General features: G+C 66.9%; 57 protein-coding genes, 1 tRNA gene and 1 pseudogene (1 of these 59 cut by a window edge). 24 read left to right on the top strand and 35 right to left on the bottom strand.

Annotated features, from left to right (window positions below; translation table 11 throughout):
* The 5 genes from GKO32_RS38190 to GKO32_RS27940 form a co-directional block, all read left to right on the top strand.
* On the top strand, window positions 1-776 hold a 776-nt coding region (locus tag GKO32_RS38190; protein WP_208024568.1), incomplete at its 5' end, for a hypothetical protein.
* Entirely contained in the window at window positions 761-1,222 is a 462-nt protein-coding gene (locus GKO32_RS27925; protein ID WP_154759892.1) for a UCP033725 family protein, read from the top strand. The genes GKO32_RS38190 and GKO32_RS27925, both read left to right, overlap by 16 nt.
* Entirely contained in the window at window positions 1,219-1,884 is a 666-nt protein-coding gene (locus GKO32_RS27930) for a hypothetical protein (RefSeq protein WP_154759893.1), read from the top strand. The genes GKO32_RS27925 and GKO32_RS27930 overlap by 4 nt, the downstream gene beginning before the upstream one ends.
* On the top strand, window positions 1,881-2,318 hold the full coding sequence (locus tag GKO32_RS27935) for a hypothetical protein (protein ID WP_154759894.1): 438 nt from the start codon (window positions 1,881-1,883) through the stop codon (window positions 2,316-2,318). Before GKO32_RS27930 ends, GKO32_RS27935 begins: the two co-directional genes overlap by 4 nt.
* Before the next feature lie 24 nt (window positions 2,319-2,342).
* A complete protein-coding gene (locus tag GKO32_RS27940; protein WP_312868649.1) occupies window positions 2,343-4,460 on the top strand; it encodes an ArnT family glycosyltransferase in 2,118 nt (705 codons plus the stop codon).
* Here the strand turns inward: GKO32_RS27940 and GKO32_RS27945 are convergent.
* The 7 genes from GKO32_RS27945 to dprE1 all read right to left on the bottom strand — a co-directional run bounded on the left by GKO32_RS27945 (window position 4,454) and on the right by dprE1 (window position 11,930).
* Window positions 4,454-5,023 carry a hypothetical protein gene (locus GKO32_RS27945; protein WP_312868650.1) on the bottom strand — a complete coding sequence of 190 codons (570 nt, stop codon included), beginning with the start codon at window positions 5,021-5,023 and terminating at the stop codon, window positions 4,454-4,456. The genes GKO32_RS27940 and GKO32_RS27945 overlap by 7 nt on opposite strands.
* Entirely contained in the window at window positions 5,020-5,694 is a 675-nt protein-coding gene (locus GKO32_RS27950; RefSeq protein ID WP_154759895.1) for a hypothetical protein, read from the bottom strand. The genes GKO32_RS27945 and GKO32_RS27950 overlap by 4 nt, the downstream gene beginning before the upstream one ends.
* Window positions 5,691-7,178, bottom strand: a complete 1,488-nt coding sequence (locus GKO32_RS27955; RefSeq protein ID WP_154759896.1) for a WXG100 family type VII secretion target — start codon at window positions 7,176-7,178, stop codon at window positions 5,691-5,693. The genes GKO32_RS27950 and GKO32_RS27955 overlap by 4 nt, the downstream gene beginning before the upstream one ends.
* Entirely contained in the window at window positions 7,175-7,645 is a 471-nt protein-coding gene (locus tag GKO32_RS27960; protein ID WP_154759897.1) for a YbaB/EbfC family nucleoid-associated protein, read from the bottom strand. The genes GKO32_RS27955 and GKO32_RS27960 overlap by 4 nt, the downstream gene beginning before the upstream one ends.
* Window positions 7,646-7,838: 193 nt before the next feature.
* Entirely contained in the window at window positions 7,839-9,785 is a 1,947-nt protein-coding gene (locus tag GKO32_RS27965; protein WP_154759898.1) for an arabinofuranosyltransferase, read from the bottom strand.
* 10 nt (window positions 9,786-9,795) lie between these two features.
* On the bottom strand, window positions 9,796-10,551 hold the full coding sequence (gene dprE2 / locus GKO32_RS27970; RefSeq protein ID WP_312868651.1) for a decaprenylphospho-beta-D-erythro-pentofuranosid-2-ulose 2-reductase: 756 nt from the start codon (window positions 10,549-10,551) through the stop codon (window positions 9,796-9,798).
* Window positions 10,548-11,930 (bottom strand): decaprenylphosphoryl-beta-D-ribose oxidase, encoded by a 1,383-nt coding sequence (dprE1, locus tag GKO32_RS27975; protein ID WP_312868652.1) that lies wholly within the window; start codon window positions 11,928-11,930, stop codon window positions 10,548-10,550. The genes dprE2 and dprE1 overlap by 4 nt, the downstream gene beginning before the upstream one ends.
* Before the next feature lie 94 nt (window positions 11,931-12,024).
* Between dprE1 and GKO32_RS27980 the strand changes: the two genes are divergently transcribed.
* The 5 genes from GKO32_RS27980 to GKO32_RS28000 all read left to right on the top strand — a co-directional run bounded on the left by GKO32_RS27980 (window position 12,025) and on the right by GKO32_RS28000 (window position 17,049).
* Entirely contained in the window at window positions 12,025-12,480 is a 456-nt protein-coding gene (locus tag GKO32_RS27980) for a GtrA family protein (RefSeq protein WP_312868653.1), read from the top strand.
* Window positions 12,481-12,518: 38 nt separating this feature from the next.
* Entirely contained in the window at window positions 12,519-14,444 is a 1,926-nt protein-coding gene (locus GKO32_RS27985; RefSeq protein WP_154759900.1) for a glycosyltransferase, read from the top strand.
* 103 nt (window positions 14,445-14,547) lie between these two features.
* Window positions 14,548-15,012: a hypothetical protein gene (locus tag GKO32_RS27990; protein WP_154759901.1), complete on the top strand. Its 465-nt coding sequence runs from the start codon at window positions 14,548-14,550 to the stop codon at window positions 15,010-15,012.
* Between the two features lie 9 nt (window positions 15,013-15,021).
* Entirely contained in the window at window positions 15,022-15,600 is a 579-nt protein-coding gene (locus tag GKO32_RS27995; RefSeq protein WP_246244802.1) for a DUF3558 family protein, read from the top strand.
* A gap of 3 nt (window positions 15,601-15,603) precedes the next feature.
* Window positions 15,604-17,049: a hypothetical protein gene (locus GKO32_RS28000; RefSeq protein WP_154759903.1), complete on the top strand. Its 1,446-nt coding sequence runs from the start codon at window positions 15,604-15,606 to the stop codon at window positions 17,047-17,049.
* Between the two features lies 1 nt (window position 17,050).
* Here GKO32_RS28000 and GKO32_RS28005 read toward each other — a convergent pair whose 3' ends face one another.
* Window positions 17,051-17,293: a hypothetical protein gene (locus GKO32_RS28005; RefSeq protein ID WP_154759904.1), complete on the bottom strand. Its 243-nt coding sequence runs from the start codon at window positions 17,291-17,293 to the stop codon at window positions 17,051-17,053.
* A gap of 105 nt (window positions 17,294-17,398) precedes the next feature.
* Here GKO32_RS28005 and GKO32_RS28010 point away from each other — a divergent pair, with 105 nt between their 5' ends.
* On the top strand, window positions 17,399-18,157 hold the full coding sequence (locus GKO32_RS28010; protein WP_154759905.1) for an ESX secretion-associated protein EspG: 759 nt from the start codon (window positions 17,399-17,401) through the stop codon (window positions 18,155-18,157).
* Window positions 18,158-18,233: 76 nt separating this feature from the next.
* On the top strand, window positions 18,234-20,189 hold the full coding sequence (locus GKO32_RS28015; RefSeq protein WP_154759906.1) for a DUF6541 family protein: 1,956 nt from the start codon (window positions 18,234-18,236) through the stop codon (window positions 20,187-20,189).
* Window positions 20,190-20,196: 7 nt separating this feature from the next.
* Here GKO32_RS28015 and GKO32_RS28020 read toward each other — a convergent pair whose 3' ends face one another.
* The 7 genes from GKO32_RS28020 to GKO32_RS28050 form a co-directional block, all read right to left on the bottom strand.
* Window positions 20,197-21,738: a hypothetical protein gene (locus GKO32_RS28020; protein ID WP_154759907.1), complete on the bottom strand. Its 1,542-nt coding sequence runs from the start codon at window positions 21,736-21,738 to the stop codon at window positions 20,197-20,199.
* Window positions 21,735-22,634 (bottom strand): glycosyltransferase family 2 protein, encoded by a 900-nt coding sequence (locus GKO32_RS28025; RefSeq protein ID WP_312868654.1) that lies wholly within the window; start codon window positions 22,632-22,634, stop codon window positions 21,735-21,737. The genes GKO32_RS28020 and GKO32_RS28025 overlap by 4 nt, the downstream gene beginning before the upstream one ends.
* Window positions 22,631-24,250, bottom strand: a complete 1,620-nt coding sequence (locus GKO32_RS28030; protein ID WP_246244796.1) for a glycosyltransferase — start codon at window positions 24,248-24,250, stop codon at window positions 22,631-22,633. Before GKO32_RS28030 ends, GKO32_RS28025 begins: the two co-directional genes overlap by 4 nt.
* Before the next feature lie 170 nt (window positions 24,251-24,420).
* The gene (gene glfT1, locus GKO32_RS28035; protein ID WP_154759909.1) at window positions 24,421-25,332 is read right to left on the bottom strand and encodes a galactofuranosyltransferase GlfT1; all 912 of its coding nucleotides are present in this window, start codon (window positions 25,330-25,332) and stop codon (window positions 24,421-24,423) included.
* Between the two features lie 2 nt (window positions 25,333-25,334).
* Window positions 25,335-26,150, bottom strand: a complete 816-nt coding sequence (gene wzt, locus GKO32_RS28040; protein WP_154759910.1) for a galactan export ABC transporter ATP-binding subunit Wzt/RfbE — start codon at window positions 26,148-26,150, stop codon at window positions 25,335-25,337.
* Window positions 26,151-26,159: 9 nt separating this feature from the next.
* On the bottom strand, window positions 26,160-27,125 hold the full coding sequence (wzm, locus tag GKO32_RS28045; RefSeq protein ID WP_312868655.1) for a galactan export ABC transporter permease subunit Wzm/RfbD: 966 nt from the start codon (window positions 27,123-27,125) through the stop codon (window positions 26,160-26,162).
* Between the two features lie 96 nt (window positions 27,126-27,221).
* Entirely contained in the window at window positions 27,222-27,779 is a 558-nt protein-coding gene (locus tag GKO32_RS28050; RefSeq protein WP_166459758.1) for a bacterial proteasome activator family protein, read from the bottom strand.
* A gap of 137 nt (window positions 27,780-27,916) precedes the next feature.
* Between GKO32_RS28050 and GKO32_RS28055 the strand changes: the two genes are divergently transcribed.
* Complete coding sequence (locus tag GKO32_RS28055) at window positions 27,917-29,116, top strand: cysteine desulfurase-like protein (RefSeq protein WP_154759913.1); 1,200 nt, start codon at window positions 27,917-27,919, stop codon at window positions 29,114-29,116.
* Here GKO32_RS28055 and GKO32_RS28060 read toward each other — a convergent pair.
* Entirely contained in the window at window positions 29,113-30,090 is a 978-nt protein-coding gene (locus GKO32_RS28060; RefSeq protein ID WP_154759914.1) for an NAD(P)H-quinone oxidoreductase, read from the bottom strand. The genes GKO32_RS28055 and GKO32_RS28060 overlap by 4 nt on opposite strands.
* A gap of 15 nt (window positions 30,091-30,105) precedes the next feature.
* Window positions 30,106-31,026, bottom strand: a complete 921-nt coding sequence (ypfJ, locus tag GKO32_RS28065) for a KPN_02809 family neutral zinc metallopeptidase (protein WP_312868656.1) — start codon at window positions 31,024-31,026, stop codon at window positions 30,106-30,108.
* A gap of 469 nt (window positions 31,027-31,495) precedes the next feature.
* Here ypfJ and GKO32_RS28070 point away from each other — a divergent pair, with 469 nt between their 5' ends.
* Together GKO32_RS28070 and GKO32_RS28075 are read left to right on the top strand one after the other, a co-directional pair.
* Window positions 31,496-31,960, top strand: coding sequence for a MarR family winged helix-turn-helix transcriptional regulator (locus GKO32_RS28070; RefSeq protein ID WP_154759915.1), 465 nt, complete (start codon window positions 31,496-31,498; stop codon window positions 31,958-31,960).
* Window positions 31,961-31,981: 21 nt separating this feature from the next.
* A tRNA-Ser gene (locus GKO32_RS28075) sits at window positions 31,982-32,066 on the top strand.
* Window positions 32,067-32,952: 886 nt separating this feature from the next.
* Here the strand turns inward: GKO32_RS28075 and GKO32_RS28080 are convergent.
* The 9 genes from GKO32_RS28080 to GKO32_RS28120 all read right to left on the bottom strand — a co-directional run bounded on the left by GKO32_RS28080 (window position 32,953) and on the right by GKO32_RS28120 (window position 41,206).
* On the bottom strand, window positions 32,953-34,254 hold the full coding sequence (locus GKO32_RS28080) for a tyrosine-type recombinase/integrase (RefSeq protein ID WP_154759916.1): 1,302 nt from the start codon (window positions 34,252-34,254) through the stop codon (window positions 32,953-32,955).
* Between the two features lie 17 nt (window positions 34,255-34,271).
* Entirely contained in the window at window positions 34,272-34,493 is a 222-nt protein-coding gene (locus GKO32_RS28085) for a helix-turn-helix domain-containing protein (RefSeq protein WP_154759917.1), read from the bottom strand.
* A 177-nt stretch (window positions 34,494-34,670) separates the two neighbouring features.
* Window positions 34,671-35,966: a DUF3631 domain-containing protein gene (locus GKO32_RS28090; RefSeq protein WP_154759918.1), complete on the bottom strand. Its 1,296-nt coding sequence runs from the start codon at window positions 35,964-35,966 to the stop codon at window positions 34,671-34,673.
* Complete coding sequence (locus GKO32_RS28095) at window positions 35,966-36,838, bottom strand: bifunctional DNA primase/polymerase (protein WP_154759919.1); 873 nt, start codon at window positions 36,836-36,838, stop codon at window positions 35,966-35,968. The genes GKO32_RS28090 and GKO32_RS28095 overlap by 1 nt, the downstream gene beginning before the upstream one ends.
* Window positions 36,839-37,113: 275 nt before the next feature.
* Entirely contained in the window at window positions 37,114-39,324 is a 2,211-nt protein-coding gene (locus tag GKO32_RS28100; protein WP_154759920.1) for an FtsK/SpoIIIE domain-containing protein, read from the bottom strand.
* Window positions 39,321-40,445, bottom strand: a complete 1,125-nt coding sequence (locus tag GKO32_RS28105; RefSeq protein ID WP_154759921.1) for a hypothetical protein — start codon at window positions 40,443-40,445, stop codon at window positions 39,321-39,323. The genes GKO32_RS28100 and GKO32_RS28105 overlap by 4 nt, the downstream gene beginning before the upstream one ends.
* A complete protein-coding gene (locus GKO32_RS28110) occupies window positions 40,442-40,738 on the bottom strand; it encodes a hypothetical protein (RefSeq protein WP_154759922.1) in 297 nt (98 codons plus the stop codon). Before GKO32_RS28110 ends, GKO32_RS28105 begins: the two co-directional genes overlap by 4 nt.
* Window positions 40,725-40,979 carry a hypothetical protein gene (locus tag GKO32_RS28115; RefSeq protein WP_154759923.1) on the bottom strand — a complete coding sequence of 85 codons (255 nt, stop codon included), beginning with the start codon at window positions 40,977-40,979 and terminating at the stop codon, window positions 40,725-40,727. Before GKO32_RS28115 ends, GKO32_RS28110 begins: the two co-directional genes overlap by 14 nt.
* Entirely contained in the window at window positions 40,979-41,206 is a 228-nt protein-coding gene (locus tag GKO32_RS28120) for a helix-turn-helix domain-containing protein (RefSeq protein ID WP_246244799.1), read from the bottom strand. Before GKO32_RS28120 ends, GKO32_RS28115 begins: the two co-directional genes overlap by 1 nt.
* A gap of 159 nt (window positions 41,207-41,365) precedes the next feature.
* Between GKO32_RS28120 and GKO32_RS28125 the strand changes: the two genes are divergently transcribed.
* The gene (locus GKO32_RS28125; RefSeq protein ID WP_154759924.1) at window positions 41,366-41,713 is read left to right on the top strand and encodes a GntR family transcriptional regulator; all 348 of its coding nucleotides are present in this window, start codon (window positions 41,366-41,368) and stop codon (window positions 41,711-41,713) included.
* Between the two features lie 19 nt (window positions 41,714-41,732).
* Here GKO32_RS28125 and GKO32_RS28130 read toward each other — a convergent pair whose 3' ends face one another.
* Complete coding sequence (locus tag GKO32_RS28130; protein ID WP_154759925.1) at window positions 41,733-41,933, bottom strand: hypothetical protein; 201 nt, start codon at window positions 41,931-41,933, stop codon at window positions 41,733-41,735.
* Window positions 41,934-42,106: 173 nt separating this feature from the next.
* On the opposite strand from GKO32_RS28130, the gene GKO32_RS38535 reads away from it, so the two are divergent.
* Window positions 42,107-43,483: a helix-turn-helix domain-containing protein gene (locus tag GKO32_RS38535; RefSeq protein WP_208024569.1), complete on the top strand. Its 1,377-nt coding sequence runs from the start codon at window positions 42,107-42,109 to the stop codon at window positions 43,481-43,483.
* Here GKO32_RS38535 and cutA read toward each other — a convergent pair.
* A complete protein-coding gene (gene cutA, locus GKO32_RS28140) occupies window positions 43,439-43,759 on the bottom strand; it encodes a divalent-cation tolerance protein CutA (RefSeq protein WP_312868657.1) in 321 nt (106 codons plus the stop codon). The two genes, GKO32_RS38535 and cutA, sit on opposite strands and share 45 nt — an antisense overlap.
* A 168-nt stretch (window positions 43,760-43,927) precedes the next feature.
* Between cutA and GKO32_RS28145 the strand changes: the two genes are divergently transcribed.
* Window positions 43,928-45,868: an ATP-dependent nuclease gene (locus tag GKO32_RS28145; RefSeq protein WP_154759926.1), complete on the top strand. Its 1,941-nt coding sequence runs from the start codon at window positions 43,928-43,930 to the stop codon at window positions 45,866-45,868.
* 272 nt (window positions 45,869-46,140) lie between these two features.
* Here the strand turns inward: GKO32_RS28145 and GKO32_RS28150 are convergent, their stop codons facing one another.
* Complete coding sequence (locus GKO32_RS28150) at window positions 46,141-46,947, bottom strand: hypothetical protein (protein ID WP_208024570.1); 807 nt, start codon at window positions 46,945-46,947, stop codon at window positions 46,141-46,143.
* Window positions 46,948-47,117: 170 nt separating this feature from the next.
* Here GKO32_RS28150 and GKO32_RS28155 point away from each other — a divergent pair, with 170 nt between their 5' ends.
* Window positions 47,118-47,627: a DUF1269 domain-containing protein gene (locus GKO32_RS28155; protein ID WP_154759927.1), complete on the top strand. Its 510-nt coding sequence runs from the start codon at window positions 47,118-47,120 to the stop codon at window positions 47,625-47,627.
* A gap of 19 nt (window positions 47,628-47,646) precedes the next feature.
* Here the strand turns inward: GKO32_RS28155 and GKO32_RS28160 are convergent.
* Window positions 47,647-47,829, bottom strand: a pseudogene (locus GKO32_RS28160) (copper resistance protein CopC); the annotation flags it as partial.
* A 180-nt stretch (window positions 47,830-48,009) separates the two neighbouring features.
* Between GKO32_RS28160 and GKO32_RS39990 the strand changes: the two are divergent.
* Window positions 48,010-48,480 carry a YceI family protein gene (locus tag GKO32_RS39990; RefSeq protein WP_166459759.1) on the top strand — a complete coding sequence of 157 codons (471 nt, stop codon included), beginning with the start codon at window positions 48,010-48,012 and terminating at the stop codon, window positions 48,478-48,480.
* A complete protein-coding gene (locus GKO32_RS28170) occupies window positions 48,477-49,136 on the top strand; it encodes a cupredoxin domain-containing protein (protein WP_154759929.1) in 660 nt (219 codons plus the stop codon). Before GKO32_RS39990 ends, GKO32_RS28170 begins: the two co-directional genes overlap by 4 nt.
* 59 nt (window positions 49,137-49,195) lie before the next feature.
* Here GKO32_RS28170 and GKO32_RS28175 read toward each other — a convergent pair whose 3' ends face one another.
* The 3 genes from GKO32_RS28175 to GKO32_RS28185 all read right to left on the bottom strand — a co-directional run bounded on the left by GKO32_RS28175 (window position 49,196) and on the right by GKO32_RS28185 (window position 51,791).
* Complete coding sequence (locus GKO32_RS28175; protein ID WP_154759930.1) at window positions 49,196-49,579, bottom strand: restriction system modified-DNA reader domain-containing protein; 384 nt, start codon at window positions 49,577-49,579, stop codon at window positions 49,196-49,198.
* A gap of 163 nt (window positions 49,580-49,742) precedes the next feature.
* Window positions 49,743-50,915 (bottom strand): hypothetical protein, encoded by a 1,173-nt coding sequence (locus GKO32_RS28180; protein ID WP_312868658.1) that lies wholly within the window; start codon window positions 50,913-50,915, stop codon window positions 49,743-49,745.
* A gap of 93 nt (window positions 50,916-51,008) precedes the next feature.
* Entirely contained in the window at window positions 51,009-51,791 is a 783-nt protein-coding gene (locus tag GKO32_RS28185) for a FadR/GntR family transcriptional regulator (protein ID WP_154759931.1), read from the bottom strand.
* A 194-nt stretch (window positions 51,792-51,985) separates the two neighbouring features.
* Between GKO32_RS28185 and GKO32_RS28190 the strand changes: the two genes are divergently transcribed.
* From GKO32_RS28190 to GKO32_RS28200, 3 genes are all read left to right on the top strand, one after another.
* On the top strand, window positions 51,986-52,144 hold the full coding sequence (locus GKO32_RS28190) for a hypothetical protein (protein ID WP_246244813.1): 159 nt from the start codon (window positions 51,986-51,988) through the stop codon (window positions 52,142-52,144).
* Between the two features lie 145 nt (window positions 52,145-52,289).
* Window positions 52,290-53,483 (top strand): aKG-HExxH-type peptide beta-hydroxylase, encoded by a 1,194-nt coding sequence (locus GKO32_RS28195; protein WP_154759932.1) that lies wholly within the window; start codon window positions 52,290-52,292, stop codon window positions 53,481-53,483.
* A 104-nt stretch (window positions 53,484-53,587) separates the two neighbouring features.
* On the top strand, window positions 53,588-53,791 hold the full coding sequence (locus tag GKO32_RS28200) for a hypothetical protein (RefSeq protein WP_154759933.1): 204 nt from the start codon (window positions 53,588-53,590) through the stop codon (window positions 53,789-53,791).
* 77 nt (window positions 53,792-53,868) lie between these two features.
* Here GKO32_RS28200 and GKO32_RS28205 read toward each other — a convergent pair whose 3' ends face one another.
* Window positions 53,869-55,125, bottom strand: coding sequence for a P-loop NTPase family protein (locus GKO32_RS28205; RefSeq protein WP_376766002.1), 1,257 nt, complete (start codon window positions 55,123-55,125; stop codon window positions 53,869-53,871).
* On the bottom strand, window positions 55,122-55,672 hold the final stretch of the coding sequence (locus GKO32_RS28210; RefSeq protein WP_312868660.1) for a dynamin family protein. 1,255 nt of this gene lie beyond the right edge of the window; the window shows 551 of its 1,806 coding nt (coding positions 1,256-1,806); its start codon lies off the right edge, out of view; its stop codon occupies window positions 55,122-55,124. The genes GKO32_RS28205 and GKO32_RS28210 overlap by 4 nt, the downstream gene beginning before the upstream one ends.

A 55,672-nucleotide genomic window follows, 5' to 3' on the forward strand; every position in this document is an offset into this window, starting at 1 on the left:
GTGGCACCCCGCCGCCGACCACGCCGTCCGGCACCGGCTCCGGGCCGCGCTCGTGGCGCGAGGAGATCAAGGACCATTTCAGTCCCAGCGAGCAACGTGAGCTCGACGCCGCGCTGGGCAAGATGTCCGACGATCCGCGACCGGGCGAGGTGCCCGGCTCCGGACAGCTGACCCAGCACGAGCGCGAACTCGTTGCCGAGGCCCAGAAACTGGTCACCATCTCGCCGGACACGCGGATGCAGAAGGTCATCCCGCCCGGCGACGTCGACAAGTACCTCGACGGGACCTACGGCCAGGTGGGCGGATTCGTCGCCCGGCAGCAGGACGCGACCCATATGTCCAATCCGGACGATCTGATCCGCGGAAACCGCTTGGACTACACGGGAACTCCGTATTCGCCCGGGATGTCCGAGGTGCACGTGATCGAGTTCCGGGCCGGAACGCCGGACAATTACCAGATCCCGTTCGGCGCCCCGTACGGCGGCGCGAGCGGGCTCGACGCGAGTCATCCCGACGTGACGAGGGCGAGCGACGACATGGTCACCGGCGCACGCAGCGCGGGTGTCGATCCGGGCAGCTACTACCGGAACAACTCGGAATGGCCCTACAGCGGCATCGGTGTCACCGCGGATAAGGACATGGGCGTGCCCGAGCGCACCATGACCGACCGGAAGGACTTCGAAGACGGGGACACGATGTACAAGTACACCGCGAGCGGTGACAAGATCCCGGTGGCGCGCTTCGACGAGACGGTCGGTCAGTGGGTGAGGCTGTGATGCCGTACCAGCCGCACCGGCACGGCGTGCACGCCGTGGTCAACGGGCACACCTATCCCGCGCGCTACAACTCGGCGAAACGGGTCGCGTTCATTTCGTTGTCCGCGCCGGAAAATCCCGACCCCGGCGTGTTCGAGTGGAACGAGACGCACCAGCTGTGGGTCGCGCAGGTGCCCGCGGGCGAGTGCGAGCGGGTGTTCCGGATTTCCCCGTACGCCAGGTTTTTCGGCCATCGGTGCTATGTGGACAGTCTGACCATGGAGTCCGCCGAGCTGATCTACGCCGGTACCGACGAGGATTGGGCCCAGCGCAACGGTTTCCAGCAGCACGACCGAGGCACGTTCCGGCGTACCGTGCCGAGTGTCGAGCTGTACGACTACCACGAGGAACAGTGGGATCTGCTGTTCGACGACTGGCGGTCCGCCACGTTCGGGGAGGTGCCATGATTCCCGGCTCCGGTCGGCTGAGCGAGCACGAGCGCGAGCTGGTCGCGCGCGTTCACCGTGCCGTCGTGATCGAACCCGGCACCATCATGCTCAAGGTGTTGCGGCCCGGGAGCATCGAACGCTATCTGCGGCACGAGATCTCGCCCGGCGTGTGGGGCCAGGCGCCGCCGTTCGATCACCGGCTCGTCGGTGGCACCGTGGTGCGCAAACAGGATTGCGGCCGGTTGCGCACTCCGGCGGATTTCGTGCATGCGCTGCGGTTGGACTATCCGCTCAGCCCGTTCCATCCCGGATTGCCGATGCTGCACACGATGGAGTTCCCCGCGATGGACCCGGCGCAGTACGTGACCCCGCTGGGTGCGCCGTCGCAGCCCTATCCCGAGGACGGTTTCCCGCCCGACCACGCCGAAGTCGAGCTGGTCGCCGCGGCCATGGCACAGGCGGCCGAGCGCGCCGGGGTGAACCCGAACACGGTCCGCCGCGAGGTGCGGCCGTGGCCGTTTACCGGCACCGGGCTGACCGCCGATGCGGACGGCGGGGTGCCCGAGCGCTGGCGAAGGTTCGGCCCGATCCCGGCGGGTGCGGCGATCGTCGAGTACCCGCAGGCGAAACCGGTCGCGGTGTACCGGGGAGAAGCGTTCGGCTGGGCGGTGACGCGATGAGTTACCGGCGGCCGCGCAGCGGCATCATCGCGACCATCGACGGCCGGGAGTACGAAGCGAACTCGTACCCGCGCGAAGGTGCCCTCACACTCGTCTCGCGCGAAACCGAGAACCCCGACCCGACCCTGTTCGTCGAGCAGGACGGGCAGTGGCTGGGCACGGTTCCGGTCGCGCGGTGCGAGCGGCTCGCCGAGGTGACCACCGTCGCGGATCACCTCGGGCATACCTGTCAGGTCATCAGCATCGCCGAGGACGGTACGACGGGCCTCTACTACCTCGGTGACGACATGGCCGCGATGCCGCGTGACGGGTTCGTCCAGACCGACGCCGGCACCTGGGCGAAGACGGTGCATATCGGAGAACTGATGCGATACCGGGAACTGCACCGTGACCTGCTGTTCGACGCGTGGGTGCGGGGTGGCGCCACCTCGTGATGGCGCGGGAACGTACAGTTCCGTGTGACCGAAGTGCTGAACACCACCCGGGAAACCGGCCGCACCCACAGCTTTGTGAGCAGCCGGAAACCCGATCTTGTGCCCTGGCTGCTCGGCGGACTCGCGCTGGTTCTCGGCGCACTGTTCGTCATCTCCGATCTCGCGGCCAACCAGGGCGAGCTCATCGCGCCACTCGACGACGTGTACATCCATCTGCAGTACGGACGGCAGCTGGGGCTGGGGCATTTCTTCCAGTTCAACACCGGTGACCAGATCAGCACCGGCGCCAGCAGTTTCCTGTACGCGCTGATTCTCGGTGGGGCCTACGCGATCGGGTTCCAGGGCCCGTGGTTCCTCGCCTTCGCGGTCGGTTTCAACCTGCTGTGCTTCGCCGCCGCCGTCGTGCTGACCTACCTGCTCGGGTCACGGCTCGTCGCGCGTTCGGTCGGCGGGTGGACCGCGCTGCTGGTCGCGGTCAGCGGGCCGGTGCTGTGGGGGAGCAGCAGCGGTATGGAAGTCGGCATCACGATGCTGCTCGTCGTCGCGGCGGTGCTGGTGTTCGCACACGAGGCGCCCGGCGGCCTTTTCGTGTTCACCCCGCTCGTGGGGGTGCTGCTCGCGCTCGTCCGGCCGGAAGGGCTGATCTTCGCAGGGTTTCTCATACTCGCGTCGTGGTGGGTCCTGTGGACCCAAAGGCACACCACGGGTCGGGTGCGCTCTCTGGTGCGCTGGCCGTGGACGGTGCTCCCGCTGCTCGCGGGCGTCGGTCAGCTGGCGTTCTACGCGCTCGCCACCGGCACCACCTCGGCCAACGGCATCCAGTCGAAGTCGCTGCTGCACGACGCGCCGCTGTTCTACCTCGGCGTGTTCGTCGACCGCACCACCGACAACCTGCGCCGGCTCGCCGGCACCTTTCTCGGCTTCACCAATGGGGATTTCGCGTTTCCTGGTGCGCTGCTGCTGTTCTTCGCCGGCGCTTTGTACCTGATCGTGCTGCGGCGGGCCTGGCGGCCGCTTTTGGTGGCGCTCGCGGCCGGGTCGGTCGCGGTCATGATCTCAGTGTCCACTTTGAACACCGCGCTCTTCCACAACCTGCGCTACCAGCAGCCTTTCCTGCCGATCCTGCTGCTGTTCGCGGTGTCCGGCGCCTATGGCGTCACGCGCGCGGTACCGCATTCAGCGCGGCGGGTCACGTTGCACGGCGGCCTCGCGGTGGTGCTGGTGTTCTCGCTGGTCGCGCTGCCGACCTGGATCGTCCGCTTCGGCCGCGACGCGGAAACGATCCGCGACACCGATGTTTCCGTCGGCGCGTGGATTGCCGAGAACCTGCCGCCGGGGGTGAGCATCGGGGTGAAGGACGTCGGCGCGGTCGCCTACTTCGGCCGGCACCGGGTGGTCGACCTGATCGGCCTGGCCACCAACGGTCTCGCCGCGCCGTCGAACAACGGAATCGGCTCGCTGTACGAGGCGGTGCGGCAGTTGCCGCCAGGGCAGCGGCCGGAGTACTTCGCGACCTACGACACCGGCCCCGGCGTGTCGATGGCGCCGCTGCGGGACGCCGGCATCCTGAACCGGGAACCGGTGCAGCGGTTCAAGATGCAGACGCCGGCCGACGTCGCGGGCAACGTCATCGTGCCGTTCACGGAGCTCGACATCTGGCGCACGGACTGGACTCTCGCCGGCAGCGGGGACGCCCAGCAGGTGCCGGGCCGGCTGCGTGACTACGTCAACGTCGGCGATCTGCGCAACGAGGCCGCGCACGCGTACGAGCCGCGAATGGCGCAGGTCGGCATGCAGCCGTTCAGCATCGTCACGCGCGTCGGCGACGTCATCGACAGCGGCCGCACCATCGCCGGTGGCGAAGCGTTCACCGCGCACGATCTCGAGCCGGGCCGCCCGCTGACGATCACGTCCCGCACCGCGATGGACGGGATCGTGCCGGACATGTCGGTGTTCGTGGACGGCAAACCGGCCGGCACCTGGACGCGGACCCCCGGCACGGGCGGCTGGGAGACCTACACCTACACGATCCCGGGTTCGCTCATCACGGGGTCGAGCGCGCACATCGAGATCACGCAGCCACGGCCGCTGCTCAACCCGTACCCGATCTACAACTCCTACGGTTACTGGCTGAGTCAATAACGAGCGACGCGGGCCGCGGCCATCGGGTCACGCAGCAGAAGGACCGACCCGTCGGCGAAACCGACCCGGATCACCTGTGGCGGCGGCACGCTGCGGCCCACGTAGCCGGCGGTGACGCGGACCTGCCGCGGATCGGTCTCGCAGAACGTGGTGAACACACTGTCGTTGCGGCCGAACAGTTTCGTCGGGTAGACGATGGCGACCCGCTGGTCGCTCACCGCGAGCCGTGCCTCGCCGCGGCTGTGCGCGAGGTGATCGGCGAACAGCACGGCCCGCTGGTCCGGCTGCTCGGCGTGCACGAAGCACCCGACGGTCGGGTCGTCGGACCAGTCCTCCTCGAGCACATCCGGCGACGGCAACGGCCACCGCAGACGGCCGAGATCGAGCTCCGGCATGTCGCTGATGGGCTCGTGCGGCAGGCGCGCTTCGTCACCGATGCGCGCTCGGACGTACGCGCGGATCGGCTCCGAACCGAAACCGAGCCGCTCGCCGCGCTGCGTCCAGTACCTGCTCAGCTCACCGGTGATGATCTCGTCGTTCTTCTTCGCGATGTACTGATTCACCGGACCATCCGCTCGAACACCGCAGGATCGTCGACCTGGAAGAGGAAATCGATCCCGGAACCGTCCACAAACGACAGTCGAAGGCAAGGCTTGCGCCGACGCTGCGCCGGGGCCACGCTCGCGATCCTGGACTGGGGGACCTCCGCGATGATCTTCCGCTCCGGGATCACCACCGACTTGCCCTCGACGTGCTCGCCATAGTTGCGCTTGGTGTCGGTGAGTATCTTCGCGACATCCTTGCCGAAGGTGAACAAGCTCCTGGCGAACCCTTCGGGCTCACGCTCCGGGGGCAGCCCGAGGATCAGCAGCCGGTGCGCGGTGAGCGCCCAGATCCACGACAGGCGCTTGCCTGGTTCTCCGTGCGCCACAACGGTTTCGTGAGCGATACCTGCCTTGTGCTCGCCGAACACGAGCACGTCGGCCGGCGGCGGCTTGTCCGGGCCGCTGTCGCTTCCGCCGAGCACCGCCTCGAAAGCGAAGTCCCCGGCGACGTTGCCCGCCGCGCGCAGACTCCGCGACAGCAAGCCCTTTTTCTTTTCCCCCAACGGATCGAGTTTTTCGATGTCGTAGTAGTACGCGCCCTTGCCTGCCGCCGCCCACAGCAGCCGCTCGTCCGCCGCCAGCTGGGTGCGTGCGATGGAAGCGGCGCCCACCGGGTCTTCGAGGCTCATTCGAGCGTGAATCCTCGTTCCTCGGTCTCCCGACGGTCCTCTTCGGACTCCGGGTTCTGCGCTTTGTTGTACCCGTACTTGACGCCCTGCTCGACCGCGAGACCGGGCACGTTCTCCATCGCGCCCCGGTAGGTGGCCTTGCCGACGGAACTGGTGCCGCTCATGCCCATCGCCCGCAACCCGGCCTCGGCGAGGTTCGTGGTGAGGGCATCCGCGCCCTCGCCGTCCACGCCGAAGCGGCCGGCGAACTTGTTGCCGGTCTTGGACGCGAGTGTCTCCGGGTTCGCCTTGGTGAGGATCTTGCCGAGTGGGTGCTTGTCGATCTGGTCGGCGAGCCGCTTCTGCAGGAAGTTCCCGTTCCGCAGGTTCTCCATCTTCTCGACGGCCTTCTTCAGCGGCCCGCTGCGCAGCTTCTGCAAGATCTTCTCGAGCTTCTCGATCAGCGGCTTGAGCTTGCCGAGTAACTGCTTGACCTTCATCCCCAGCCGTCCACCGGTGACTCCCACCTCGGCGGCTGTGGCACCCTCCGCGGCCGCGACCGAAGCACCGGCGGTGATCCACGACGCGGCGAGCGCGGCGAGCCATTCGATGATCAGGCCCATCACCAGCTCTTGCAGGATGTCCACGACGATCTCGACGAACGCGTCGAACAGATCAGCCGCGAGTTCCAGAATCTGTTGCACCCCACGGACATCGTCGGCGAGCGCCTTCGACCCGTCGGAGAACTCGCCCAGCTGGGTGCGGAAAGCGTCACCAGCGTCGCCCTGCCACGGCTGTTTCGTCGCGTCCGCACGAGTTTTCTCGTGCTCCCCGACGCCGTCGAGCCAGTCGGCCACCTGCGACCAGCCCTGCGCGGTGCTGCGCATCTGCTCCGGGTCACCGATCGCGGGTTCGAGGATCAGCTCGACGAGCGGGCTGAGCACGATGGAGATCAGGAACCCGAGTCCGTTGTCGAGAAACGCGCTGCCGGGGCTGGTGATCAGCTGCAGCTGCTCCATCCGGGCGTTGACCGTCGCGATCGCGACGTCCGGCGGGCTGCTCGCCCGCGCGACATCACCTGCCGCGCTGACCCAGGAACTGCCGTAGCCCGCGTTCTGCTCGAAATCGCTCTTGCGAGCCGAATCGCCCGCGTGGTTGACCTCCGACAACGTGCCCGGGGCGCCGCCGCCGTCCGCGAGCGCCTCGAACTGGCCGAGCGCATCCGCGGTCGCGCTGTCCTGGCCCGAGTACAGCTGCGCGGCGAGCACCGTGTTGTCGGCGACTTGCTCCAAAAAGGACTGTGCCTGCGTGGCCAGGTTCTGGCACTCCTGCAGGCCGTCGAAGTACTTGAACGCCATCAGCTCACCGAGCGGGCCGAAGCAGTCGTCGCTCACCCTGGCCTGTTCGAGCAGCTGTGCCAGCCGGCCGAAATGCCCCGCCGCCTCCTTGGTGCCCTGGCTGTGCGCCACCAGCGCCGCGGGTTGCACCTGGAATGCTGTCGTCATTGCTCACGCCTCAGAATCGGTCCGCCGAAGTCGTCAGGTTCGACCTCCGGCGACGCCGGCCGGTTCCGGGGCGTTCGTACTGGTTGTGGTGGCCCAGGCGCCGCGGCGGGTTCGGGTGCGGCAGGACCGACCGCGGGCACGTGCGCGTTGAACGCTTCCTTGAACTGCTCGGCCCGTTCCCCGAGCACGGGCTCCACGGTCGCCTGCAACTGCGCCGCCGCCTGCTCGGTCGCCTGCCGGATCGCGCCGAGAATCTCCTTCTGCAGCTGGGTGTGTGTCTTGCGCATCGCGAGCGGCGACAAGTTCAGCCCCAGCACCGCGCCGGACGGGGCGACCGTGACGGTCACCGAGCCATCGGGATTGCGGCCCTGGCCTCGCAGCCCGGCGATCTTCTCCTTGAGCTGCGAGGCCCGCGAGGCCTGCTCCTGAAACGACCGCAGCGCACGGTCGAGCCGAGACTCCTCCATCAATCACTCCCCAAGAAACCTTCAGGGAAAGTAAAGCACGAAGATCAGTGCCGGACCACGATCGTGAACGGCCCCACCTGCCGCACGGTGAACGCAGGTGAAGCGAACAGCGAGGCCGGGAACACGTTGTAGCTCAAGATGAGACGCTGGACCGGTGCGGACGGTTCGGCCGGCAGGCGAGGTTCCACGTCCGTCAGCGGGTCCGGACCACGACGGTGAACGGGCCGACGTCGCGGGTGACGAACCGGTCCGAGGCGAACAGGTGCTGGGGGAACACCAGGCTGGTCGCCTCGATCTGTGGATATACCGGGAAGATGTTGCGGGTTACCGTCATGTGCAGCCCGTCGTCCTTGCGCGTGAACACCAACACGTTCGGCGGTGTGAACCGGCTACCGTCCATTTCGGACACCAACTGAGCCGGAGAGTCCGCCTTCGACCACGAGATGATCTCGTCACGGCGGGTGTCGAAGTCCGCTAGCGGGTTGGCGTACTCGATGATCGTGGTCTCGAAGTCCCAGTATGGCCAGAAGCTCAGGAAGTCCTGGTAGTCCGCGAGCACGGTGCTGTCGTGCTCGGGCTTGCCGGTGAGCTGGGCGATCGTGTCGTGGAGCCGCTGGTTCCAGGCGCCGTTGTCGCGGGGATCGCGCTTGCCGTCCGGTGTGGTGCCCGTGGGGTAGTAGCTGGAATACGCCAGATCGGGGAGCGGGGCTAGCGGGTCCTTCGCGCTTTGCAGCACCCCGGCCGTGCCCAGCACGCTGAGCACGGTGAGGCTCGCCACCGCCGTGCGCCGCCACTGTTCCGCGACCGCGGTCGCGAGCCACCGGGCGAGGTCTACCAGGGCGAGCGCCCCAGCGCAGCGCAGCACCACATCCATGACCAGTTCGATCTTGTACGGCAGCAATGTGATGCCGAACCGGATGCCGAGCATCGACAGCGCGTACCACAGATAGCCCGCGGCCGTGACCAGCAGCATGGCGCGCGGCAGCAGACCGTCGCGCACTCGCACGACCAGCCACACCAGCCCGGCCAGTGACAGGACGCCGAGGAAGCTGGACAGGTTGATCGGCACCGGGAACTTGGCCCCGAAGTCGGGCAGGATGCGTGAGGCCGCGTTCTGCTGTATCGGGGTGTCGAGCACGCCGGCCAGGTACGGTGCCCAATGCACGGCGGCGATCACGACCGAAGTCGCCGCGACCACGGCGAGCCGCGCGGCTACCTGCCAGACGAACCGCCGTTCCCGGCGCCAGGCGAGAATCAGCGCGACCACCGCGATGAGCACGACCACCATCGCGACGAACGCCAGCAGCAGCGTGTAGAACAACGCGAGCAGGCCGACGTATCCGCCGACGAAGATCCCGGGTAGCCACCGGTCGTTGGTGAGGTACTGCCACGCGACGGCCGCCATCGGCGGGATCAGCGCGCCGAAGACCCACGCATATGGCTCGTATGCCGCCCAAGTCGCGACGCCGACGGTACTCGTGGCGACCGCCAGCAGGACCGCGGTGCGTCTCGGCACGACCAGTGACCAGGCCGCGAACGCCAGCACCGCGGTGACCGCGAAGGTGAGGATCGCGAACGGTTTGTAGGCCTCCCAGCCTGCGAGTCCGAAGAGGTCCGCGAACCGCGCGGCGAGCCAGAACCAGCCGGAGGGGTAGTACGAAGGTACGCCCTGGAACGCGAAGTCGTGGACCGTGGCCGAGTCGGTGAGCCGGGTCAGGTACTGCGTGCGGAACGACTGGTCCGAGGAAATCCCACCGAGGTAATAACTCGTGCCCTGCAGCATGAAGGCGAGCACGGCCGTGTTGAGAACCGACAGGCCGACCCAGGCCACGACGTTGGCCACGACGCCGAAAGTGCGGCGGGTGGCCAGCCACAGCGCCGCGACCAGCGCGGCCACCGAGACGAGGCTCGTCATCGCGATCGTCACCGACGACGGCCGCGGGATGTGCAGCCGGTTGACCACCAGCTGCACCACGAGGCTGACCGCCGCGGCCACGAGCACGGCGGCCACCATCTCCAGGCACGTCCGGCCGATCCGGCGCCCGGTCAGTGGCAGGGGCGTGCCCGGATCCGTCAGTAACGGAGAATGGTTCAGACCAAAGCTGTGCGTCGGAGCGAGCGATGGAGCGGTTGTGGTCATCCGGCGGATATCAGAGCGGCAGTTTGCGGAACACCGACCGCGGAACGTGGCGCAGTATCGACATCACCAGCCGGAACTGGGCCGGCGCCCACACCAGGTCCTTGCCCTTGCGGGCCGCGTCCACCGCGATCTCGGCGACCTGCTCGGCGGTCTGCTCCAGCGGTGCCTTGCCCATGCCCTCGGTCATCTTCGTCCGGACCTGGCCGGGGCGGACGACCGTGACCCCGACGCCGTGCGGCGCAAGGGCTTCGCCGAGGTTCAGGTAGAACCCGTCGAACCCGGCCTTGGTCGAGCCGTACACGAAGTTCGATCGGCGCACCCGCTCACCGGCCACCGACGACAGCGCGATGATCCGGCCGTGGCCCTGGTTCTTGAGCTTGTCCGCCAGCGCCACGCCGACCGACACCGCGGCCGTGTAGTTGACCGTGGCCAGCTCGACGGCCTTCGCGTGGTCCTGCCAGAGTTCTTCGGCGTCGCCGAGCAGACCGAACGCGATCACCGAAACGTCGATGTCACCATCGGCGAAGATCCGGTCCAGCAATGCCGGGTGCGCCGCGGTGTCCTTCGCGTCGAAGTCCACTTCGGACACTTCCGCGCCCGCCGTGCGCAGCCTCTCCGCGGCGAGCTTGCGGCGCTCGGTCGGCCGCGCCGCGAGCACGACCTTGATCGGGCGCTCGGCAAGGTACTTGCCGGCGATCGCGAGCGCGATGTCCGACGTGCCACCGAGCAGCAGCAGGGACTGGGGGTTACCAACCGCGTCGATCACAGTTCGAGCCTCCGGCTCATGTCTGAGGCGAAAACGCCTTGGGGGTCAACGGAATGCCGGATCTTGCGCCACTCTTCCAGTCGCGGATACATCCTGGCGAACATCTCGGGCGTGGTGCGCGAGTCCTTCGCCGTGTACAGCCGGCCACCGGCGGCCAGCACCTCGTCATCCATTTCGCGGCAGAACCGGCTGAGGCCTTCCTTGATCGGGAAGTCGACGCTGAGCATCCAGCCGGGCGACGGCCACGACAACGGTGCGCGGTTGCCCTCGCCCATCCGCTTGAACACGTTGAGGAACGAGTAGTGACCGGACGTCGCGATCCGGCGGCACAGGTGCTTCAACTCGGCCTCGTGTCCGAACGGGACTGAGAACTGGTACTGCAGGAAACCCTTGGAGCCGTAGGCGCGGTTCCACTCGCTGAGCATGTCCAGCGGGTGATAGAACTGCGTCAGGTTCTGGATCTTGCCGCGGGCGCCCTTCTTCGGCACCGTCTTCTGCCAGAGATTGTTCAGCAGCCCGAAGGTCAGCTTGTTGCCCAGCCCGTTCGGGAAGACGTCCGGCAGCGTCATCAGCTGTGGCGCGTCGAACTTCAACGGGTTCTCGCGCAGTTTCGGCGGCAGCTGATCGAGTTTTGCCAGTGAGCCACGGGAAAACGTGGCGCGGCCCAGCCGCGAGTCCGAATTGATCAGGTCCGGCACCGACATCGAGTAGTCGTACGTGAGGTCTGAACCATCGGTGAACAGGGCGAGCGTCTCGTCCAGGTTCGCGGTGCGGTCCGCGTCGACGATGAAGTACGCGCTCTCGGTCTTCTTCATCTTGATCTTGGCGCGCACGATGATCCCGGTCAGCCCGACGCCCGCGACGGTCGCCCAGAACAGCTCGGCCTCGGGACCGTCCGGCGTCGCCGTGCGCACCTGACCGTCCGCGGTGATCAGGTCCAGCGACAGCACGTGATTGCCGAAACTGCCCGCGCTGTGGTGGTTCTTGCCGTGGATGTCATTGGCGATCGCGCCGCCGATGGTCACCTGGCGGGTGCCCGGCAGCACCGGCACCCACAGCCCGTGCGGCAGCGCGGCCTTCATCAGCTGGTCCAGGCTCACGCCGGCGTCGAGGTCGACGACCGCGGTGTCCGGATCGATCGAGTGGATGCGGTCCAGCGGCGTCATGTCCACGACAAGGCCGCCCGCGTTCTGTGCGGGATCGCCGTACGACCGGCCCAGCCCGCGTGCGATCACGCCTCGCTCGCCGGCCTTGGTCACCGCGCGGGCGATGACCTCCACGTCCGGCGTGCTGAGCACGTCCGCCGTGGTCGGGGCGGTGCGTCCCCAGCCGGTCAGTGTCCGCCGCTCGGTCGGAAAATCGGGAGTCGTCGCGTTCACCCGGACCAGGGTAACGATCCCCGACCGGCGGCTTGCGGCTGACCGCTTCTACACTTTCCCGGTCCTGGAAATCCCATGCCGGTGAGGTTGTGCAGTGGTGTCCACGGAACCGCAGGAGACGTCGAAAAAGCCGAAGGCTTCGCCAGGGCTGCTCGGCCAACTGGTGCGATTCGCGCTGATCGGCGGTTTCTGCGCCTGCCTTGACCTGGGCATATACACCGGCGAGCGCGCGCTGGGCATGGATCACCTGCCATGGGACACCGTGGCGCGCGCGATCAGTTTCATCGTCGGTACCACCACCGCGTATTTCCTTAACCGGAAATTCACGTTTTCCGCCGGCCGAAAAGAAGGCGCCGGCCAGGTCGGCGGTTTCGTGCTGCTCTACGCCGTGACGTTCTTCGTCGCCGTCGGCATGAACGCGCTGATGCTCGTGGTGCTGCCGGAAATGGCGTGGAAGGCGACAATCGCGTGGGTCATCTCCCAGGGCACCGCGACCGCGATCAACTTCGTGATGCTGAAATGGGTCGTGTTCCGTGAGCCGGTAGCGTGACCTCGCCGTGACCAACATCCCTGGAGGACAGCGAACCCATGGCCGGTAAGACCGCCACCGCCAAGGCCCGGAGCAACGGCTCCGCCGCGGAGAAGGAGCAGACGACGTTCTCCGAGCACACCCCCCAGGGGCGGCTGACCACCCAGCGCGGGCTCTACGCCGGTCCGTCGCCGATCGTGTCGAAGGACCTGTACGCCGAGGTCGAGGCGGGCGTGGTCACTCGTAAGCGTGACAGCATCAGTCTCGGGGAGTCGGCACGCGTCTCCGGCAACACCTATTTCGGTCGGTTCCCGGCCAGCTACTGGCAGCGGTGGACGACGGTGCGTGAAGTTCGCGCCGAGCTGGTCGTGACGGGCTCCGGTCTCGTGGCTGTCCGCGCTTCGGACTTCGAAGGTGAGCCGCGGACGGTCGCCGCGGAAGAGGTCGACGGCGCGAACCAGGCCGCGGTGAGCTTCGACCTCAAGCTCGACAAGTTCCTCGACGGCGGTGCGCTGTGGCTTGATCTGGAGACGGAAGCCGGTCAGGAGCTGAGCGTCGAGCAGGTGCGCTGGACCGTCGAGCCGCCGGAGAAGATCCGGCCGACAGCGGTGACGATCTGCACGATGAACCGCGCCGACGACTGCCTGCAGAACCTGCAGGCGCTCGCCGGGGACATCTCGTCGCTGGACACGCTCGACGCGATTTACGTCGCCGACCAGGGCACCGACCGGGTCGAGTCGCGGGACGGGTTCGCCGAGGTGTCCGCCGCGCTCGGCGAGAAGCTGCACTACATCACGCAGCCGAACCTCGGTGGGGCCGGTGGTTTCACCCGCGGTCTGTACGAGGTGGCCGGGCACACCGAGACCGAACACGCGAACGTCCTGTTCATGGACGACGACGTGTTGCTGGAGCCGGACCTGGTGATCCGGATGACGGCGTTCTCCAACCGCGCCGCGAACCCGATCATCGTCGGCGGCCAGATGCTCAACCTGCTGCACCCGCACCAGCTGCATGTCGGGGCGGAGTACGCGAACCTGAACACGCTGGAGCCGGGCAAGCCGGTCGAACACAGCCTGTCCACGGCGAACCTGCTCGGCGTCGATGAGGAGACGGGCAAGCCGAACAAGCAGGAACGGCGGCTCGACGCCGGGTACAACGGCTGGTGGTCGTGCCTGATCCCGTACGAGGTCGTGCGCGCCGTGGGTTACCCGATGCCGTTCTTCTTCCAGTGGGACGACGCGGAGTACAGCTACCGCGCGCGGGCGCACGGTTTCCCGACGGTGACGCTGCCCGGTGCCGGGGTGTGGCATGCGGACTTCCACTGGAAGGACTGGGACGAGTGGCACCGGTACTTCAACCTGCGTAACTCGATCATCACCGCGGCGCTGTACAGCGAGTTCAACCTGACGGTGTTGTCGCGGGTGCTGATGGCGCAGCTGATCCGGTACCTGCTGGGGATGCAGTACGGCCTGACGCACACCCTGATCAAGGCGGTCGAGGACTTCCTGGAGGGTCCGGACATCCTGCGTGACGGCGGGGTCGCCGCGATGCAGGAGATCCGGGAGATCCGGGCGCGTTATCCGGAAACGAAACGCTATGACCCGACCGAGGTCCCGGGCATTGCGTCGAACGACATCGGCATCATCAACGGCGGCGGCCGGCCTGCGTTGCAGCGGCTGGTGCTGATCAAGCGCATCGTCGACCGGTTGCGTGGACGTTCGCGGTTCGGCCTCGGCGCGATCCCGATGGACGAGGCCACATGGTGGCACGTGGCGCTTTTCGACACGGCTGTGGTGACCGACGCGAACCAGGAAGGCGTACGGATCCGCAAGTACGACCGCGACCGCATGTTCGACCTCGGCAAGCGCGGGCTGCGCGTGATCAACCGGCTGCGCAAGGAAGGGCGTGGCGTGCAGGCCCAGTACCAGCGGGCGATGCCGCAGCTCACCAGCCGGGAGAACTGGAAGCGCCTGTACGAGCTGTAGGCCCGCTCCGGTCGTTGTCGGAAGTTTCTGCGTGAAAGCGCCATGGCGACCGGTCTGTGCCCAGTAAACTCCGCGACGTGACCGGACGAGAGGGGGGACAGCGATGACGGGCTTCGTGCCGAACGCAGGCCAGCCGACGGCCGCCGGTGTCGAAGGAGCGATAGGCGCCGCGATCGGCGGTGCCCTCAGCGCGGGAGCCATCGCAACCACCACGGCTGAGGTACAGAAACTGGTCGACTCCGCCAAATCCGGCGGCTTCGCGATCAGCGAAGAAGGCGCGAACGAGTACATCCGGGTGTTCCAAGGCTTCGAGGATGTACTGGCGGAGGTTCGGGACACGCTCGTCAACGCGGGTCAGGCGCCGAAACTCGGCTCCAGCGATTACGCCAAGCAGGTCGCATCTCACGTCCAGCGCATCGCTAATGGCGACGCTCAGTCGTACGCAACTGCGCTCAGCTCGCTCGCGGTTGTCGTACGGCAGGCTCGGGAAGCGTTCGAACAAGCCAAGAAGAACTATGCGCACATGGACGACGAGGCGGCGCGGACATTCAGTGGGTTGCAGGCCTGATCCATGCTGATGATCAAGCGTAAGGCAGCGGTACCAGCGGTTTTGCTCGTCCTGGCCGGAGTCGCGGCTTGCTCGAGCCCACGGACGGAATCACCGTCCCCCATCGGCGGGCCGAGTTCTGCATCGACGGTGACGTCAGAATCGCGGCCCACCGGGGGCGGGCAGCTCGCCTCAGTGAACGCATGCGATCTGCTGACCGATCAGGAAGCCGCCCAGTTCAACGCTCGAGGACCTGGTCGCTCCGATTCGGCCGGAGCGACCGGAGCGACGAGTGCGTGCCAACGTTCCGGCCGATCCGCCGACGACAGCTCGACAAGCTTCACCGTCTCGGTGCGTGCTGAGCAGGGATTGGCCGATGTCAACGCCGACGGCGGCACCCTCACCTCGGGCAGCGTCAACAACCGCCCCGCCACTCAAGTCACGGGCAGTGTCGGTGCCACGTGCTTGATCTCCCTCGGGGTCACCAAGACGTCCCGGGTCGACATCTCATTTGTCATCGGAGCAGGCACCGAGCCGACCGAAGCCTGCCGCACCGCTTCACAGATCGCCAACATCGTCGAGCCGAAGCTGCCGAAGTACGAGGGGTAGGCCATGACCACACCGAACCAGGGGCTGGACCAGTACAACGCAGGCGGCCAGTACGTCTCGCCTGAGGAGGCGCTCAAGCAGCAGCTGATCGCCCAGGGGTATGACCCCAACAACCAGGGTTTCTGGGACACGCTGAACAACCTGGTCGCCCAGGCCAAGGCCAACGCCGCCGCCACGCAGCAGCGGACTCAGCAGAGCCGGCAACTCAGCCAGGATGTCGAGGTCCGCAGTGGGCTGACCCCGCCCGGCGGGACGTACCACGGTTTCGAGCACCAGCAGCTCTACGACATGGTCCAGACCGTCAACCCCAGTCAGGTGACCGGGGTGTCCAGCTCCTGGACCCAGCTGGCCAACGCGATGGCCACGTTCGGCCAGCAACTGAACCAGGCCGCCGGCAAGTCCGGCGCCACCTGGAAAGGCGACGCGGCCGAGTCGGCCTTCAACTTCGTCTCCGGGCTCGGCACCTGGAGCGACCAGAGCGGTCAGGCCGCGCAGCTCGCCGCCGATCAGGTGTACAGCCAGTCCTCGGCCGCCGAGACCGCCAAGAACACCATGCCCGAGCCCATCCCGTTCAGCTGGTCCGACGAGATGAAGAGCTGGGCCTCCTCGAGCCCGTTCGACCTCATCGACAACATCGACAAGTCCCTGCAGAAACAAAAAGACAGCCAGGACGCGCACGACCAGGCGGTACAGGTGATGTCGGCCTATGACAACAACCTCTACACCGCCGCCTCGCAAGCCCCTGCCTTCAACCCGCCGCCCACGTTCGACGGCCCGGGCATCGGTTCCGTCGGCCACATCAGCGGCGGCCTGCTGGGCACGACGTCCTCCTCCTACAGCGGCCCGACCGGTGGCAGCCTCGGCACCGGCGCGACCGGACCCAGCTCGGAAGCCGGCTCGCTCAGCGGTAGCCTCACCGGCTTCACGCCGCCCGCCCTCAACCACGGCATCAAGACCGGCGGCACCACCACACCCGGCATCACGACCGCGCAGGGATTCCGGCCGGGCAACACCAACGCCGGCTCTACCGCCGGTTCGGATCTCGGCGCGACCGGGCTCGGTGCCATGGGCGGGCTGCCGCTGGGTGCGATGGGTGGCCTCGGCGGCGTGGGTGACGCCGAGGAGTACTCCGGCAAGGTCGGCCGCGGCGGTGGTGGATCGTTCGGGCCCGGTGGCTCGGGCAGCGGCTCAGCCGCGAGCAGCGGTGGCGCCGGCGGGCAGAGCTCGGCACGGGCAGGCGGCGTAGGTGCGGCCGAGACCGCCGCGGGTGGGGCCGGCCGCACGGGCGCGGCGGGACGCCCCGGCGCGGGGGCCGGGATGGGTCATGGCGGCAAGGGGAAAGGCGAGGAGGACGAGGAGCACCAGCGTCCGACCTGGCTCATCGAGCCCGACCCGGACGAGGTTTTCGGCACCAGCCAGCGCACCGCACCGCCGGTCATCGGTGAGTGAGTCAGCGCAGCCCGAAAACTTTTCCCTTTCGCTGCAGGTCGTCGATATAAGCGACGGCGACCTGCGCGAAATTGACGGAGATCCGGAATTCTTCTTTGGTCTGCACGGATTCCGTGGAACCGTGTTCGAGCCACAGCGGGAGTCGTGACGCCAGTTCCGGCAGCCCTTCCTCGGGCAGTGCGAACACGAGCGGTTCACCGCCGGAGGCGAGATGCAGAACAAGCGCGGGTTTTGTCTCAGTCATGTGTCCACCACAGCAGTTTCCGATCTTGCCCGGCAACCCGGTTCGCTGAAAGCAGAGAATGGGTCGGCTAATGTGCTGCACTGACGATTCCGAGGGGGAAACGCCATGCCACACCAGTTTTCGCTGTCGTTGACGGCGTTGGACGTGCTGCTGGAACAGCTGCGGCTCGGCCGGGCTCCGGCGCCGTTCGAGGTGCCCTACACCGGCACCACCGTCGAGCAGCGGGCCCAGGTGCGGGGCGCGGTGTTCCGCGAGCTGGAGTCCCAGGGCCTGGCCGGGCGCGGTCGCTTCGACCCGGATCTGGAGCTGGCGCTGCACACCTTCACCGGCGCCCCCATCGCGATCACCGCCGTGGCGCAGCTCGACGACGGCAAGCAGCTGTTCGCTCGCGCCGCGTCCGACCGGCAGTACGCGGTCGTCGCCAGGCAGGACCGGGATGCGGTGATCTTCACCGACGTGCGGCCGACCGCGCTGGTGCCTGGCATTGTCGACCTGTTGCCGCTCACCCCCGCGGCGGCGGGCCAGTCCGTCACGGTCGCGAAGCCGGCGAAGCGCGCGAAGCACCGCCGCGACGACGACAGTTACGACCCGTTCGCCGGGGTCGGCAAACCTCGTTCGAGCGCGCCGGCCCAACTGCGGGTGGTCGAACGGATCTTCCAGAAACCGAAACTGCGCATCGGCCAGTTCGGCGCTGTCGTGCAGGGCCGGCGGCTGACCCCGACGGCGTGGTTCGACACCGAGGAAGGCCGTTACTTCGTCACGTCACGCCAGGCCGAGGACGGGCAAAACTGGCTCACCTATGCGCCCGCGGACAACGCCCGCATCGCGCACCACCTGCACGAGCAATTGCAGGGCTACTTCTGAGCACCTCGTCACAATAGGTGGTCGCACGGGCACTTAAGCTACCCACCGTGAGCGTGGTGGCGGGAGGGTGACTGTGGTGAGCTGGCTGATGGCCGTGCCGATCCTGCTGGTTGCCGCCGGCTGGCTATTGGGGCCCGGTCTGTTGCTCGCCTACGGCCTCGGCCTGCGGGGCATCGCGGCCTGGGGCGCCGCGCCCGCCACATCGGTCGCGACGGTCTCGGTGCTGGCCGTGCTCGCCGGGGCCGTGGGGATCGCGTGGTCGTTGCCACTGGCGATCGTCGGATGCTTCACCGTCGCCGGGGCGGTGAGTCTGCTCGCTTTCGCGCTGCGGCGGCGCTTTCCCGGTAAGGCCGCCGATCCCGGGCACCTCACGCGGGTGGCGTTCGCCGGACTGGTGCCCGCGGTGCTGCTCGGTGCCCTGACTCTGGCGCTCGGCTTGCGCAGGCCCGATCAGCTGTCCCAGACCTTCGACGCGGTCTTCCACTACAACGCGGTCGCCTACATCCTCGACAGCCGCAACGCGTCCTCGATGACCATGAACGGCCTCGGTTCGCCGGATGTCGCGCAGAGCGTCACGGGTGTGCTCGGCCTGTTTTACCCGGCGGCCTGGCACGACCTGACGTCACTGGTCGTGCTGGCCACGGGCGCGAACATCCCGCTGGCCACGAACATGATGTCGCTCGTCGTCGCCGTCGTGGTGTGGCCGCTGTCCTGCCTACTTTTGGTGCGGCAGATCTTCGGCCCGTCCAGGGCGGCCTTGGCCGTCACCGGACTGCTCAGCGTCGGCTTCACCGCTTTCCCTTGGGGTTTCCTGGCTTTCGGGGTGCTGTGGCCGAACCTGATGGCACTGGCGCTCGCCCCGGCGGGACTCGCGATGGTCCTGTCGGTCTGCGGACTGGCTCGCGACGATGTCGTCGGCCGGCCGCGCGCCTGGTTCATGCTGGCCACGGTCCTGGTCGCCGGTGCCTTCGCCGAGACCAATGTGGACTTCACGCTCGTCGTGCTTTCCGTTTTCCCGGCCGGAATCGCTCTGAGGCGCCGCGCGGCCCGGCTGCGGAACTGGCGTGCCGCCGCCGAAATCGCCGTGGCACTGGTCGTTTTCGGGCTGGGCTGGTGGTTCGTGGCCACCACGCCGTTACTGGCCAACGTGAGGACGAACCCGTGGCCGGCGTTCGAGAGCCCGGCGCAGGCGGTCGGTCAGGTCATGCTCAATGCGACCACCGGACCCAACGGCACCAACGGTTTCCACGCGCTCTGGGCCCTTTCGGTGGTCGTTCTCGTCGGCGTCGCGCGCTGTGGGCGCCAGCCGGAACTGCGGTGGGTGGTCGGCGGCTGGGCGATCTCCGGTGCCTTGTTCGTCATGGCGGCGGCCATGAACCGGCCGGATACTCAGCTGTTCACCGGCTACTGGTACAACGACGCCTACCGGCTCGGGGCCGCCATCCCGGTCACCGCCGTACCGCTGGCGGTTGCCGGGGTGTTGTACCTCGCCCGGCGGTGGCCGGCGCCCCGGTTCGCGCTCAAGCTCGCGGCCACCATGGTCGCGTTGCTCCTGCTCAGCAAGGGCCTGTATGTGGGCGGGCACGCGTCGGCCCTGCGGTTCCGCGGTGTCGACGCACTGACGGGTGCCAACTCGGAGGGCCGGCTGGTCGATTCCCGCACGCAGGCCTTCTTCGCAAGAGTCCAGCCGTTGATCCCGCGCGACGCCATCGTCGCGGGAAATCCTTGGGACGGCAGCACGTTGTTGTGGGCGCTGGCGGACCGCCGGACCCTGTTCCCGCATCTGGGCACCGCCACGTCACCGGTGCAGTGGTACCTCGCGGGTCACCTCGACGAGGCCGGCACGAATCCCCAGGTGTGCCACGAAGCGGTTCGCATCGGCGTGGGTTACCTGCTGATCGGCGACGGCACGTTCTGGCCGACCGACGCCGAACGGCAGAAATATCCCGGCTTCGCCGACCCGGCCGGAAAGCCCGGTTTCCAGGTGCTGGCGGAGGACGGCCCACACAAGCTGTACCGGCTCGCGTGCTGAGGCTCCCTCACCGGGCCGGGACGAGCGCGTCGTAACCGTTGCCGATCCACGCCGGTCCCGTCACCGGCCAGTTGGGCACGTTCTCCGGCCTGGTCTTGCGGTAGGCGATCTCGTAGTCGACCGGCGTCGGTTCGAGGTTCTTGTCGAGGAAATGGAAGTTCAGATCGAGTAATGCCCGCACGATCGGGCCGCGAGTTTGTTCCTGCCGACGGAGAATCGAGACCGCGATGCCGCGGTCGGACAGTTCGTCCAGCAGTTCGCATTCGCAGAAGTACGCGATGGTGCCGACCTCACCGGGCGAGCGCACGGGATGATTACCTACCAACGGTTTGATCCCGATCCCGACCGCCGCGTACTCGGCCGGGGTGCCCGCATTGCCGTTGTACGCGCCCTGTTGCCAGGGAATGCCGTGCTGGACGTCGTATCCCACTTGGGCCGCCGCGACGAGTGCCACGACTACACCGGGAACCGCCCACGCACGGAACCTCACAGGCTGCTGGGTCTTCGCCGCCAGCGCTCCGAGGGAAAGAGCCAGCAGGTAGGTCAGCGAGATGATGGTCCAGCTGTAGTACCAGTGGAAGAGCGGAGCGTTGAGCAGCGAATACATCGCATAGTGCAGCACGCCGCCGATACCCAGCAGGACCACCGGGGCGAACCCTGGCCACGCGCGGTTTTCGCCGGAGCCGAAGCGATTTCGCACCCAACGGGCGAGGCAGACCAGCAGCGCGACGAATCCCAGCATCGCCGGGAGGAAGGACAGCGCGGCCATCGCCGGGAAACCCCGGTACATGTTCAGCGGTCCCTCGGCGAACGCCAACTGGGGCTGCTGTGCGCTGAGGGTCGCCTTGATCAGCAAGGTATCCGGGACCGCGGAGCCGAGGAGGATCCAGCTGCAGATCCACCACGGGAGCGCCACCGCGAGCGCGGACACCACGATGCGCCACCACGCCAGGCGTAGCCGCGGAAAACCCAGGAACAGCACCAAAACGACGATCGCGAGGTCGATCCGAGTCAACACGACGAGGCCGGCGAGGATGCCGAACCAGACGGGACGCGCTTCGACGGCCGCCATCAGGAGCAACGCCAGCAGTCCTCCGCTGAGCGCGATCTCCAGGCCGACAGCGGAGTTCAACAACGGGTTGAACAGCACGAGCGCGGATCCGAGCAGGGCGCTCCAAACCGGCAGCCGCAGCCTCGAACTGGTCCGGACCAATCCGTAGGCCATGGCCATGTGTGACAGTACGAACAAGGCGCCCAACGCCACGATCGGCCGGCGCAGGATGGCTGTGAGCAGCCCCTGGGTCAGCACGTTCAGCGGTGAGGTCGCCGTGTTGGCGGTGTGCCCGGGAGTGAGACCCCAGTGCAGGTGGAACGCCAGATTCTTGGCGTAGCTCAAAGTGATGTAGGCGTCGTCGACAATGCTGTTGCGTACCAACAAGAACACGCAGGCCGCGGCCACCCCGACGGCGCTCACGACGGCGACGACGACGCCGGTGCGGATACCGGATCCCTTGGGAGTACCGGTATCCGCGGCCACCGCCGTGCTCACAGCACCGATCGGGGGAACTCGGGTCTCGGGTCGAACTTGACGCCCCGCAGCAGCGCGCGGATGGCGCGGATCCGCAAGGAACGGGACACGTGTCCCTCGGCCATCATCTTCACCAGCCGCCGGGCGAAGGCAACGAATGCGATGAATCCCTCGTGGTGCAGGCGGTACGACGCCTCATTGCGGATGCCGTACTCGTACTTCCACATGTTGCCCGACTCGATCTGACCGAAGTTCACACCGAGGTTCGCGCCGAGGTCGTGCACCACCGTGCTGCTCAGCACCTGCACACCGGGCGCCGCGCCGGCGATGCGCAGCGTGTACTCCATGTCGTCGAACCAGATGAAGTATTCCTTGAGCGGCAGCCCGAAACGGGTGATCGCCCAGCGCGGAATCAGCACCGAGACGAACGAGCAGTGGTTGACCAGGACGACCTGGTGCCCCCGGGCGAGCAGCCGGCCCCAGTCCCACGTCGTGCCCGGGTTGTTCATTTCGCAGATGTTGCCGTCGGTCCAGGTGACCACGGAACAGGCGAACGACGGCTTGAAGTCGAGCTCTCGCTCGGTGGTTTCCAAGCCTTTCAACAGCTCCTCGAGCGCGTTGGCGTCGGGATAGCAGTCGTCGTCCATGATCCAGACGAAATCCGCGCCCAGCTCGTAGGCCTTGGTCATGCCGGCGGAGAACCCGCCTGCGCCGCCGGTGTTCTCCGCCAGTCGCAGCACGGTGAGCGAGCCGTCCGCCTCGTAGGGCCGCAGTGTTTCGGCGGTGTTGTCCGTCGAGGCGTTGTCGACGACGATCACCCAGTCCGGCCGCTGGGTCTGGGCCAGCACGTGCTTCACGACCTGCGCGAGCTTGGCCGCGCGGTTGTAGGTGACGATGACGGCGGCGACGCTGGTCACGACTTGCTCCATTTCCGGTAGGTCTCCTGCGCCCATTCCTTCGCGTGGGGGAGTCGCTTCAACGCCTCCGCCTTTTCGACCTGCTCGTCGAACCACCGCTTGTGGCGGTCCGGCGACGAGGCCATCTCGGTGATGGACCGGACCGCCGCGCTGATGAACGGGTACGGGTGCCGCGGGCACAGCAGGTCTTTGGCGACGATGGAACTCTGCGAACCGACGTCGGTGGAGACCACCGTGACCCCGGCGGCCGTCGCCTCGAACGAGGTCAGCGACAGGCCCTCGTTCTCCGACGTGATGACCATGACGTCGGATTCCGCGAGAGTGGCGGGCACGGGCTTGTCCGTGCCACGCAGCTCCAAGACGTCCGTCAGCCCGTAACGGGCGCGTAGCGAATGCACTTCCCGGGCCAGCTCACCGTCGCCGTGCATGATGAACCGGAAGCGGTCGCCCCCGGCCTTTTTCAGTTCGGCCGCGAGCTTGAGGAACAGATACGGCCGCTTCTGCTGGTGATATCGCGCGACGTAGGTGACGGTGAACCGCCCGCTCCCCTTGTCCTCGCGGTCCACGGCACGGGGGAAGTCCGTGGTGGTCAGGTTGGCGAGCGTGGAGAGCGCCACCTTGTCCGCGGCGATCCCGTGCTTGCCGGTCAGATAGTCCCGCAGATGCGGCGAGATCACGTGATGGACGTCGATCAGATCCGACATGATCACCGAATGGTCGACGAAACCGCCGGTGCGCCATTCGAGAATGTGCAGCGAGTCGACCACGGGAATGTCCGGCCGGACCGACTTGATCCACGGCAGCCGGTCGTACATCCAGGTGTTGTGGTGCACGTGAATACCGCGGACGTCATACGCGGCGAAGATGCCGTTGAGCAGGGCGGAATCGTGCCCGAGGGTGATCGGGTGCGTCATCGGTACCACCACCGCGCCCGCCAGCTCCGGCCGCGTGATCCACGGATGCGGCGAGGCGCGGTCGGTGATCACGATCGGCACGAGGCCGGCCTCTTTGGCGAGCTGGATGGTGTCGAGCGCCCACCGTTCCGCCCCGCCGAGTTCGAGCCAGTGCAACGCGAACAGCACCGCCGGGGTCGTGCCACGGACCGGCGTCGTGACGGCACGGGTGAGCGGAACGCCCTGCCGGCGGGGCAGCGGCTTGGCCGTGGCCTTGCGCTGCTCGTAGTCGGTGCGCGCCTGTCGCAGCAGGTCGTACTCGATCGGCCGGGTGAACCGCAGTGCGCGGCGCACCGCACCCAGCCGGCCACCGAGTTGCGCCCATTTGTCGATGGGTTCGGGTCCGCCGCCCACGTCGGTGACGAGGTCGATCAGATCGTTCGGCGCGGGCACGTCCCCGTTGGGTACCAGGCTGCGCACCACCAGCGTGCCGACCGTGTTCCGGTCGAAAAGCCACCCGATGTGGCGAGAGTGGTCCGCGGTGAGCGACGGGGGTGTGTTGCCCGGGCCCCGGACCACGGTGAACCGCAGCGTGCGGCCGGGAAAGACGAACGAGTAGTAGTTCGCCGCGCCTGTCACCAGGCCGCGTTCCCGCTCATCGAGCAGGCCGTCACCCGTGATCCCGATACCGACCTCGTCCTGCAGCTCAAAAGGTCTGCTCAAGGGCCGAGACATGGATCGCATCCCCTCCGATTCGCCAAGTGCGGTCAACTGTGCCGGTGGAGCAGGGCCAACCGACCTCACCTCGAAAAAGTGGCGACCCCTGAGGGGAAAAATAGCAAGAGGAATTTCCGGCCCGGGCAGCGACCTTCCGTTTTCACGTACTCAGTACGTCAGTAACGGAAAAACCTTTCCCGCCGGCCCTGCCGGACGAGCTTCAACCATTGGCGGAAAGCCTTCGGATCCCGCTTCACGCCAACGAAGTAGAGGCCGAACCTGATCACTTCGAGTGCGCCGATCTTGCGCATTCCCGGTTGGGACAACAGGTACCCGCGGTTGCGATACGTGTAGTACCGCTTGACCTCGTTCTCCGGGTCCTGCGCGTGGAACCGCCCGCCGAGCATCGGTTTGAACTCGTCCGAGCCGTCCGGGTGCAGGTACGACGCCTTCAACGAGGTGCCGAACGGCAGGCCCGATCGCACAAGCCGCCGGTGCACCTCGACCTCGTCGCCGCGGAAGAACAGCCGCAGGTCCGGCACGCCGACCACATCGAGCGCCGAAGCCCGGAACAGGGCGCCGTTGAACAGCGACGCGATGCCGGGCAGGAAATCTTTCCCCAGCTCGGCCGATGATCGTTTCCAAGACAGCCCACGCCGCAACGGGAAAGCCAGTTTCGACGGCGACTCGATGTTCGTCACCATCGGCGAAATCTCGGCCAGGCCACGCTTTTCCGCCTCGCCCAGCAACACCTCGAGCACGTTCTCGTCCGCGGGCCTGCCGTCGTCGTCGGCGAGCCACACCCAGTCCGCGCCGAGTGCCAGCGCGTGCAGCATGCCGAGGGCGAACCCGCCGGCACCGCCGAGATTCCGGTGCGACGGCAGGTAGGTGAACGGCAGCGGGTACGTCTCGACGACCGAGCGCGCGGGCTGGTCAGGTCCGTTGTCCACGACCACAAGATGATCGACCGGGCGTGTCTGCGCGGCGATCACCTTCAACGAGTCCGCGAGCAGATCACGCCGGTGCCTGGTGACGACGACGGCCACCACGGCGCCCTGGGGCAGCGGCGCCTGCTCGGGACTGCTCATGCTCACTCGCCGCCTTTGCCGGTCACCACGCGCTCGGCCCCGATCCGCTGGGCGGTCTCGGCGCTGATGCTCTCGTACGGGTCACGGCCCTTGTACGCGGTGAGGACGTCCCGCAGGGAACCTGCCATCCGCATCCGGCCCTCGTCCATCCAGATGGCCGTCGTGCACAGCTCCAGCAGCAGATCGTCGGCGTGCGAGGCGAAGACCAGCAGACCGGAGCGCCGCACCAGGTCCACGAGCCGGTCGCGGGCCTTGTTCAGGAATGCCGCGTCGACCGCGCCGATGCCCTCGTCGAGGATGAGGATCTCCGGGTCGATCGTGGTGACGACGCCGAGCGCGAGCCGCACCCGCATACCGGTCGAGTAGGTCCGCAGCGGCATCTGCAGGTAGTCACCGAGCTCGGTGAATTCGGCGATGTCGTCGACCCGCTTTTCCATCTGCTTGCGGGTCATGCCGAGGAAGAGGCCGCGGATCATGATGTTCTCGTAGCCGGAGATCTCCGGGTCCATGCCGATGCCGAGGTCGAACACCGGCGCGACCTTGCCCTCGACGTGGGCGGTACCCCGGGTGGGCTCGTAGATCCCGGAAAGCAGCCGCAGCAGCGTGGATTTCCCGGCGCCGTTGTGCCCGACCAGCCCGACCCGGTCACCGTCGGACAGCGACAGCGACACGTCCTGCAGGGCCTCGATCACCGGCACCCGGCTTTCGGTGCCGATCTTGCCGCCCACCTTGCCGAGCACCTGCTTCTTCAGCGAGCGGGTTTTCGCGTCGAAAATGGGGAAATCGACGTAGGCGTTCTGTACGTCAATGCTGACCATGTTCTCTTCTCACACCCAGTAGGAGACGCGGGCACGGTAGTTGCGCAGCGCGACGAGCGCGAGCAGCCAGCCGACGATCGTGATGCCGATGACGACGAGCCAGCTGCCGATGCTCACGGCCTGCCCGATCAGCGGGGCGCGCAGGATCTGGACGAAGTGGTAGAAGGGGTTGAGGTGCACGATCGGCACCACCCAGCTTGCCATGGCGGCGCGGGAGCCGTGGCCGTAGAGCTGGTCGATCGGCCAGACGATCGGGGTCATATAGAACAGCAACTGGATCAGCGAGTTGATCACCTGCGGGATGTCCCGGTAGCGGGTGGAGATGATGCCCAGCAGCAGGGTGACCCACCAGGCGTTGAGTGCCAGCACGAGGAACGCCGGGATCGCGCTGAAGGAGTACCAGCCGAGGCCGGGGTGGCAGATCACCGTGTCGCCGGCCTGGCACGCCCCGTGGTTCAGGTCGTACGGATGGCTCAGGCTGCCGAAGAAGATCGCCACGATGACGGCGACGACGATGATGTTGTGCGCGAACATGAGCGTCTGTCGCCACACCGTGCGTAGCGCGTATACCGTCAACGGAGCCCGGATCTGCTTGATCAGGCCCTCGTTCGCGATGAACGTCTCCATGCCCTCGGCGAGGCAGCCGGCGATGAAGCCCCAGACGATGAAACCGGTGGCGATGTAGGGCAGGAACGTCTGGATGTGCAGGCCGAACAACTGCGAGTAGAGCAAGCCGAGGCCGAGCGAGATGACACCCTGGCTGATCGTGATCCAGAACGGGCCGATCACCGAGCGGCGGTAACGCTGCTTGATGTCCTGCCAGCCGAGGTGGCTCCACAGCTCGCGCTGCGAAAACCCTTCGCGGATATCCCCGATCGCGCGCGCGAAAGCGCGGCTGTTCGCCGATGGCGGGACGCGCCGCAGGCTGTCCGTCGCGGGATCATTGGCCTTGTCGACCGTGCTGGTGGCATGCACCTGCTCAGGGTAGCGACCTGGGGTGCGGGGGCCCGCCCTGGGCGGGCAACCCCGCATGACCAGCGCGTCCCGACGTCCCGGTGATCGGCCGCCGCGTCAGAGGTACTGACCGGTGCCGCTGATACCGGGGTTGGGACCGTCGCCGCGTCCGGCGGAAGCACCGGGCGGAAGGCCACGGCGCATCTGTTCCAGCTGCACCCGGGCGGCCATCTGCTGCGCGAACAACGCGGTCTGGATGCCGTGGAACAGCCCTTCCAGCCAGCCGACCAGCTGCGCCTGCGCGATGCGCAGCTCGGCGTCCGACGGCGTCGAGTCGTCGGTGAACGGCTGCACCAGGCGTTCCAGCTCGCTCTGCAGCTCCGGCGCGAGCGCCTGCTCCAGCTCCTTGACCGAGGTCTGGTGGATTTCGCGCAGGCGGGTACGGCTCGCGTCGTCCAGCGGTGCGGCCCGGACTTCCTCGAGCAGCTGCTTGATCATCGTGCCGATGCGCATCACTTTGGCCGGCTCTTCGACCAGGTCACCGACCGATCCCTGGGCTTCCTCGTCCGTCCCCGGCATCTTCGCCGTGCCTACCGGGGCACCGTCGGGACCGACGACCAGCACGTGCTGGGCTTGCTCGTCCGGCTGGTTGGTGAAGTGGTTGGGCTCCGTCATGTCTCCATCCATGGGCTCGGGTGTCGGCCTGACTGCGCTGAGGCGACAACGACGAGCCTAGTCCCCATGCCGCGGCAGGGCGGGCCATATGTCAACCCCGAACGCGCAGCGAAACTACCTCTCCGTACCGTGTGCGCATGGCGTTCGACGTCGCTCGAATTCGTGGGTTGTTTCCCGCGCTGGGTGACGGCTGGATCCACTTCGACGGCCCGACCGGAATGTTGGTACCCGAACAGGTGGCCTCGGCCGTGTCGACGGCGATGCGTGCCCCGGTCTCCGGACCCGGCGGCGCGTTCCCGGCATCCCAGCGCGCGGAGAGCATAGTGACCGCGGCCCGCCGGGCAGTGGCCGACCTCGTCGGCACCGACCCGGCCGGTGTCGTGCTCGGTCCGAGCGCCGCCGTGCTGTTGCGCAGGCTGGCCGACGCGATGAGCGAACGCTGGCAGCTGGGTGACGAGGTCATCGTGTCGCGGCTCGACGAGCACGCGAACCTCGTGCCGTGGCTGCGCGCCGCGAAACGCGTCGGCGCGATCGTGCGCTGGGGCGAGATCGACATCGAAAACTGCGAACTGCCCGCCTGGCAGTACGAAAACCTCGTTTCGGCGCACACCAAGGCGGTCGCGATCACCGCCGCGTCGGGCTCGGTCGGCACCCGGCCCGACGTGCCGACGGTGGTGGAGTTCGCGAAGCGGGTGGGCGCGACCGTCGTGGTGGACGCCTCATACGCGGCGCCGTTCGTGCCGCTCGATCTGCCGGAGCTGGGTGCCGACGTGATCGTGGTGTCCGCGCAGGCGTGGGGCGGGCCCGCGGTGGGCGCGCTCGCCTTTCGCGACCCGGAGCTGATCGAGCGTCTGCCCTCGGCTTCGCTCGACCCCGACGTGCGCGGCCCGGCCCGGCTGGAACTGGGGCCGCACGCATATCCGTTGCTGGCCGGGCTGATCGCGTCGATCGACTACCTCGCCGGACTCGACGACGCCGCCACCGGTTCACGGCGCGAACGGCTGGTGACCTCGCTCGGCTCGGCGAAGTCCTATCACGCCGGGCTGCTCACCCAGCTGACCACGGAACTGCGGGCGCTGCCGCAGGTGACGGTCATCGGTGACGCCATGCGCCGGATCCCCGCGCTCGCATTCGCCATCGCGGGCAAGAAGGCCCCCGAAATCGCGGATCACCTTGCCACACAAGGGTTGTGTGCCTTCGCCGACGACGGGACGAGCGGCGTGTTCGCGGCACTCGGGGTGGGCGAGGTCGGCGGCGCGGTGCGCATCGGCCTCGCCCACTACTCGAACGTCTTCGAGGTCAACCAGCTGGTGCGGGCGCTGGAAGAACTCGGCTAACCCTTGGCGGTGAGCAGGATCTTGCCGAACACGCCGCCCTCTTCGAGCGCGCGGTGCGCGTCCGCGGCTTCGGCCATCGGCACGACCTGACCGACGATGGGTTGCACCGTGCCCTGTTCCACCAGCGGCCACAGGGATTCGCGGACCGCGGCGACGATCTCGCCCTTCTCCGCCACCGGCCGCGCACGCAGTGTGGTGCCGGAGACGCTGGCGCGCTTGGCCATCAGCTTGCCGAGGTTGAACTCGGTCTTGGTGCCGCCTTGCATACCGATGATCGCCACCCGGCCGTTCGGGGCCAGCGCGTCGATGTTCCGGTCCAAATAGGACGCACCCATGTTGTCGAGGATGACGTCGGCGCCGCCGGTGGTCCTGCGCAGCATGTCGACGAAATCCTGTTCGCGGTAGTTGATCGTGATGTCCGCACCCAGTTGCGCGCAGCGTTCGAGCCGCTCGGCGGAACCCGCGGTCACCGCGACCGTCGCGCCGAGTGCCTTGCCGACCTGGATGGCGTGCGTGCCGATTCCGCCGGCGCCACCGTGCGCGAGCAACACTTCGCCCTCGGTGAGATGCGCGATCAACACGACGTTGGACCACACGGTGCAGGCGACCTCGGGCAGCGCCGCGGCGGTCACGAGGCCGACTTCGGCCGGGATCGGCAGCAGCTGGACGGCGGGGACGACGACCTTCTCCGCGTATCCGCCGCCGGAAAGCAGCGCGCACACCTCGTCGCCGACCTGCCAGCCTTCGACGTCGTCACCGAGGGCGGCGATGGTGCCCGAGCATTCCAGCCCGAGGATGTCGCCGGCGCCGGGCGGAGGCGGATAGAAACCCTGACGCTGCAACAGATCGGCACGGTTGACGGCACTGGCGGCGACGTCGATGAGCACCTCGCCGCGGCCGGGCTCGGGATCGGGCACTTCCGTCCAGGTCAGCACCTCGGCGCCGCCGGGTTCGCGAGCGGTGATCGCATACATGGGCCGACAGTAACGCTAGCCGAGGTCGCGGGCGCCGAAGGTGTCACAGCGCGCGGGGTCGCCGGTGGAAAAGCCGGTGTTGAACCACTTTTCGCGTTGCGCCGAGGTGCCGTGGGTGAACTGCGAGTTGTCGACGCGGCCGTTGCCGAGGTTGCGCTGGATGTAGTCGTCCCCGATGCGGGACGCGGTGTCGAGGGCGCGTCGCACGTCTTCGGAGGTGACGTCGGTGATCAGGGGTTTCCCGCTGGACGACGGGGTGGTGGTGGCGTGCTTGCCCCAGACCCCGGCGTAGCAGTCGGCCTGCAGTTCCAGCCGCACGGAACCGGAGGTGGGGCCGGTGCCGGTGCCGACGCGGTTGGAGGTGCCGAGGAGGTTCTGCACGTGGTGGCCGTACTCGTGGGCGAGCACGTACGCCTCGGCGAACGGCCCGCCCGCGGCGCCGAAGCGGGATTGCAGCTCGTTGAAGAAGGACAGGTCGATGTAGACCTCGGAGTCGGCGGGGCAGTAGAAGGGGCCGGTGTCCGAGGTCGCGCCGCCGCAGCCGGTGCGGACGCTGCCGTTGAAGAAGTTCGTGGTGGCCTTGCGGTAGGTGCGGCCGGAGCGGGCGAACTGGTCGGTCCAGTAGTCCTGGACGGAGTTGATGACGGCGACGGTAGCGCAGTCGTGGTTGCGGTTGGCGTCGGCGCCGGTGCGGCATTCCTGGGCGAGGGTGCTGTTGCTGACCTGCTGCCCTGACTGCAGCCGGCCGAGGCTGACGTCGCTGCTGGCGGGGCTGGTGCCGCCGAGTTGGCTGAGTACGAAGTAGATGAGCACGCCCACCACGCCGAGCCCACCACCGCCGAGTGCGACGCGGGAACCGATGCCTCCGCCACCACCGCCGCCACGCAGATCGGAAACCTCGGATGTGTCGAGCCCAGCGTCGTCGTCGAACCTCACGGTGCGGAAGAGTACCGACAAAAAGCCGGGTGCGGCGCGGGGCCGCACCCGGGGTTACCGAGGTTGTCACTGATGGGCGGTTGGCTGCTTCTCGGGCCGGCGAGTTTCGCTCTGCCGGTGCTCACGGAGGAAGCACCGAGGCAGGCCAGAGCCCCGCCGTATGCGTCGAGCGCATGTAGTTGACACCCGGGCTGCTCACGTCGCGACTGGGCTGGGGTTCACCGCATCCCGGTCGTGGGCCCACAGCCGGCAGTCAACCGCGGAGAATCTTTCGCCACTGAACCACCTGACCTTCCCCGGGGACGGGGCCCGCAGGATGCACCGGGGTGGTGCCCGTGCCACGGAGCTCGTCCTCCGATACCTCCAGGATGCGCCTTTGGAGCTTCGGTCTCAACCGTTCCGTTATCGCACATACGGGTCACTGCGATGGGCCGGTCGGCCGTTGTTGATGAAGCAGTAGCCTCCTGGGATGGCTGAAGTGCGCTGGCTGTCCGACAGTGAGCAGGAAGCCTGGCGGTCGTACGTGGTGGCCGGGTTGCGGCTGCGGCAGCGGTTGCACCGTGAACTGAGCGATGCGCACCAGGTGTCATTGGCCGACTACGAGGTGCTCGTGGTGTTGCAGCTGTACCCCGACGGCCGGCGCCGCATGACAGACCTGGCGGCGGATCTGGGCGCGACGAAGAGCCGGCTGTCACACCAGGTGGGCCGCATGGAGGCAGATGGCCTGGTGCGGCGCGTGCCCGACCCCGAGGATAAGCGCGGCGTCATCGCGGAACTGACCCCGGCCGGTGAGGATGTGCTCAAGGTCGCGGCGCCCACACATGTGGCAGGCGTGCGGCAGCACTTGATCGACCTGCTGACCCCCGAAGAGCAGGCAGTGATGGGCACGGTGTTCTCCCGGGTCCTCGAACACCTGACGGCGCTGCCGGAGTGACGGGATAGGCTTGCGGGTAAGGGAAGCGTGGCAGAGCGGCCGAATGCACTCGCCTTGAAAGCGAGCGTAGGGAAACCTACCGGGGGTTCAAATCCCTCCGCTTCCGCTTGGTTGACCAGCGGATATGCTGGGTGAGGCATGTGTGCTTGCCCGACATACTCCCGCTGAGGTTGCAGTTTGGGTTGCACTCGTTCCGCTTCGCGGGCCCCCGGCTAGCGCGACCCGGCTCTGTAGTCAGAGCCGGGTGCGGCCCGCCCCCTCTCCCCGTGTGGCGGTCCGGTGAGCACTCTCCTCCAGAGGCAGCGCTGGCGATGGCGGGAGCGTCCGCCGCGCGCCGCGATTCGACGGCGCCGCGACACGCCCGAGATGCTGGAATGGCGCGACACGCCGACGAGTTACATGCATGTCTTTCCACAACCTGCACGAACCCGTTGACCTGTGGAAACTCGTGACTGTGCATGAGTTATCCATCAAATGTGGATGGATTTGTGCACATCGAGGCGCGGTTTTCCACAGGTTGTCCACAACCTGTCCCCATGGCGTCAACAGGGCTATTTGCGCTGCTCCTTCCGAGCGGTTCACGATGCGTGCGGCTGGGAGCGCCACAAGCGCAAGCAGCCGTTTCCCGTCCCGCCAACACCGGTTGCGGCGGGGCACAGCGCCTCGACCCGAGGCCTTTCCAAAGGAGGCACCGTGTCTACGGACTCGGAACGCCGAGGTCGGCGACGGAAGAAGCGTCGCGCCAGGGGTAACGGCCCTGGCGCGACCAACTTCTCCGAGCTGATTCCGCTGTACGTCAGGCTGCTGATTCTGCTGATCAGCATCGTGTCTGACCTATTGCATTAGCCGATCCAGCTGCCGGGTGTAGCACCGACGCTGCTCCCGGCAGCGCGGCCCTCTACAGGGCTACAGGGTGATCTAACTGGCCGGCCCAGGCAAGCCCGGCTCCCGAACCGTTCGGACTGGCCTGCCATTGCAGGAGCCATGGGAACTCATACGGCGACCGGCTGACCTGCTGAGCCACCATTTCCGTCGTCCTGGTCGTTCTCGGACCAAAAGAGCCCGCCGATCTGGTCTGCTATCGAGGTCATCAGCTCGGTCGTCATGTGCTGGTAGCGGGATGTCATGCCGACGTGGCTCCAGCCCATCACCTCCATCACGGCCCGGCCGGGCACGCCGAGCACGAGCAGCATCGTCGCCGCCGTATGCCGGGCGTCGTGCAGGCGGGCGTTCCGCACTCCAGCGGCCGTCAGTAGTGCTTTCCACTCCCCGTGATCAGTCCTCGGGTGCACCGGCTTGCCGACCGGGCTCGCGAACACCCACCCTTCGTCATGCCAGAGGTTCCCGGCCTTCTCCCTCTCCTCCCATTGGTTCCGCTGGTGTTCCTGCAGGGCTGCCACGATCGGCGCGGGCATCGCCACGGTCCGTCGTCCGGCGCGTGATTTCACTTCCTGCGGAATCGCACCGCCGCCGTGTCGCTGCGGGCAGTGCCCGGCGTGCCGATGCCCGCACGGTTCGTCCGGTGTGCATCCGTGAGTCCATTTCACGGGCTGCAGTGATCGGCGGACGGCCAACGTCCGCGCTTTGAAATCTACGTCTCGCCATTGCAGTCCCAGGGCCTCACCTTTCCGAAGCCCGAGCGTCAGCGCGATGACGAATCGCACCCCATTGCGACGCTCCATGCAAGCACGGAGAATCTGTGCTGCCTCGTCCTTCGTGAACGGGATAATCTCCTCCTCGGGAATTCGGGGTGGCCGCGCGATTTCCGCTGGGTTTGAGGTGATGTGCCCGCGTCGCATTGCCTCGCCCAATGCCGTCCGCACCGTCCGGTGCGCCTGGTGAATGGTCGCGGGCTTCAACACCTTGCCGTGCTTCCCTTTCTTCGTGGCGAGCTTCCGGTAAAGCGCCTCCAGGTGTTCGGGCTGCAACTTGTTGATTCGGTGTGCCCCGACGCCAGGGATGAGGTGGCCGTACACGGCCGCTCGATAGCCAACGAGAGTATTTCTCCGGACCGATGGTGCGGCGATGTTCTCAACCCAATGGGCCAGCCATTTCTCAACGGTCCACGCGCGGCCTGCCTTGCGTACCTTCCCGCTATCGCGCTGCTGCTCCAGTTCGCGGACGGCCTCGATTACATCGCCTTCGTCTTTTCGCTTGACGTGCCGTCGATCAGGCTTGCCGTCGTCGCGAATACCCATCGTGACCCAGCCGTGCCAATTCCCATCGCGACCGAGGTAAATGCTCGATGCGCCATTCGGTCGGCGGGTGCCTTCTGGTCGTTTCTTGCGTGCCATGTGTTCCTCCTCGGTTGTCAGGCGGCGGCCTGGTTGTCGGTGAGCTTCTGGACGTAGGCCGCGAGGGCTGCGGCAGGAACGCGCCTGAGCTGGCCGATTTGGACGGTGGCGATGTGCCCGGCCTTGATGAGCGCGTACATGGTGGTGCGGCCGATGCTGAGCTGCTTCGCGGCGGCTTCAACGGTCAGCAGCACGCGGGCGCCGGTCGTGTCCTTTGAAAGGAAGCTTGCGGTGTCCATTGGTCGTTCTCCTGCGGTCGTGGGGTTGGTGAAGGGCCTGCTCGGGTGCGCTACGTCCGCTACCGGCGCTACGTGCCTGGTCAGGGCCGTAGCGGATACGGGGGGCGTAGCGGCTCTATGCGCTACAGGGCGTTCACAGCGATGGTGGCGGCCGGACGGCTGTAGCGGCTGCATCCGCTACGTCCCCGTATCCGCTACGCCTCTGGCCTGGCCCGTAGCGGATGTAGCGGCAGTAGCGGGTGTGGGCAGGTAGCGGCTCCACGCGTCGGCAAGGCCGCCGTCGCCGGTGACGTGGTAGCCCTTGGCCACCTTGTCGCCGGGCAGCCGGACGTTCTTCGACGTGACGCCGTAGGGCTTGAGTTCGCGGGCGAGCCGCCGGGCGTCGAGCGCTTTGCCGTCGAGGTCGGCCCAAGGTGCCTCGTCCATGGCGCACAAGGCGTCGAGGATCGCGGCCGTGGGCAGCTCGTCGGCCTGGGCGGAGGTGAACACCTCGCGGAGATCACCGAGGAGGCGCACCCGCGTGCCGCCGCCGCTGCGGTCGGTGTTGGCGACCTCGACGAAGTACAGGCACGCTGCCCGCGCGGTGTCCGGCCAGTGCCCACCGGCAGCGTCGGCGATGGCGATCAGCGGACGCCAGATCTCGGCGGAGCGGTCCCGAACGCCGGGCGGCATGGTTGGACGGCCCCGGCTGATCTTGTCAGTGACCGACTCCACCCACGCGGCCAGCGCGTCACGGAGCGGCACAGCCTCTGCTTCGACCTCCTCTTCCCAGAATTCGTCCACCTCTTCGTCGTCGCGGCGGCGTTTCATGTGGACGGTGATCGCGCGCGTGGTGATGGTGTCCGGCATGTTCCCGGCGATGCCCGCGAGTGCGGCTGGTGCGAACACCGGAAAACGTTGCACCTTCATGGCTTTGGCGTCGCCGACGCACCGGGCCACGGTGGCGCCTCGCTTGTAGCCAGCGTTCAGCAGGCCGCGAAGGTCCTCGTTGTTGCCTCCGTTCTTGCTGCCGAAGATGGCGTCCACTTCGTCGAAAAGGATCGTGATCGGCCCGTCGTTGACCATCCGGAAGAGAGCTGCGGTGGTCGCGGAGAACGTCATCTCTGGTGCCCGCACGAGAAACTGAGCCACTTCGAGCACCCGAGTCTTGCCGGAGCCAGGCTCGACAGAGGACAGGATCAGGCGCGGCGTTACGTAGAAGTGGTCAGCCGCGTGGGTGTGCGCGTACCAGAGTGCGAGCATCGGCGCGCAGTGCTCGGACGGGAAGATGTTGAACCGAGCCACAAAGTCGCATACTCGGTCCAGCACCTCATGGCCAGCAACGATGGTGCGATTCGCCGAGCGCCAGACCTGTTGGCAGTTCTCGGAGCAGAAGTCGTCCGAGGGCGAGTCACCGAGTGGACGGCTGCACTGATTGCAGGTGCCACGGGCGCCGATCACTTCGTCGATCGCGGCCACGGCGTCAGCGGTCATCACGCGATCTCCTTTCGCTGCACGGGATTGCTGGCTCCCTTGCTCAGTCCGGCGTCGACGACGCGGGTGACTTCGCGGGCGTTGGGCGGCCAGTGGTCGGAGCCGATGAGGGTTTCTCCGGCCGTGATCAGCTCGGCGCGAGCGGTGTGGTGGTCGATCAGTCCGGCCCTGACCTTGCGGCCGATCGTGTAGGCGGCCGACGAGAGCACGCCGTTGTACGTGCCTGGTGCGGCGTTTCGCACGCGTTCTGCTTCGCCCCGGAGCGCGGCCGACCCGTAGGCGGTGGTGTCGGCAGAGCGGATCTGAACGGGCGCTGAGACGGCCGCTGACGGCCTTTCGGCACTGGCCTGGACCAACCAGGCCGGGAGTTCGGCGGGGTCGCGCTCGTCGATCAGCTCGTAGGCGCCCTGATCCGTGACCGATCCGGGAGCGACCACGTACCCGCCTCCGGCGCGAGTGTCCACATTGGTGCAAATTTGGCTCTGTGTATTGCGGAGCCGGACTCCGGCCGGAGCGCGGTAGTACAGGTGGCGTCCGCCTGACGGCGTGGCGACGGTGTAGGTGTCCGGCAGCGGCCCGCCGCGCTCGGCGGCAACCGTCGCCAGTGCGGTCGCGCCGTCCGGCCCGGCGTCGCCGTCCTTGGTCATGTCGAGGTCGACGACGACCAGCCCGGCCGGGCCGGTGGCGAGCCCGATGTTCCATCGGTCGGCGCTCCAGCAGCGGCGGATACGGTCGGGGTCGGTGGTCGCCCGGTTCTCCCAGTCCTTGACGGCGGGCTGGCGCTTGGTGCCGGGGCGGAGCGGGAACACGGGCCAGCCGAGCGCGGCGAGGTACAGCGCCCACTCCGTGAGCGAGGTGTCGGCGGTGGTCATCGGTCTGCCTTTCGGTGACGTTTCGTGTCCGTGTCTGGGGTAGGAGGTGCCGTCACGACGTCCGTGTGAACGCCGCGCGGGGAGGGAGTTCGTGGTGAGCGAGCTAGGGAGTTCGGGCCGGGGAAGGGAATTTGCCCTTCCCCGTTCCCTTCCTCTGGTCACTACTCCTGATCTGCGGAGATGTGCCGATCGGGGAGTGAAGGGAGTCAGGGAATCGCTGTCCGGCGAGGCTGGTCAGCGGCCCGATTTCCGCGCTCCTGCGGGGTGGTTCCGGCTCACCCTTCGTCGTCGCGGTCGTCGAGCGCGGCTCGGACCAGCCGAGCACGCACAGTAAGCGTTCCGTTGGCCTTCCTGACCGCCACGCCCTCGTTCGCGAGCCAGCTGGCCAAGCCTTCGGCGGTGAGCTTGCGGTAGTCGGCGTGGTCTGGAGCCAGCTTCCGTAGCCGTGCCGCGACGTCCGTGGCCTTGACCGCGCTGTCCCTGCCCAGGACGTCGGCGACATCGGCGAGCAGGTCCCGCTCTTCCGGCTCGGCCGCGCTCGTGGTGGTGACCGTGCCCCGTCGGGCCTTGGCGCGGTCGGCGACCTCGGTGGCGTCCTCACCGTTGATGAAGTGCGTCCGGATGGTGATCGACGCCTGCCCGGCCGGGAGCTGCACGCCGTCTCCGGCGACCACCACGGTGCCTTTGTCCGCGCCCTGCCGGAGCTTGTGCGGTGCAGCGCCGCCGTTGACGGCCTTGTCGCCGAGCGCCATCCGGGCCTGCTCCTCGGTGCCGACGACCAGCGACGCGCGGATGTGCGCACCCTCGCGGACGAGTTTGGGCAGGTTCTGGTCGGTCGGGTCCTGCGTGCCCTGCCACAGGTGCACGTTCACCGCGCGGCCCTGGTTGTGGATCTTCCGGGCGGCCATGAAGTACCGGCTGGTGTTCTTCGTGCCGCCGTACGGGCGCTTGTCTTCGCCCACGGCAGGGCACATGAACGCCACCTGCGCTTCGTCGACCACCAGGAAGATCGGGTGGAAGCCGGAACCGGGTTTGCGCGCCATCTCCCGTGTCACGCCGTCCGTCGCCCCGGACGCTTCGAGCGCGGCGATGCGACGCTCCATTTCGGACACCCCGTCCTCCAGCATTTCCGTTGCGGCAATGACGTGCTCATCGGTCGGCCCCTGGATCAGCGTGGTTGCCAGGCCCTCGAACATCCGCCAGTCACCCACACCCTTGAGGTCAGCGATACGGAACTCGGTGGACGTGTCAAGCGCCAGCCAGAGCACAAGCGCCCGAAGTGCGGCTGTCTTGCCCTGATTGGACAGACCGGTGATGAGGAAATGCCGCTGCAGCAAGGCAATCGCGGCGGCGTCACCGCGTAGGTCCTGGCCCCAGGGCGCGCGGCCGGTGTACAGGTCGGCCGTGGCATCGGGGTCGGTGACCAGCGGAGACGGTCCGATCGGCTCGTCGAGCACCCCGGAATCGGCGATCCAGAGCCGCACCGTGCGCGCGGCCTGCGGGATCGTGATGAACACTTCGTGCTCGTGGCGCGAGAGGTTCTCGGCGAGCTTGCGCCGCTTGCGTTGCACCTCCTCCGTGGTCACGCCGCTGGGCAGTGTCACGTCGACTTCAACACCGCACCCGGCGATCCGGATCGGTCCGAGCATCGACGCTCCGGCGTCGCCCATCTCCTTGATTGCCGAGGCCAGCTTGGCAATCCCGAGGTCACGCAAGGCAGTGACCACAATGGACGGTGTGATCGGCGCACCCTCGCCGCTGCGCTGGCCGCTGTGCATGAGCCAGCTCGGCGCGGCACCCGCGCGGCGGCCGATGTTCCACAGCGCGAACACGATGGCCCACGGTGCCGCCAGCACGAGCGGACCCCACACGACGGTGACCACCCACGCGATCCACTGCACGAGGTTCATCAGGGCTTCGATCGGCCCCAACACCCGGCCGATGTCTTTCGAGGAGATCGCCAGCACGATGCCGAGCGCGAACAGGAAGCCGATCAGCGAGGCGGCGCCGATCACCACGGCCTTGATCAGCTTGGCCGGGGCGTCGAGCCAGTCCATGCGCCGCCGGTGGCGACGCTCGCGGGCCTGCTCGGCACGCTGCTCCCACTCGGCCAGCCGATCCCAGTCGCCCTGGACCTCGGCCGCCCGCAACAGGCGCTCGTAGCGGGAGTTGGTCTTGGCCTCCCACACCCGTTTGGCGAGCACCCCGGCTCCGCCGAGCACGTAGGTGCCGTGGCGCATCACGGTCTTTCCGGCCGTCTTGGTGTAGTCGTGGGTGGCCGCGACCCGGACGGTCTTGTAGACGGTCAGCGCGTCTCGACGGTAGCCCCGGTAGCGTTCGAGCGCTTTGGCCTTCTGGCTGGTGAGCAGCGCGTACTCCTCGTCGGTGACGAGTTCGCCCTCGATCACCTCCGTATCCGCCTCTGCCGGAGACGTCGGGAGGTAGTGCACGCGCGCCAACTCGTCACGGTCGTTGTCGGTGCTCATTTGCTGCCTCCCTGGCGGTGTTCGTCGCGAAGCTGGCGGGCGCGGGCGGGGGAGCAGCGCAACGCCTTGCGGATCGACTCGGCGGACGTGGGATCGATCGACCCCGGCCGGGCCTTCAACGCTCGATTGAGTTCGGAGCGAAGCTGAGCGATCGTGCGGCCCGGGTGTCCCCCGACCTTCGATTGTTTGGGGGTCGATTTTTGCTGGTCAGGCTCTCGATCGAGGGTGGCGACGGAGCTGCTGCCGATCGCGTCGTCGGGCCCCTCGATCGCGGGGGTTTCCGGAGTCGCCAGCAGATCGGCCAACTCCCGATCCCAGTCGGTGGCCTCGATCGGCAGGCCGGGCACGATCGCGGATTCGAGCCGAGCACGCCGGGTGACGCGGCTGCGGACGATCACGTACCGGCCGGGGGCGAATACGAGGTGGGCAGTGCCGTCCGTGGCGATCTCGGCAACGGCCTGGCGGACCGCCGTCCGCCGCACTCGTGCGACCTTCCGCGCCGCTTGCCGCTCGATCCTTGCGTGAGTGCGCTCGGTCCGGGAGCGAAGGTGCCCCGCGGTAATGAGCTGGTGCGCGAGCACGCCCGCTATCGACCCGATGCCCATCACGACGGCGGGGGAGAAACCGCGCTCGGCGCCGTGCAGGGCGTTGACACCAAAGGCAACCGCCGCGAATGCCCACACGCCGAACTGCAGCGCCCACACCGGCCGCTCAGGGTGGCGGTGGCGGGTGATCTGCACGGCCAGCGCGAACGCCCACATCCCGAGTTCGGTGATACAGAACAGGGCGTAACCCGTGGCGTTTCCGTACACCTGGTGGCCATACGCGGCCATGGCCGGAACGGCGAGCACGGCCGACACCAGCGCGAGCGGGTAGATCAGCAGGTCGACCGCGTGCTTGGCGGCCCAAGCGCGCATGCCGGCAAAACGCGCGGCCCGCCGCGCCTGACGCCGGTTTTGCTCGGCAAGTCGAGCCTCGGCGCGTGCCAGCTCGTCCTCGCGGCGCTGCTGCGCAACCGCCGACCGCTCGGCAATCCGCACCTGTGCCTGAGCGGCTGCTTCCTCTCGACGAATCTGCGCTTCCGTGAGACGGTCAGCGCGTTTCTCCTCTCGCCAGGTCATCGCTGCGCCTCCTTCGCGCGGATCGCACGCTGCTTCAGATACAGACGGACCTCATGTGCCGCCCAGCAGGCGGCAGCCAGACCGGAGAAGGCATAGAAGCCGTCCCACACGGTCAGCGCGAGTCCCAAAGGGACGGTCACGCCCGCGACTTCGCCCAGATGCCAACCAGCCCACGAGATAGCGCTGGCGGTCCGGGTCGGGTTGGTGGTGTGGTCGTAGATCGCGGCAAGCGCACGCTGCCGGGTTTCCAGTGCAGTGGTGTCGGTGGCAGAGGTGTGCTCAGGCGTGGACATTGCTGGGCTCCTCCCGGAATGCGTTCGCAGGACGGAAAAACTGGTTGATCGGCCGCGCCGGGGGCTTGCTGGCCTGCTTCGCGGCGAACCGGTCAATGCGGTGCATGGAGATCTCCAGCACGCGGGCGATGAGAACCAGCGGGATACGAAGCAGGTGCAGCAGCAGGAAAACGGCTACGGCGGCGGCGAACTTCAACAGCGCGAGGGTCCCGAACCGTTGCAGGACTTCGAAAGCAGACATCAGCTCTCACCGCCGTCAGCGGACGCGGCCACGCACGCCGCGTTCGCGCACTCGTCCAGATAGGCAGGAATCGCCTCGCCGGGGATGCGCAGGGCACCCTTGCCCGTGCCGATCTTGAACGCGTTAAGCTTCCCGGCCTCGATGGCGCGGTAGATGGTTGCCACGGAGACGTCCAGGGCTTCGGCGACTGCTCGGACGCGGTACATGCGGTTAGGCTCGAACTGCATCGATGCTCCCAAGGTTTCGATGTCCGCCCCGGCTGGTGTTGCAGCACCGGTCGGGGCTTTGCGCTTTGTGCGACAGGAGAGACGTTAGCTGACACTGCTAACCCGGTCAACAGGGATAGATCTGGGGTAACACTGTCGGTTCGGGGTAAGGTCGCCGACATGGGAAAACTCGACCCGGACGACTCGCGGCCGCCGTACCGGCAGATCGCCGAAGCCCTGCGGGGCGATATCGAGTCCGGAAAGCTCGCGCCCGGCGCCCAGCTTCCGGCGCTCCCGGCGCTGAGCAGCGAATACGAGGTGTCGACGGGCACCGTCAAGAGCGCCCTGGCCGTGCTGCGGGACGCGGGGCTGATCGTGACCCGGCAGGGCAAGGGGTCATACGTCCGCACGCGGCAGGAGCCCGCCGACGACAAGCCGACCGTGACCGAGCTAGACGAACTCCGCCGCACGGTCGACGGGCTGGCCGACCGCGTCGAGGAACTTGAGCGGCGCTTAGCCGAACGCTGACCGGCCGGGGGAGGGGTGCTCAGCCGATGGCGTGCTGCAGGAACGACGCAAGGCCGTCGATCACCGTGCCGACGAAGTGCCCGGCTTGGCCGACCCATGTTGCTGCGTCGGTCGGGTGCTTCACGACGAGCGTGAGCAGAGCAATCAGGATGAGCAGCCCGACGACCTTCGTCAGCAGGCTCGTGCCGGTCTTGATCGGAGGGAACGCGTTCTTGGCCACTGTGGTCTCCTCGCTCGCTGGTTTCGGTCTGAGGTCCGCGCTTGCTGGCGTTGCTCATGAAGCAAGAAAACCGCTGGTCGCAGGGTTGCAATAAGGACGTCGTGAGTACCCAAGCTGAGTAAACTCGCCAGTAACAAGGGATCTTGTAGCCCGACCTGGGGGAGGATCGAGGAGTGGCAAGGCAGAGTCCAGCGGATCACCTACCCCCGGAAGTCCTCTCCCGTGCGGACTTCCGGCAGGCGTGCGCTGAACGGAATCTGGGCGAGGTTCTCAAGCTGGCCAAACGCTGGGGTGGCGTCGGATTCACCGCGTCACACCTGGCCAGACGATGTGAGATGACCGTCTCCCGCGTGCAGGACTACATCAACGGCCGTGTGCAGGCGCAACGCGTCGAGATCTTCGAACGCGTCGCGGACGGGCTCCACATCCCCGGAGCCATGCTCGACCTCGCACCGCGCGCCTGGGAGACCAGCACGCGTCACGTGCGCCCTGTTGCCGATGCCTCGCACACCCAACCTTCGAGCGAGGATGGAGACCCTTCGGTGCTGCGACGCGACTTCATGAAACTGGGCGCTGGCCTGGCAGCGACGACCCTGGCCGCACAGGTGCCAGGCATGCCGTCCCGAACGGTCGGCAACCGCGTCGGCTCCAGCACGGTCGCCGAACTCCGGGCGAGCTTCGCCCGGCTGCGGCGCCTCGACGACCACCTGGGCGGCGCAGACACGTACCGGCTCTACGTCGCCGAGATTGAGAAGACGGCGACCATGCTCGGCAGCGGTAGCTTCTCCGGCCCGGACCGTCAGGAGCTGCTGTCGTTCTTCGCCGAGCAGGCGCAACAGGCCGGGTGGGCGGCGTTCGATGCTGGCTGGCACGGCCAGGCCAAGGAACTCTACGAACGGAGCTTCAACGCCGCGAAGGAAGCGAACGACGCGGCGCTCGCGGCGAACGCGCTGGCGCTCCGTTCGTATCAGCTCCTGCCCTCGACGGACGTGGCCGTTGACCTGACCGACAAGTCCTGCTCGATCGCAGCCAAGAGCGCGCAGCCAGGCGTGAAATCGCTGCTCTACCAGCGCGGAGCGTGGACGTACGCCGTTGCCGGCCAAGCCGATAAGGCCGCGTGGGCACTGGGGCAGGCGGAAGCGGCGCTGACCGCCCCGGCCGACGACGGGTACGGGCCTGACTGGGCGCTTTGGGCGCACAACCCGACTGAGCTGCAGATCATCACCGGGCGCTGCTGGACCGAGCTACACCGCCCGCTCCGTGCCGTACCCGCCCTGGAAGCGGCGATGACCCAGTACGACGACAGCCACGCGCGGGACAAGGCGCTGTACCTCTCGTGGCTGGCAGAGGCGTATCTGGACGCGGGGGAGGTCGAGCATTCCGCCACCGCCGCGACCCGCGCGCTGGGCCTGGCGACCGATGTCGCGTCGGCCCGCCCGCAGCAGCGGCTCAGCGTGGTCATGGACCGCCTGCAACCCCACCAGTCGGTGTCCGAAGTGGCTGACCTACTCGCTCAGCGTCCGCTCAACCCACTCCAGGTACGGAGCTAGCCCGGCCGCGAGCGGGATGGCCGTGATCTCGGGGTTCTTCCACTCGTGGTGCTCGACGATGTGCTGCTCCAGCGCCTTGTAGCGGTCCTCCGTCGTCTTGAGGATGACCGTCCACTCCTCGCCGGTGCCGAACTCGCCAAGATGCCAAAAGACACTGGTCACCGGGCCGATGACCTGGCCCCCAGCGGCAAGGCGGACCTCGACGGCTCCGCGCGCCAGCTCGGCCGCGTGTTCCTTACTCGGGGCTGCTACCTGGACCTGCCACACATCTGTCACGAACTCAGGCTACAAGCTAGATCGCTTGGCTCGACTTTACGGAGGCAGCGATGGGCGAAAACTGTCTGAGTCATGAGCTAATTTGGTTGCGATCTAACGTGTAACGCACCGTATCCGAGAGGCGACATAGCTCGACGTAGCGGAGCTATTGAAAGGCATGGGGAAAGAATGCGGCTGAGTAAGGTCCGGGTTCAAAATTTCAAGTCCGTTCTCGACTCAGGCTGGTTCTCGGTCGACGAACTAACGTGCTTGGTGGGTAAGAACGAGTCGGGCAAGACGGCCATCCTTGAAGCGATTGAGAAGCTGAACTCTGTTCTTCCTGGGAGGACAGAGGTTCGTGAGACTGAGTATCCACGGATGAACTGGTCGGAATACGAGGAATCCGACCAAGCTGATGTGGCTATACGAACCCAGTGGGAACTCGACTCTGAGGAGATCGAGTACATAACCGACCTCGCGGGTGACAAGGCCGTGCTAGACGGTACGACGATCACGTTGACAAAGGACTACGACAATGAGCTGCACTGGACACTCCCGCTCGATTTGAAGAAGGCCGCCGAGGTTGCCCTAGCAAATTCCGGTCTGGAGTCTGACGAGAAGGCAGCCCTCAAGGGTGCCGCAACGACATTCGCCCTCATGAAGGCCTTGCGGGACAACGACGAACGGTCGCCACGACAGGAAGCGTTTCTTTCCGAACTTGACGAGCGGTGGCATAAGAACGGTCTCTGGCCCACCGTAATCATATATCTACGGAATCGTCTTCCCGGTTTCGTCTATTATTCACAGTATGACCGGCTGCCGGGGCGTGTCTCGCTCAATCAGCTACTAGAGCATCAGGCTGCGGGAAGTATAGATCAATTACAGGGGGCTAGAGTATTTCTTGCGTTGCTGTCAATGGTGGGTACCACCCCTGAGGGCATAAAAGGCATTAGCACTTCCGAGCAGCTCATTAGTAAGCTCGAAGCGGTCGGAGCGCGGCTGTCGAAGAAGATATTCAAGTACTGGTCTCAAAATAAGCATCTGAAGGTGAACTTCAGGTTCGATGAGGCTGCAGTTGGTGATCCGGCGCCTTTCAATTCGGGCAAGGTGTTCCAGACTCGCATTGAAAACCTTCGACATGGCGCGACAATCCGACTGGATGAGCGCAGCACAGGGTTCATTTGGTTCTTTTCTTTCTTGGTGTGGTTCTCTGAGGTTCAAAAGACGCATGGGGATAACCTTATCGTGCTGCTCGATGAGCCGGGCCTAACGTTGCATGCTAAAGCGCAGGCTGACTTGCTCAGGTACATGAAGGCCGAACTTTTACCGCGACATCAGGTGCTATACACCACTCATTCGCCGTTCATGATCGACCCGACTGACTTGTTGTCATGTCGAACTGTTGAAGATGTCACGGCTGAAGACGATGAGGTTCTTGGAACAAAGGTGGGAGACCGCGTACTGAGTGCAGACAACGACACCTTATTTCCGCTCCAGGCGGCTCTCGGGTATGACGTGACTCAAACGCTTTTTGTTGGCAAGAACTGTCTGCTCGTCGAGGGGCCTTCTGATCTCCTTTATATACGTTGGGCGAGTGATAGATTGCGTGAGCGCGATCGGATTGCCCTTGATAATAGGTGGACGGTGACACCTTGTGGCGGCATCACTAAGATTCCTAGTTTTATGGCGCTATTTGGTGGGAATGAATTGAATGTTGTTGTGCTTACAGATTATGGTCAGGGTGACAAGAAAAAAGTTCGTGAATTGAGGGAGTCTGAACTTCTGAAAGACGGCCGCGTCTTTTCGGCTGATATGTATTGCGAAGGGGCGACCGAAGCCGATACTGAAGATCTCTTGGGTCGGTCCTTCTACGTTGCCCTGGTCAACAAGGCCTATGGGTTGACCGCTGCGCAGGTCCTCCCCGAGCAGAAGCCGGAAGATTCTCCTCAACGCGCGACTGCAGAGGTGGAGGAGCACTTTCGTGTGTTGCCTTCGAGCGTTGCAGAATACGATCACTATGCTCCGGCTCGGTACCTTCTTGAACATTCTGGCGAACTCATGCTTCCCGGAGTCGAGGAAGCCCTAGACCGGTTCGAGAAGCTGTTCGCTGACCTCAACAAGTTGCTCTAGTCGGGCGCGGGTCGAGAGACATGGGGCGTCGGACGGACGGGCGCTGTCCGGCCAGTCGGCCAAGTGGGCAGTCTGGGTTGCAGTCCGGACCCGTCCGACCCCTCTCCCTCGTCGCAGCCACGCCCTCCGCCGCAGGTCAAGACGGGTGCGACCACGTCCGAACAGGCATTCATGGACCTTGAAAGCGAGCGTGGGGCAACCCACCGGGGGTTCAAATCCCTCCGCTTCCGCTTGTTGTCGGCCAGCCCCGTGGCACAGCCAGTCGGCGCCTTTTATACGGGTGCGGGCTTGCTGGTGCGTTCCGGCATCAGCAGGACTGCGCCGATCAGGAAGCAGATCGCGCCGATCAGGGTTTGGGTGTCGGCGCGCGCCGCATTGTGTACCTGCCCTGTGAGCGGGTTGATGTAGCCGGCCGCCGCGGAGACGCCGAACGCGATGGATCCGATCAGGTTGGCCAGCGTGATCCACCACGACCACGACCGGGGTCGCCAGGCGGACCAGCCGTGGCAGACCTCGTACCAGGCGAGGACGCTCGAGATCAGAAAGCAGACCGAGCCGATCGCGTCCGGCCGCCATACATGCTGGTGTGCGGTGGTCGCCGACAAGTTTTGCACTGTCGCGACCCCAGTGCTGACGTTGAAATACCAGGTTCCGAGGAGCTGGATCGCCGTGGCCCACCAGTCGACCCGCCCGGGTTGGAAGGTGAAGACCCGCCGGTGCGCGGGGTTGAGTCCGTCCGGGGCGGCGTCCACGGCCTCGCGGTAGGACAGGAACGCGGCCGCGGTGAAGAACAGCGAGCCGACGAAGTAGGTGACCGTATCCCCGCGCTCCCCGACAGCGTTGACATATCCCGGTACCGAACCCAGCGCGAACAGCAGCGATCCGGCGGCGAACAGGACGGCGATCCACCACCCGCGGGCGCCGGGCGCCCACCAGGTCGATCCCGCAGCCGGTTTCTGGTGCTTGCGATGGAAGCGCGACTCCAGCCGGACGATCACGCCGTCCGGGCGCACGTGCTCAACGAATGTTGCCGGGGCACGAAAACCCAGGTCCCGACCGCTGCGGTGCTCTTCAGGCATCACGGTGTCCGATCTTCGCGGGCACGCTTGACCGTACCGCGAATCCAAAACAGCCGGGCACGTATCACCGCAAGCGGGTGAAGCGAGGCCATAGGCGAGCGCCCACTCTGACGCACGAGCGAGCAAATCACACAGCCGTGTGCGAATGCGGGGAGAAAAGGAGCTGCGACATGGCGAAACCCGACGCGGTATTCATCTACATCGGCACCTACCCCACGGAGGCGGCGGCGCGAGCTGACTACGACGTCGTCAAGGACTTGCGTGCGGCGGGCGCGGTCGGGACGTACGACGCCGCCGTGGTGACGAAGGACGATGGGGGCAAGGTGCATGTGAACAAGGACGAGACGGCCACCCGCCACGGCGCATGGGGCGGCGCCGCGGTCGGTGCCGTCGTCGGCATCTTGTTCCCGCCCGCCGTGATCGGCGCCGCCGTGGTGGGCGCCGCGGTCGGTGGGGCTGGCGGCCATTTGTGGCGTGGCATGTCCCGCGCCGATGTCAAGGAGCTCGGGGAGATCATTGACGACGGGGAGGCCGCCCTGGTGGTAGTCGGGGAGAGCACGCTGACGCGGGCCCTGGACAAGGCGGCGCTCAAAGCCGAAAAGCACGTCGCCAAGGAACTCGACGTCAACCCGAAGGACGTCGACAAGGCCGTCCGGGAGGCCGCCGGCGACGTCAGCTGACCGTCGGGGCGCATAACCGTCACCGGGCGATGCGCCGCGCCACGATGGTGCCGGCTCCGGCGTTGGTGAGCGCGAACGTGAACGTGTCCGACACAGGATGCCCGTCGTCGGACACGATGTGACAGCCGACCGTGTAGGTTCCGGCGGGGCCGAGGGGGCGCAGGGCCACGGATACGGTCGCGCCGGAAACCGTCGTCGTGCCGGTTTCCCAGTGCGATCGTTAAACACAAGGTCCACTCGCGACGGTCCACTCGCGACAGACGAGTCCTTCGCGGTTGTGCTAGAGACGAGCACGTTGTGGGCTTCGGCGACTTGGCTGCCGCCCCGTAGCAGGGCGGTGATCACCAGCACGAGCGTAGCCAGGCGGGCCGAGAATTCAGTAGTGGTGGTTCTCGACATCGGCGGAACGCTGGCGGGGTTTCTGCGCGTGCCGGTGTTGCGTGGCCGGTTCGCCGCCACCGCGGGGCGGCTCAGCCTGGGCGAGGAGCCCGCGCTGGAACTCGAACTCGACGCCGGGTCGTTGCGCACCAACGTGCCCGGGCTCGCGCGGGCACTGACCAACGAAGGAGGACTATGCGCGAGCGCGTTTCCCGCCCTGCACTTTTCCAGCACCTGGCTGGAGCTGACGGGCGCACGCGACGTGGAACTGGTGGGCAGGCTCGACGTGCTGGGCGTCAGCCGGGAGCTGCGGCTGTCCGGCAAACTGACGTACGCCGACGAACTCGCGGTGACGTTGTGGCTCAAAGGTGTGCTGCCACCGCCGCGCCGGCGGCCGGCGCGCGGCTACTGGATCGCGCAGGTGATCGGGGACCGACCGCTGCACGTCGAGCTCGCCGCGGAGTTCGTCCAATGAGGACGGTGCGGCTGCTGATGGCGGCGGTCCTCGGCCTGCTCGGGTTGATGGTCTTCGCGCCACCGGCGAGCGCGGCCACGCAGCCCGTGATGATGGAGAGCTATGCGTTCTCGCCCTCGGCGCTGACCGTGCACGTCGGCGACACCGTGACGTGGACCAACCATGACCAGGCCCCGCACGACGTGACCACGACGAGCGCGCCGGTGGCGATCAAGAGCCCGATGCTGAGTACTGGGCAGAGCTTCAGTTACACGTTTACCACGGCGGGAACCTATTCGTACTACTGCTCGATTCACCCTGACATGCGTGCGCAGGTCATCGTGCAGCCCGTGCCCGCGCCCGTGCCGGCGCCCGTGGTGACGAGCGCGCCGAAGACCACCACCCAGCGCAAACCGGCGGGCCAGGCATCCTCGGCGCCACAGGCCGTCGTCCCGGCGCTGCCGCCGAGTGCGATGTCGATGCCTGCCGGCACAAGCGTGGACTCTGCGCCGGCTGTCGCGCCGACTGCTGTGCCGGCGCAGGCCGAGCCCGCGGTCGCGGCGGGCGTCACGCCGACGACCACGACAACGCTGGACCCGATGCTGATCGTGGCCGGACTGGCGGCAGGGGTTGCCGTACTGTGCCTGCTGATCCTCGGTTCTCGCCGGGAAACCTGACAATCCACTGTGGACGGAAGTGGGTTGGCGCGAGCTGTTCGACCGCCAGTGGGTGCCGGTCAGCGCAGCTCGTCGAGCACCTTGTCATCCGATGCGCGCCGCCACTCCTTCCAGCCGTTGTAACTCTTGTTGCCGCTGAGCATTGCACAAGCCGCGGACGGAGAGGCCGCTGTCCGGCCATCGGCCAGACTGAGGCATCCGTTCGCCGTGACAGAAGCGACCTGGACCTGGCCAAGTCGCTTCTGTCGCCAGATGAGTTGTTGCTCGACGGCCAAGACGCCGGACTTCAGTAGCGGCGTGAGACGCCCCGTTTTCCCTGCCGTCTTTCCTGTGGGGAGGCCAAGCGCCTTCCGTAACACCGAGTCGGGCGTATCGACCAAGGGCGTGGCCCGACGCTGTAGTTCATCGAACACGTCGTCCGAGACTCGTATCGTTGGCATCATCTCGACTCCTGAACTCTGTGACAGTGTTCAGGAGTCTAGGCCCTAGGTCACCCCGGGCTCAAGTCGAGCGGTCACTGCGCTGTGGCGGCGAGAATTTCGCGATGCTTGCCGGAAATCAGAACGGCAGCCGTTTGTCCAGTTCCGGAAATCAAGCCGCCGCCCCTCAACCCGCGCCGCGGCGCCAGAACAGGACTACCCCGTGGCCCGGTAGCAACCATGACCGGACTTCCAGTTCCGGCAGGTCCTCCGCCTTCAACCAGCGGGTCGGGGCGGTGTTGGAGCGGAACGTGAACGGGGCGATGTTGAACTGGAAATCGCCGGTACCGTCGATGTCCAGCTCTTTCACCGCGAACGTGATCCTGTCCACATAGCACGGATACGGCGCCTGCCAGTAGCAGAATCCCTCGTCGATGCGCTGCAGCGAAGTCGCGCGCACGGAAAGGCGTTCGATCGCCGCCACGTTTCTGTGGTCGTCGGCGATATCGCTCAAGTCGCATTCGAAGATGCGCAGATCGCCGAGATGTTCACGCGGGCTCTGCCGCGGCAGGGCACCCATGTCCTCCCGGAAAAACGACAGATAATCCGGCCAGTTCTGGAATTTCACCTCGCGCAGGCGCGGCCTGCTCGACTCCGCCACATGGTGCCGCAGCTCCTGGTCCAGGTACTCGATGCCCAGCCGCACCGACGGCAGCATGTCGTCCACCGAGCTCTGGAACAACTCGCTGTCCGGCACGAACCACAGCTCGAACAGCGGCAACTGGCACCCCGAACTGATGGAGTCGCGCAGCAAAGCGTTACACGTGGCGAAAATGATGAACCGGTCGACCTGAACGTTCTTCTTGAAGCTGTACGTCACCGCCAGCGAGAAGTGGTACAGCTCGTGATCGACGGCCCGCAGCTCGACGTTGACGCCCGTGTGCGTGCTGATCGTCAGGTCCCCGCCGAGCGGCCGCCGCCCCTCGCCGCCCAGTACACCGGTCATCACGTCCCGGTTCGCGTCGTTCTTCCCGTAGATCGACTCCAGGAAAACTTCCATCACCTGCTGGGGGAGCAGCGCCTCCACGATCCGCGGCCCGGCGATTCTCGCCAGCTCACCCGCGATCCACCGCCGCAGGATCAGCTCGTATGCCCCGAGCACACCGCCCGCGAGCAGCAGCACCGGGAAACTCAGCTCCAGCAACCGGTGGATCGCGGCGCCCCAGCCGGGATCCGGTGTCCACGACACCACCGCCGCCAACGCGACCGCGCCCAGGAACAGCAACAACGCCGCAACCACACGGGCACGCCGCCGATGCTCGGTCGGGCGCGCATCACCGAAGAACTCCCCAGCGTTCACTACCTCTCCGCCTCGTCGACGACCATCGTGTGCGGAGAGAGCAGGAACGCGATAGGCCCGTTCGGATTAACTGCGCCCGGTCGGCGGACTTGGTCAGTGCCGGTGCCAGCGCGGTTCGTCCTCCTCCGAGTCGTAAACGTACGTGTTCAGCGTGGCCCGCTCCGCCGCGGGCGTGGCGGCATGGCTCGCCACGTCGTTGTACAGCCCGAGCAGATGCGTCGTCATCGATACCCGCGCCCCGCCCTCGTCACGCCGCTTGAGGAACCACGCGACCTGGTTGTGCTCGGACGCCGACCGGTTCTGCAACTCGTGCGTCCCGTAACTGTTCCGCCGGGACCCGCGCAGCTTCGGCACGAGACTCCGGTACAGCTGCTCGAGCAGTTCGTTGTGACTCGCCCGGACAACCGCCGCGTGGAACTCCTCGTCGGTCCGCAGCAACTCTTCCTTGTCGTCGTTGGGCGCGGTCTGGTGCTCCTTCGCACGCTTGGCGATCTCGTCGAGCTCACCGTCATCGGCCCGCAGCGCGGCCAGGCTCGCGGCCGTCGCTTCGAGCGCGATCCGCACCTCGATCAGGTCCGACTCGCTGGCGTGGTTGTCCAGCAACAGCACATCGTCACGATCACCGACATCCGTGGAGCGCACGTACCAGCCGCGACCCCGCATGACCTCGACGATTCCCTGGAGCTGCAACCTCTGCAGCGCGGTACGCAGCGAGCTGCGCGCGACCGCCATGCGCTGGGCGAGCTCGGGCTCGGTGGGCAACCGGTCGCCGGCCTTGAAGCGGCCACTCTCGATCAACTGACGGAGCTTGTCCTCGATCAGTTCCGGCAGCGGCTTGCGAGTGTCCGGGGAGAGCGACCAGCTCTCGTCATCCATGATCTGCCTTCTCCGACTCAGACAGCGCCCCGAGCGCGTGTTCCCGCCGAGGCTAGCAAGGACAGACAGCAGACGCAAGTTGTCGGTCCACAAGATGTAACTTGACAGACAACCGACATCGTGGGGATGCTCGTTACACCGGGATGACACGACACAAGCTCGTCAACCCGGTTCTCGTCGAAGGAGGTGTTGTGGTGAACTCGCAAAACCTGCTGATTGTCATCTTCCTGGTAGCTATGGGCGTCACGCTGATCGGATGGCGGACGGTACTGGTGATGACCGTGACGGCCGGCGTGACATTGGCTGTGCTCGGTCTGGTCGAAATTGTTTCGCTGTTCGGTTCGACGATCTGATGATGAGATGACGGGGAGCCGAAGGCTAGTTGTCTGACTGTTGTCCGACAACTTCCTTCGGAGGAGGTGGCGGAGTGACCGCGGGGCCGGACGGGTAGGTTGACCCGGTCCTGAAGGTCGCTCCTCCTGACCGGAAGCCGCGCGGATGAACCACAGACCTGACTGGCCCGACGCCACCGTGCTACACGCGGAGCTCGCGCCCGAGTTACTCGCCGAGCGGCGCGCCCTGTACCAGCTGGCGGTCGAGCTGTTCTGGCGTGATGCGCCGCGGCTGCCGGCAACCCGGCTCGACAATCCGCTTTTCCGCTTCCGCGTCGGCGAAGCACTCGCCGACCGCGTTCCCTTCGATCCCGCCGCCACCGACGATCTGGACGATGTCGTCACCGAAGTCGGCGGGCAGCTGAAGATGGCAGCCGGCGCGGGCGCCAACGACCGGCTCGCCGCCGCCCTTCGCATCATCCACGGGCAGAGCGGCGCTCCGGGTAAGCCACCGCGCCTGCTCACCGAGGCCGGCGGCGAATCCTTCCGCGAGGCCATCGAGATCATCGAAGCCGGGCTGGCCCGCTTGCGGGAAGTCAGTCCCGCGCTCGCCCGGGACCTGTTGCCCCACACCGCATTGCTCGTCGTCCTGGACCCGGCGACCTCCAACGGTCTGGTTTCCGCGTCGTCTCGCCTTTTTCCCGGGTTGATTCTGATCGACAAGCCGTCTTGTCCCTATGACGTCGCGGATGCACTGGTGCACGAAGGGGCGCACCAGAAGTTCTTCGACCTCGCGATCACCCGGGATTTCCTGGGCGCCGAAACGGACGACCGGACGTTCAGCCCGTCCTGGTCGGGTGCACGGTGGCCGCTCGAACAGGTCGTCGCGGCGTTCCATGCCTACGCGTTGATGGCGCAGTTCGCCGAGGCCGTGACCACGTCCGGCGAAACCGGGCAGCTCGGCCCGAACTCCCTGCTGCCGTTCGCGCGCACGCGGGAGATCGAGATCGGACAGTGGTTGCTCGGTGTCGAAGAGTTGCTGGAAAGCGACGCTCAGTGGTTACTTCGCGCGCTGCTGCGTGAAGATAGTGCCGCGATCCGCACGATCGACTCGGCAAATTCTGTCCCCGACGGGCAGTACGCGTTGAAACCTTTCGTCCGGATGGCGCGAATGGCCACCGGCCGGATGCTGCTGGCCGGTCCGGGGCATCCACCGCGGCTGGTTTGGCTCAACCGCAACGCTGCCGAGGTGGTGGATCAGCTCGGGCAGGAACCGTTGGCACTCAGCGCATTGGGCCCGGAAAAGGTGGAAATCCTCTCTGGTTTGGTGGCGTCGGAACTCGCTTATCGGGTGAAGTGAGTCCCATTGAGGCCCTGTGGACAGCGGGTCTACGATTGCGACGACATCGACGGCGGCACCGTCTTGTTTGGACGGTGCCGTTACCCGTTTCTGAAAGGACACTGATGGCAGCGCAGTGGGCTTCCCCCCGCAGAGCCAGCAACTCCACGGCCGAGCCGGTGGTGGCAGCACCCCACGGCGGCAGTGTTCCGGACCAGGTCGTTCTCGGTGGCGCGCCGCTCGGTCAGCCACTCACCCGCGTTGACTTCTTCCGGCGGATGCCCGCCGGTGGCACCGCCTACCTCAAGCCGACCGACTCCGAAGACTGATCGCCGGCGCGGCAGCCACCTGTTGTCGCGCCCCGAAATTGCTCAGGCTGCTCAGCCTGCCAGGGACAACCCGGCCATCACAGTGCGCCCGCCGCCATCGCTTCGCAGCTGCGCAGGACGACCGCCGCGGCCCGCCGTTCACCGGCGCTGAAGCCCGCCGTCTCCGCCAGCCCACGCCACCTCCGGATCGCGTCGAAGACCGTGCGTTCGATGTCCGCACCGGCCGAACCCAGCCGCTCCGCGATCCCCGGGCCGTGCCCGCCCACCAGCCGCAGCGCTTCTCCGTTCAGTTCCGGCGGAAACGCGACCCGTCCCGTGCGAAGTTCGGCCAGCAGCCGCAGTTCACGGAACTCGTGGGCACTGGCCAGTGTCCGCTCCAGCTCACCGGCGAGCGCCGCCGCGGCGGGGCGCGGTTCCATGCGCAGCACGACTTCCAGGCCCAGCAACGCAGACCGCGCTTTCAGCACCGCTTGCCGTTCGGTGAAGTACTGGTCGATCGTGTCCCGAAGCTCGGCCAGCCCGCTGCGGGGAATGAGCTGTGCGGCCAGGGCCGGCTGGGTCTGCGCGCCGCGGCGGATCAGCGTCACCGCGAGCCGCACCCCGAACAGCCCGAACCGCATCAGCAACGCGGCCCGGTTTTCCCCGTCATGGGCCAGAAACCGGTCGGTGGACAGCAGGTGCGGTTCGAGTTCCGCGCGCGGCACCCGTGCCAGCTCGACCAACGCGTCGAACTCCTCCGGACGCAGGGTCCGGCCTGCCGACGCGAGCAGCCCGGCCACCGGCACCACGTCCTGGCACAGCCCGTGCAGCCGCGCCTCGCGACGGTAGCGGCGCGCGATCTGCCGCGCCGAGATCAGCGCATCCACCCGGCCGCCGCCGAGCTCGTCGGCCCGGGACAGCACGACCACCGAATTCACCGCGGACGCGCGGGCAATCGGATGGTCCTGCAGGGTGTGCAGGAACCCGAGATCCGCGTTTACCGGATGCCGCACCAAAAACAGCACCGCGTCCGCTTCGAGGCAGATCCCTTCGATCGTGCTGGGCGCGGCGTCGGCGTCGATCGCGGGCGTGTCGATCAGGGTCAGCTCGCCCTGGGACCGGCTTGGCGGGATCCGGAACCAGCTCATCCCGTCGCCCTGGCTCACCAGTTCCTGCCCGGCGATCGCGCTCACCATCGTCGATTTGCCGGTCTGCTTCGCACCAACGACGGCGAGGCGCAGCGGGTCCGAGAACCGGTCCAGCTGACGCCGCAGCCAGCCGGCTGCGCGCGGGCTGTCCTGATATGCGTCAAGAGCTTGTTCGAGCATCCTTCGCGTGCGTCGCACCAGGTTCACGCCGTGAGCCCCCGGAGCGCGGGCGCTTGCCGGAACCCGCCGATCGACTGCGCGCGTTGCCGCAGCAGCGCGAGCTCTTCGATACCGCGGCGGATTTCGTGGGCACGCGCGGTGCGTTGCGCGGTGTCGGTGTCGATGACGTGCTTGAGCGACTTGGCGTTTTCGGTGATCTCGGCCCGCAGCTCGTCCGCCACCCCGGTCAGCCGGTCCCGCAGCGCGCGGTGGATCTGGCGCGCGGTGTCCTTGCTGTGCTTGCCATAGGTCAGAAAGAAGTCGTCGACATACCGGTGTGCGGCACTCTTCGCCGCGGCCTGCCGCCGCTTGAGCCGGTTCCCGCGTTCCTCGAGCACGCTCTTCGCGCCGAACGCGGCACCGGCACCCAGCGAGATCGGGTTGATCAACGGCAACCCGGCGATGGTCGTCGCCAGACCGAACATCAGCAGACCGCTGTAGGACCCGCGCATCCCGATGAACAGTTTCTGCCCCACGCCGAACTTCTCGACCCGCGGCATCCGAAGATCACCGACCGAATCGGCGGGCACGTCGC

It is taken from the genome of Amycolatopsis pithecellobii (assembly GCF_009707865.1).
In the GTDB taxonomy this organism is placed as follows: domain Bacteria; phylum Actinomycetota; class Actinomycetes; order Mycobacteriales; family Pseudonocardiaceae; genus Amycolatopsis_E; species Amycolatopsis_E pithecellobii.

What these genes read in the sequence shown, in the direction of transcription:
- GKO32_RS27930 (WP_154759893.1), top strand. Translation starts at nt 1,219, where the DNA reads ATGATTCCCGGCTCCGGTCGGCTGAGCGAGCACGAGCGCGAGCTGGTC.
- GKO32_RS27935 (WP_154759894.1), top strand. Translation starts at nt 1,881, where the DNA reads ATGAGTTACCGGCGGCCGCGCAGCGGCATCATCGCGACCATCGACGGC.
- GKO32_RS27950 (WP_154759895.1), bottom strand. Translation starts at nt 5,694, where the DNA reads ATGAGCCTCGAAGACCCGGTGGGCGCCGCTTCCATCGCACGCACCCAG.
- GKO32_RS27955 (WP_154759896.1), bottom strand. Translation starts at nt 7,178, where the DNA reads ATGACGACAGCATTCCAGGTGCAACCCGCGGCGCTGGTGGCGCACAGC.
- GKO32_RS27960 (WP_154759897.1), bottom strand. Translation starts at nt 7,645, where the DNA reads ATGGAGGAGTCTCGGCTCGACCGTGCGCTGCGGTCGTTTCAGGAGCAG.
- GKO32_RS27965 (WP_154759898.1), bottom strand. Translation starts at nt 9,785, where the DNA reads ATGACCACAACCGCTCCATCGCTCGCTCCGACGCACAGCTTTGGTCTG.
- GKO32_RS27985 (WP_154759900.1), top strand. Translation starts at nt 12,519, where the DNA reads ATGGCCGGTAAGACCGCCACCGCCAAGGCCCGGAGCAACGGCTCCGCC.
- GKO32_RS27990 (WP_154759901.1), top strand. Translation starts at nt 14,548, where the DNA reads ATGACGGGCTTCGTGCCGAACGCAGGCCAGCCGACGGCCGCCGGTGTC.
- GKO32_RS27995 (WP_246244802.1), top strand. Translation starts at nt 15,022, where the DNA reads ATGATCAAGCGTAAGGCAGCGGTACCAGCGGTTTTGCTCGTCCTGGCC.
- GKO32_RS28000 (WP_154759903.1), top strand. Translation starts at nt 15,604, where the DNA reads ATGACCACACCGAACCAGGGGCTGGACCAGTACAACGCAGGCGGCCAG.
- GKO32_RS28005 (WP_154759904.1), bottom strand. Translation starts at nt 17,293, where the DNA reads ATGACTGAGACAAAACCCGCGCTTGTTCTGCATCTCGCCTCCGGCGGT.
- GKO32_RS28010 (WP_154759905.1), top strand. Translation starts at nt 17,399, where the DNA reads ATGCCACACCAGTTTTCGCTGTCGTTGACGGCGTTGGACGTGCTGCTG.
- glfT1 (WP_154759909.1), bottom strand. Translation starts at nt 25,332, where the DNA reads ATGAGCAGTCCCGAGCAGGCGCCGCTGCCCCAGGGCGCCGTGGTGGCC.
- wzt (WP_154759910.1), bottom strand. Translation starts at nt 26,150, where the DNA reads ATGGTCAGCATTGACGTACAGAACGCCTACGTCGATTTCCCCATTTTC.
- GKO32_RS28050 (WP_166459758.1), bottom strand. Translation starts at nt 27,779, where the DNA reads ATGACGGAGCCCAACCACTTCACCAACCAGCCGGACGAGCAAGCCCAG.
- GKO32_RS28055 (WP_154759913.1), top strand. Translation starts at nt 27,917, where the DNA reads ATGGCGTTCGACGTCGCTCGAATTCGTGGGTTGTTTCCCGCGCTGGGT.
- GKO32_RS28060 (WP_154759914.1), bottom strand. Translation starts at nt 30,090, where the DNA reads ATGTATGCGATCACCGCTCGCGAACCCGGCGGCGCCGAGGTGCTGACC.
- GKO32_RS28070 (WP_154759915.1), top strand. Translation starts at nt 31,496, where the DNA reads ATGGCTGAAGTGCGCTGGCTGTCCGACAGTGAGCAGGAAGCCTGGCGG.
- GKO32_RS28080 (WP_154759916.1), bottom strand. Translation starts at nt 34,254, where the DNA reads ATGGCACGCAAGAAACGACCAGAAGGCACCCGCCGACCGAATGGCGCA.
- GKO32_RS28085 (WP_154759917.1), bottom strand. Translation starts at nt 34,493, where the DNA reads ATGGACACCGCAAGCTTCCTTTCAAAGGACACGACCGGCGCCCGCGTG.
- GKO32_RS28090 (WP_154759918.1), bottom strand. Translation starts at nt 35,966, where the DNA reads ATGACCGCTGACGCCGTGGCCGCGATCGACGAAGTGATCGGCGCCCGT.
- GKO32_RS28095 (WP_154759919.1), bottom strand. Translation starts at nt 36,838, where the DNA reads ATGACCACCGCCGACACCTCGCTCACGGAGTGGGCGCTGTACCTCGCC.
- GKO32_RS28100 (WP_154759920.1), bottom strand. Translation starts at nt 39,324, where the DNA reads ATGAGCACCGACAACGACCGTGACGAGTTGGCGCGCGTGCACTACCTC.
- GKO32_RS28105 (WP_154759921.1), bottom strand. Translation starts at nt 40,445, where the DNA reads ATGACCTGGCGAGAGGAGAAACGCGCTGACCGTCTCACGGAAGCGCAG.
- GKO32_RS28110 (WP_154759922.1), bottom strand. Translation starts at nt 40,738, where the DNA reads ATGTCCACGCCTGAGCACACCTCTGCCACCGACACCACTGCACTGGAA.
- GKO32_RS28115 (WP_154759923.1), bottom strand. Translation starts at nt 40,979, where the DNA reads ATGTCTGCTTTCGAAGTCCTGCAACGGTTCGGGACCCTCGCGCTGTTG.
- GKO32_RS28120 (WP_246244799.1), bottom strand. Translation starts at nt 41,206, where the DNA reads ATGCAGTTCGAGCCTAACCGCATGTACCGCGTCCGAGCAGTCGCCGAA.
- GKO32_RS28125 (WP_154759924.1), top strand. Translation starts at nt 41,366, where the DNA reads ATGGGAAAACTCGACCCGGACGACTCGCGGCCGCCGTACCGGCAGATC.
- GKO32_RS28145 (WP_154759926.1), top strand. Translation starts at nt 43,928, where the DNA reads ATGCGGCTGAGTAAGGTCCGGGTTCAAAATTTCAAGTCCGTTCTCGAC.
- GKO32_RS28150 (WP_208024570.1), bottom strand. Translation starts at nt 46,947, where the DNA reads ATGCCTGAAGAGCACCGCAGCGGTCGGGACCTGGGTTTTCGTGCCCCG.
- GKO32_RS28155 (WP_154759927.1), top strand. Translation starts at nt 47,118, where the DNA reads ATGGCGAAACCCGACGCGGTATTCATCTACATCGGCACCTACCCCACG.
- GKO32_RS28170 (WP_154759929.1), top strand. Translation starts at nt 48,477, where the DNA reads ATGAGGACGGTGCGGCTGCTGATGGCGGCGGTCCTCGGCCTGCTCGGG.
- GKO32_RS28175 (WP_154759930.1), bottom strand. Translation starts at nt 49,579, where the DNA reads ATGATGCCAACGATACGAGTCTCGGACGACGTGTTCGATGAACTACAG.
- GKO32_RS28185 (WP_154759931.1), bottom strand. Translation starts at nt 51,791, where the DNA reads ATGGATGACGAGAGCTGGTCGCTCTCCCCGGACACTCGCAAGCCGCTG.
- GKO32_RS28195 (WP_154759932.1), top strand. Translation starts at nt 52,290, where the DNA reads ATGAACCACAGACCTGACTGGCCCGACGCCACCGTGCTACACGCGGAG.
- GKO32_RS28200 (WP_154759933.1), top strand. Translation starts at nt 53,588, where the DNA reads ATGGCAGCGCAGTGGGCTTCCCCCCGCAGAGCCAGCAACTCCACGGCC.